This window comes from uncultured Flavonifractor sp. (genome assembly GCF_944385615.1).
Taxonomy (GTDB): Bacteria; Bacillota; Clostridia; order Oscillospirales; family Oscillospiraceae; genus Flavonifractor.
Genome location: NZ_CALWXV010000007.1, coordinates 1 through 56,194 on the forward strand (window position 1 = coordinate 1; position 56,194 = coordinate 56,194).

Sequence of the window (56,194 nt, forward strand, 5' to 3'; positions counted from 1 at the left end):
TCCCGCCGCAAACCCGCATGAATACTGGGTTTCTGCTTGTTTGTCTTTACCCTTCCCGAACAACCGCTGTTCAACGACATGTACGCCAAGGACATCTCCAAGAAGATCAAGAGCGTCAAGCGGGATAAGCAGCGGAAGGGACAGTTCATCGGCGGAAAGCCGGCCTATGGTTACAAGATGCACCCCACGGAGAAAAACAAGATCGTCATTGATGGGGAAGTAGCTCCCATTGTGCGGCGGATTTTTGCCCTGGCCCTGAGCGGTATGAGTTGCCGCCATATCGCGGCACTGCTCAACCAGGAAGGAGTTCCCACACCGGCTACTTATGCCAATCTGCCCATCGCCAGACCCGGCCCATACTCCGGTCTATGGAGTAGCGAGCGGATTTCTGATATGTTGCAGAATGAGACCTATATTGGCAATATGGTGCAGGGGCGCAGCGTGAAGATTAGTTACAAGTCCAAGAAGTGCTTGAAACAGGACCCAGCGAACTGGGTAGTGGTGGAGGGCACCCATGAACCTTTGGTGGATGTGGAGACCTTTCGCAAAGTGCGGATGCTGATCAACAGCCGCAAACATACTCGAAGCCGGACCTACGACTTTCTGCTGAAAGGGCTGATTTTCTGTCACGAGTGTGGTTATCCCTTGGCGGTGCTCAACCGGAAAAACGCTAGGGGAGAGGATGTGTTGTACTTCGTCTGCCGGACCTACCAGCGGTTTACCAAAGCGGGTGTCTGTACCTGTCACTCCATCAAGGAGAAAACGGTGACCGACGCGGTGATTGCTAAGGTGCGTGAGGTGTGCCAGGCGTATCTGAACCCTGATGAACTGTTGCCCGTGGCTCAGGAAGCCGTGGAAAACGCCAGAAAACAGAGCAGCCTGGAGACAGAGCTCCAGGCTGTCCAGGCCAAAATCGACAGCCTCACCGTAAATTTGGATCGGATGTACACCGACCGGCTCAGTGGGTTGTTACCGGAGGAGGATTTTCAGCGAATCTTCAACCGGGTGAAGCTGGATCGTAAACTGCTGGAGGAAAAACGCCAGGAGTTGGAACTGCGCAAAAAAAGCCCCGTCCGCAGTGAGGACAGGGCCAGGGAACTGGTACAGCGATTCATCGAAACAGCAGGGGAGAGCCGGGAACTGCTGGTTAGTCTCATCGAGCGGGTGGAACTGACGGCGGATAAGGAAATCATCATACACTTTCGATTTTCAGATTTAAATGAAACGGTTGAAAGCCATGTGCCACAAGGGTTTGCGCCGTCCAAAACGGCGATTTTTTCAGAGGAAAATCACTTACAATAGTTGGGTCGCTATGTATCCCGCATTGAAAAAAAGGCCCTAAAGAAACTGGAAGCTGCCATGGAACGACCACTCGGAGATCTTGACCATTGAGGGCGATCATGCCCAATAGGTAGATAAAATAGCCGTAATTGGGCGCATTGGAAAAAGTTTTTTGATTTTTGAAAAAATACTTGCGTACTGCTGGAAGTTCTGTTATTATAACAATAACAGTAATAGTTACTGTTAAGGCACTTTACAAGAGAGGTGACCTATGAACGGAAAGCGGTATTCACGCCAGCGGGAGCTGATATATGAAGCACTGATGCATACAGATCAGCATCCCACTGCCGAAATGATATATCAATGGCTGAAGCCAACCAACCCTAATCTGAGTTTGGGAACAGTCTATCGCAACTTGAATTTACTGGTGGATGAGGGCGCCGCGGTACGGATGGCTTTTCCGGTAGAGCGGTATGACGCCAATGTAGAGCCCCATGCGCACTTCCGCTGTCAGGTCTGCGGCGGGGTATTTGATTTGGATCTGCCCTACGATAAAGAGTTGGACCACAAAGCGCTGTTGGCCAGTGGCCATGACATTAAAGCACATGAACTGATTTTTCATGGGACCTGCGCTGACTGCAAACCAAAACATTGAGTTTTTTCCGATGATGTGGTAAGTTTAATTTGCGCGAAAGCGCCAATACTGTAAATAAGAAAGGATGTATGGACATGGAGTTTAAACTGTATCGCTGCGCGCATTGCGGCAATGTGATTTTCAAGGTTGTGGATAAGGGCGTGCCCGTCATGTGCTGCGGCCAGAAGATGGAAGAGATCACCCCCAATACCACCGACGGAGCCATGGAGAAGCATGTTCCCGTAGTGGAGAAGACTGCCCATGGCAGCGGTAATTCCGTCACCGTCAAGGTTGGTGCTGTGGAGCATCCCATGCTTCCTGAACACTATATTTCCCTCATTGCTGTGGTGGACGGCGACACCGTGACCATGAAGTTCCCCAAGCCTGGCGATGCGCCCGAGCTGAAGACCTTCTGCCGGAGTGATAAGGTGGAGGCCTATGAGATCTGCAACCTCCACGGTTTCTGGAAAGGCGAAGGCTGATCGAAATAGAATTTTCAAATAGAAAGGATGAGCGTTATGGAACTGAAAGGCAGTAAGACCGAAGCCAATCTGTGGACCGCTTTTGCCGGTGAGAGCATGGCGCGGAACAAGTATACCTACTTTGCCAGCAAGGCCAAGAAGGAAGGCTACGAGCAGATCGCGGCCATCTTTGAGGAGACCGCCGGCAATGAGAAAGAACACGCCAAGCTGTGGTTCAAGGAGCTGGGCGGCATTGGCGATACCATGGCCAATCTGAAGGCCGCTGCCGCCGGCGAGAACGAAGAGTGGACCCAGATGTACAAGGAGATGGCCGAGACCGCCCGGGAAGAGGGTTTTGAGAAGCTGGCCTTCCTGTTTGAGGGTGTGGGTAAGATCGAGAAGGAGCACGAGGAGCGCTATCTGACCCTTCTGAAGAACCTGGAAGAGGGCGTAGTGTTCAAGCGGGGCGACGAGTATATGTGGAAGTGCCGCAATTGCGGCCACATCCACGTTGGCAAAGAGGCCCCTCAGGTGTGCCCTGTGTGTGCGCATCCCCAGGCCTATTTTGAGATCCGCGCTGTCAACTACTAAGCAGAATAAGCAACAGGCAGCAGAATCCTTGGATTCTGCTGCCTGTTTTTTTACGCCAGCCCGGGGCGAATCCGGGCCATCATATACTCATCTGCATACTTGCCGTCCCGAACGGTGGTCATCCGCTTGAGGCCCTCTTTCTCGAAGCCCAGTTTTTCATAGAGGTGGATAGCACGCTCATTGTCCGCAAAGACAGTCAGTTCCACCCGCTTCAACATCAGCCAGTTGTCAGCCAGGTCCAACAGGGTGGTAAGCAAGGCGGTGCCCACCCCCATATTCTGATAGTCGGCGTGGACCATCAGACCTACACCGCCCACATGGCGCATCCGAGGATTGGATTCCAAATGAAGGCCCGTTGCGCCGATGACAGTGCCATCCTCCAGCACTGCTACAAAATGGTGGTCATTGGGCCCCAGATGGGACACAAAGTCCTCGCTGTCTGCGGTGCGGCAGGAGGGAAGCCCCAGCGTATTCTCAAAAACCCCCGGCATCCGGCGCAGGGCCGCGGTACCGGCTGCGTCCTTGGGCTCCGTGGGGCGGATAATGTAGTTCATAAAAACGCCTCCTACAAGGAATTTGGGACAGTATAGCACAGTAAAATGGAAAAAGCAACCGTCCGGACTTTGCTTCCGGACGGTTGCTTTTGGTTGTATGGGATCAGTAAGCCGCCACAATGCCGCCGTCGTTGGCGTAAACGGTGGAGATACCGCCGGTCTCGCTGATGAGCACTTCGGAGAAACGGCACTGCTTCATGACCAGCTCCTTCAGATAAAAGGCCCGGTCCAGACAGTTGCAGTGGACTATGCACAGCCGCCGTCCGGCGTGTCCCGGATCCTCCGCCATAATGGATGCCATTTTAGACAGGGCCTGCTTGATGGACAGGGCCTGGCCCTTCTTACAGATCTCTCCCTCAGGGGTGGAACCCATCAACAGCTTGATGCGCAGGGTGCTGGTGACCAAAGCCTGGGTGCGGGTCAGCCGCCCGTTTTTCCGCAGATTGTCCAACGTCTCCAGCACGAAGAGGGTATTCATCTCTTCGATATATTGAGAGGCCTTGCTCACCACAGTGGTAAAGTCCAGACCGGCTTCTGCCAGCTCCTGGAGCTTCAGGGCCACCAATACCTCACCAGCGGAGGCGGAGCAGGAGTTGAAGATGTGGATGTTGGCGCCGGGATGCTCCTCCAGCCACAGATTTCTGGCCTGGGCCGCCGCGTTATGAGAGCCGGATAGCAGTGCCGACAGTGTGACCACATAGAGATCGTCGGCGCCGCAGTCAAAAGCCTCCATATATTGAGCAGGGGAGGGGCAGGCCGACTGGGGGGCGGTAGGGCAGCCCCGCATCTTATCCAGCAGGGCCTTCTGGTCAAAGGTGGCGTCGTCCACAATGGTCTCGCTCCCTACCCGAATGGTAAGGGGGACCTTGATGAAACAGTCCTCCCGCAGCTGGGCGGGGGTGAGATCGCAGCAGCTATCGACAATGATCTTAAAACTCATAACAAAAACCCTCGAATATGATTTTGAAGATGATATCACTCATTGCCGCTATTGTAACACCATCCGCGAGAAAAGTAAAGGGAGAACGTGTAAATAATCCGGGAATGGATGGAAAAATACCGCTCTTACCAGGTGAAACGGTCCGGAGCGCCCACCAAAATCCGGGCAGAGCAGGGAGGGATGGGCATCCAGGTCCGTCCGCCGTCGTTGTTGAAGATAGCGTTGTCATTGAGCACATCCTGGAGCACCGGCTCCTGATGGGGGAACTCCACATGGACCTCCTGGGGCTCCAGGTTGAGGACCACATACACCCGCTGGCTGTCGGTGGTCCGGCGGAACACCAACTGCTGATTTTTGATGACTACATTTTCATACTGGCCCTCCCGCAGAGCGGGGAAGGCGGCCCGGATCTTGGCCAGAGCGGCCAGATGGGCACACAGATTCTGATCCAGCGCCTCCATCTCCTTCAGGTCCAGGCAGGGGCGCAGGGGAGCATCGGAGTGCTTGGTGCGCTCTCCCTTCAGGGCCCACTCGCTGCCGTAGTAGAGGGATGGCACGCCGGGCATGGTGTACAGCAGGGTGTACAGGTTGTTCAGGTGGGCCGGGTCGACCAGCTTGCTGGCCAGACGGTCCACATCGTGGTTGTCGGCAAAATTATAGAGGGTGATGTTGCGGTAGATACCGCCGGGGCCACTCTGGCGGTTGAGGGAGTGGGCGATCTCAAAATAGTTCTTGTCGTTGTGGGAGGACCACAGACCCTTCCAGCACTCGTAGTTGGTCACCGAGTCCAGCATTTCCGGGTTGGCCCAGCGGGCGTAATCTCCGTGGATGATCTCGCCCATGAGCCAGAAGTCCGGGTCCTTGCTCTTTACAAAGCCCTTGAGGGTACGGAAAAAGTCGAAATCCACGCAGTCGGCGGCGTCCAGCCGCAGACCGTCGATGTGGAATTTATCCATCCACATGGCCACCGCGTCCAACAGGTGCTGGACCACCTCGGGGTTGCGCAGGTTGAGCTTCACCAGCTCATAGTGGCCCTGCCAGGCGTCATACCAGAAGGGATCGCCCATGGGGGAGGGGCCGCCGAAGTTCAGGTTGTGGAACCAGCCGCAGTAGGGGGAACCCTGGCCCTTTTCCTGCACGTCCCGGAAGGCCCAGAAGCCACGGCCCACATGGTTGAACACCCCGTCCAGCACCACCCGGATGCCGTTGGCGTGGAGCTCGTCACACAGGGCGGCAAAGGAGTCGTTGTCCCCCAGGCGGCAGTCGATCTGGAAGTAATCGGTGGTGTCATAGCCGTGCTTCACCGACTGGAACACCGGGCCCAGGTAGAGGGCGTTGATCCCCAGCTCCTTCAGGTGGGGAATCCAGTCCTTCAGCTTGTCCAGGCGGGGGACAGGTGCGCCGCCGGGGTTGTACTCCGGCGCGCCGCAGAACCCCAGGGGATAGATATGATAGAAAACGGACTCAGTGACCCAATGACTCATGGTTAACGCCTCCAAATTTAAGTTTTAGAACCGTTCTTCGGAATGGGCCTGCTCCTCCTCCAGTTCCCGGAGCAGTTTCTGATCCTCCTTGGAGGACAGGTCCAGCTTTTCGTATAGGTCGGGCCGCCGCTGGCGGGTGCGGAGAATGGACTGCTTTCGCCGCCACTGGGCTACCTTTTTGTGGTCTCCGGAGCGGAGGATGGGGGGCACCTTCCGGCCGTGCCACTCCTCGGGACGGGAGTACTGGGGGTATTCCAGCATACCATTCCAGTGGCTCTCATTTTCAAAACACTCCGGATCAGCCAGCACGCCGGGCACCAGCCGGGCCACCGCATCGGCCACCACCATGGCGGCCAGCTCTCCGCCGGTGAGCACGAAATCCCCGATGGAGATCTCCTCATCTACGCACTCCTCGATGAACCGCTCGTCAATGCCTTCATAGTGGCCGCACACCAGGATCAGGTGGTCGTAGTCCTCCTTCAGCCGGCGGGCGTGAGCCTCAGTAAAAGTGGCTCCGGCGGGGGAGAGGTAGATGGTGTGGCCGGGGCCATAGGTGTCCACGATGTGTTTCCAGCACTGGTAGAGGGGATCGGCCTGCATCACCGCCCCCCGTCCTCCGCCGTAGGGGTAGTCGTCCACCTGCTTTTGCTTGTTCAGGGTGTAGTCCCGGATCTGATGGGCCTCAATGCGAATGATGTCTCGCTCCTGGGCCCGGCCCAGGATGGATTCGTTCATCATATCGCCCACCGTCAGATCGAAGAGGGTCATGATATCAATGCTATACATCGGTGCGCATCCCCTCAATGAGGCGGACCTTCAGATAGCCGCCCTCCACATTGGTCTCCGCCAGGAACTCATCCACGGCGGGGATCATATACTCATGCTCCCCCTTCACCACATAGACCTCGTGGGCGGGCGGGGTAAGCACATCGGCCACCACACCCAGCTTCTCGCCGGTGTCGGCGTCGATGACCTCCAGACCCATCAAATCGGCGATAAAGTGCCGCCCGTCTGGCAGTTCCACCCCGGTGCGGTCGATGAACACCGTCTTGCCTTTCAGGGCCATGGCGGCGTTGACATCATTGACCCCTTCCAGGAAGGCCAGCACATTGCCTTTGTGGATGCGGGTAGAGCGAATCTGGATGGGCTTTTCATCCACATATAGTACGTCAAACTGGCAGAGAAATTCCGGTGAGTCGCACCAGGGAACGATCTTGACCTCACCCTGGATACCGTGGGTGTTGACGATCTGCCCGGCCTCGAGAAATTGGTTTTTCATTTGGATGGACCTCCTGCGGGAAGGGGCCGCCAGATATGGCAGCCGATTTTCTTTAGAGACTGTCAAAAAACCCTCCAGGGCTGATGGGCTCGGAGGGAAAGATAGTGCGAAAGACTGCCCCGCAGGGCGATTCGGAGCGCAACCGCCGCCTATGCGGCGGCACTTGGCGCGGAGATAAACCGTCAGGGTTGTCTTTCGCGTCCAATCAAACACTTTTTGAACCTTTTTCAAGGTTCAAAAAGTGCCCTCAGCTTGTCGGGAAAATCTTTTCCGACAAGCTGAAAAGCGGCGGGGGTCAGCCCCGCCGCTTTTTAGTCGACGATTTCGACGGAAACCTTGGTGCCCTGGCGCTGGGCAACGGAGCGCATCAGGGTGCGGATCTCCTTGGCAATGCGACCCTGGCGGCCGATCACCTTGCCCATATCCTCGGGGGCAACCCGAAGTTCCAGGACGGTCTCGCTCTCCCCCGCGTGCTCGGTGACCTCCACCGCGTCGGGGTGGTCTACCAGGCTACGGGCGATATAGGTGAGCAATTCCTTCATGCCAGCCGTGCCCTCCTATCAGATGGCGCCAGCTTTTTTCAGCAGAGCCTTCACGGTCTCAGTGGGCTGAGCGCCGGTCTTGATCCAGGCCTGGGCGCGCTCGGCGTCCACCTTGATCTCGGCGGGCTGGGTCAGAGGATTGTAAGTGCCGATCTCCTCGATGAAACGGCCATCACGGGGATAGCGGGAGTCAGCCACCACGATGCGGTAGAAGGGGGCCTTCTTGGCGCCCATACGACGCAGTCTGATCTTAACCATTGTATCTTCACCTCCATGTAATCGGAAACATATCTATGGAAACGCGGCTTGGCGCGTTTACCAACTGATCCAGTAGGGCGGGGCTTGCCCCCGCCGGGTCAGAAGGGCAGGCCGGGCATCTTGCCGAACTTGCCCAGTTTCCCCAGCTTGCTCATGCGTTTCATCTGCTTGCCGGAGAACTGCTTGCTCATCTGCTGCATCATGTCAAACTGCTTGAGCAGACGGTTGATGTCCACCACCTGAGTGCCGGAGCCGGCGGCGATACGCTTTTTCCGGCTGTTGTTCAGCAGGGAGGGGTCCTCCCGCTCGGCGGGGGTCATGGACAGGATGATGGCCTCGGTGCGGGCCAGCGCCCCCTCGTCGATGGCGGCGCCTTCCAGGGCCTTTCCGCTGACGCCGGGGAGCATCCCGGCGATGTCGGCCAGAGAGCCCATACCCTTCAGCTGCACCAGCTGGTCGTAGAAGTCGGACAGGGTAAACTTGTTTTTACGCAGCTTCTGCTCCAGCTCGGCGGCCTTCTTGGCGTCAAAGGTCTGCTGGGCCTTCTCAATAAGGGTGAGCACATCGCCCATGCCCAGAATACGGGAGGCCATCCGGTCGGGATAGAAGATATCCACCTGGTCCAGCTTCTCACCTTGGCCCACAAATTTGATGGGCTTACCGGTGACTGCCTTGATGGAGAGGGCCGCGCCGCCTCGGGCGTCGCCGTCCAGCTTGGTGAGCATGACGCCGGTGATGTCCAGAGCTTCGTCAAAGGCCTTGGCAGCATTGACCGCGTCCTGGCCGATCATGGCGTCCACAATAAGCAGGATCTCAGTGGGATCAATGGCCGCCTTCATCTGTTTGAGCTGTTCCATCAGCTCCTCGTCTACGTGGAGACGGCCGGCGGTGTCAATGAATACGATGTCGTTGCCGTGCTTTTTGGCGTGCTCAATGCCCGCCTTGGCGATGTCGATGGGGTCGATCTGGCCCATCTGGAACACCGGCACGTCCACCTGGGAGCCCACAACCTCCAGCTGGGTGATGGCGGCGGGGCGGAAGGTATCGCAGGCCACCAGAAGGGGCCGCTTGCCCTGCTTTTTCAAAAAGCCCGCCAGCTTGGCGCCGTTGGTGGTCTTGCCTGCGCCGTTGAGGCCGCACAGCATCACCACTGTGGGGGGCTTGGGGGAGATGGTCAGCTTGGTGCTCTCGCCGCCCATGAGCGCAGTGAGCTCTTCGTTAACGATCTTGACGATCATCTGAGCGGGGGTCAGGCTCTCCAGTACGTCGGAGCCCACAGCCCGCTCGGTGACGGAGGCCACAAACTGCTTGACCACCTTGAAGTTTACGTCGGCCTCCAACAGGGCCATCCGGATCTCCTTCATGGCCTCCTTCACGTCGGCCTCGGTGAGACGGCCCTTGCCCCGCAGCCGCTTAAAGGCGGCGGAGAGCTTTTCGGTCAGTCCTTCAAATGCCATGGGTCACTCCTGTTTCAGCTGATCCAGGATGCCGCGGATGCGGCCGCACTGGATCTCTACCTCGTCGTCCTGCCAGCGCTGGTCGTTGCGCTGGGAGATGGCCTTTACAGCGGTCTCAATCTCCAGAAACTGCTGCTGCATCTTGTGGAAACGGCGAATGATGCCGGTCTTGTCCTCCAGTTCGGTGAGGATGGCCTCGGCCCGGACGATCACGTCCCGGACTCCCTGGCGGGTAATGCCGTAGTTCTCGGCGATTTCGGCCAGAGACAGGTCCTCATTGTAATAGAGGTCGTAGAATTCCTTCTGACGGTCGGTGAGCATATCTCCATAAAAATCATAGAGCAGAGCCATGCGGTACGCCTGGTTCTTCATGGTACACCCTCCTTCAGTAAGTCGTTCTGTAAAGGAAGTAAAGTTTCAAAGCTTTACAACAGAGGTGATAATACACGATTTTCCACCGTTTGTCAAGGGGGTTCTGAGCATTATTTTTCTTTTTCTTCAGCGGCGTACCACAGGGGATAGCCCAGCAGCACTGCTCCCCCCAACAGGTTACCCAAAGTGACCCACAGCAGGTTCCAGCCCATGGCGCCCCAGTCGGCGGTGTGGGTGTACAGGAAGTAGAGGGCGAAGTAGGCCATATTGGCGATGGAGTGCTCCAGACCGGTAAGGACAAAGGTGGTGATGGCAAGGGCAATGACCAGGGCCTTGCCGGTCTCACTCTGAAGCTTAAAACCGGCGAACACCCCCACGCACACCAGGAAGTTACACAGCACTCCCCGCAGCAGCAATACGTACCAGGGCAGAGACAATTTGCCGGGTACGGTGACGGCCAGATAGGCCCCCAGCAGGTCGGCGCTGGCCCCTGAGCCCACCAGCACCAGACAGAGCACCACGATGCCCACCAGATTGCCCAGATAGGACAGTACCCAGATCTTCAGTGCGCCGGGGAGAGATACCTTACCTTCATATAAGGAGATCCCCATCACCAGATTGCAGCCGGTGAAGAGCTCGCCCCCCAGCAGAACAATGAGTGTTAAGGCGGCGGAAAAGGAGAGAGCCCCCAGCACCTTAGCTACAGGCAGGGCATCACTATAAAACCAGGCGGCGCACAGGGATGAGAGTAGCGCTCCCACAAAAATAAAGGCCCCGGCCAGAGCGGCCCGGGTCAGATAGCGCAGAGGGGCAGTATTGGCCAAGGTGAGCTTTCCAACACCGGCCTGGGCGATCTGTTCCACAACGGTACGATTCATTGGTTCCATTCCTCCATACTTGCAGTGTAGGGCCGGACGGCAAATGCCATACCGGCGGGTCAGTTTTTGTTCTGCACAGTCGTATTTTACCGGAGATGGGGCTGACGCACAAGAGGGGAGCGTGTATTTTGTATATTTCAACTGTGCCGGTAAAGACTAGGAGTACATCAGATGAGGAGGTTATAGCTGTGAAAACCCGTATCCTGATCGCTGCGGCGCTGGCGGCCGCCCTGCTCACCGCCGCCCTGCCCGCCTCGGCGCTCTTTTCAAACCAGCAGGAGACCCGCCCCGCCGTGCTGGATGTGGTCAAAAACGGTATGGCGGCCCAGACCATCGCCTTTCAGCCGGAAGACTTTGTGGTGGAGGGAGAGGGGGCCCTGGACGCCATCGTCATCACCGGCCTGCCTGACGCCGGGACTGGTATGCTGACCATAGGAGGTCAGATGGTGGGGGAGGGAGATGTGATCGCCATGACCGCCGTGGATGGCCTGCGCTTTACCCCCGCCGTTGCCTCAGAGGCGGATCAGGTCACCTTCCGTTTCCAGCCTCTGTTTATGGACGGAGAGGCCGGGGAGGAAGCAGGGGTGGAGCTCCACCTGCTGAGTGAGGCCAACGGTGCGCCGGTAGCGGAAAACCTGACCCTGTCCACCTATCAAAATGTGGCGGTTGCCGACCGCTTTACTGCCGTGGACCCGGAGGGAGATCTGCTCACCTACCGGCTGGTGAAAAAGCCCGCTCGGGGGGCGGTGACCATCGGGGAGGACGGTCAGTTTGTCTATACTCCCTATGAGAACAAGACCGGAAAGGACTCTTTCACCTATATTGCCATGGACGCGGTGGGCAATGCCTCCGACCCGGCCACCGTCAAGGTAAAGATTGAAAAGCCGGACACCAAGGTGACCTATTCTGACCTGGACGGCAACCCGGCCCACAAGGCGGCCATCCGTCTGGCGGAAGAAGGGGTCTTTGTAGGGGAGTGTATGGGGGGCGAGTACTTCTTCCAGCCAGACGCTCCAGTGACCCGCGGTGAGTTTGTGGCTATGGCTATGAACGCTGCCGGGGTGGACTCTCTGGAGGGAGTGTCCCGCACCGGCTTTGCCGACGATGAGAGCATCCCTACCTGGGCCAAGCCCTATGTGTCCTCCGCCCTGAAGTGCGGGCTGGTCCAGGGCACCACCGACGAGGAAGGCCGGGTGGTGTTCCGGGCTGACGACGCCATCACCACCGCCGAGGCGGCTGTGCTGCTGGACCGGGTACTGGCGGTCACCGACGTGGACGCCCAGACCTTTGCCGCTGATGCCCCCGCCTGGGCGGCTCAATCGGCGGCCAACCTGTCCACCTGCGGGGTACTGCCTGCGGAGGCCAGTCTCAGTGAGACCCTGACCCGTGGGGAGGCGGCGGAGCTGCTGTGCAGCGCGCTGGACCTGCTGGACAGCCGGGATACCGGATGGTTTTAAAAGATGGCACAAGAAAACGGCCGCTGGTGGCGGCCGTTTTCCGTTTATGCACGGGAACATGATTGGTACCAGATGAAAAAGAGAACCAGACCGGTGAGGCAGATACCGCCGCCGAACCAGAAGGCGTGAGCCAGATTGACCTCCGCCAGAGCGCCGAAAGCCAGGTTGGTACCCACCCCCACCGTGTCCATGATCATGGCGTGGACACTCAAAGCGGTTGCACGGTGCTCGGTAGTGACCTGCCGGTTTTGCAGCTCCGTCTGAAAGGGCTGAAACAGACTGCCGCACAGCCGCAGGGTCAGAATGGCACAGATGGAAGGGAGGGCGGTGTCCGTCAGAGCCAATACCGCGCAGGCCAGTGCTCCGCCGCCAAAGAGCAGGAACGCAGCCCCGGCGGTCCCGGTTTTTCCAGTAAAGTTAGCGGACCAGATCCCGGCCATACCCAGCACGGTGGCGGCGATATAGAGTACGCCGATGGCCCATTCTGGCAGGCCGCAGCGGGCGTATTGCAGCTGATTCAAAAAGGTGGTGATGGTCTGGTGGGCCTCGATCAGCAGGGCTCCGGAGAGGAGCAAAAGCAGCAGCTGCCGGTTGGCCAGGGTCTGGCGCAGAAGAGCCAGGGTCAGTTTCAGGGAAAAACGAGCGGGGCCTTTGACCTCGGTAAGCCCCAGAGAACACAGGGCGGCGGCGCCGTAGCTGAGGGCGGTAAGGCCGCCAGCCAGGGGGTAGTTGTCCCCAATCACCAGGGAGAAGGTAAGGGCGGCCAGCAGCAGACCGGCAGTCTGGAGGCTGTTGTACAGCCCAAAAATCCGTTGGCTGTCCTGTCCGCCGCAGGAGAGATAGAGAATACTGGTATCCACGCCGGACAGGCCGGCAATCACTACGCTCAGCATGATCCAGTCCAGCAGAAAGCCGCCAAAGCCGGTAGCCTGCCAAAATACCAGCTTGGAGAGAAAATAGAGAAAGCAGCAGGTTACCATGGTACGCTTGTAGCCTAACCGGTCGGCCAGGATGCCCCAGGGCACCTCCAGCAGGATACACAGGGCCAGAGAGATGCTCTCGATCAGGGTGATTTGGACGATGGATACCCCTCGGGCCTGGCGATACAGGGTGGCGATAGGGCCATAAAAAACCATACCCTGCAACAGGGCAATGGCATACATACACCATAAATTACGCTTCATAGAATCACAAAGTCCAATCCTTTCTGATTTTTCTGCACAACAATCAGGCGCTAAGGTTTGGCGCCTGAAAATGGGATGTACAGTTATCAGATGGGATTGGACAGACAGAACATGGGAAGCGTCACTCCTGACAGAACAAAAACAGATTTTGGATGGATTCAATGTAACAGAACGAGAGGTAATTGTCAAGAAAGTGGATGGAGCAGATCGGAACCGGGAAGATTTCGCAGACAGATGGCGGAAAGGGAGTTGAGTATAGGGGTAAAGCGTGCTATAATATACCATTAGCGCGTAGTATATTGTATCAAACTGGCAACTGAGGTGTGTTATGAAGATCGTAGTTTTGGCCGGGGGCCTCTCCCCGGAGCGGAATGTGTCCCTTTCCACCGGCACTATGGTGACCGAAGCCCTGCGTGCCTTGGGTCATCGGGCGGGACTCATTGACATGTTTTTCGGTCTGGAGCAGGGCCGGGCGGACGAGTCTTTTTTTGACGCGCCGGTGCCCGATTCTTTTAAAAAGATCAGCCGTCAGGCTCCCGACCTGGAGGAGGTCCGCCGCAGCCGTCCCGGAGACAGCGGAAACATGTTTGGTCCCGGTGTGCTGGAGCTATGCCAGATGGCCGATGTGGTGTTTCTTGCCCTCCACGGCACCTGCGGCGAGGACGGTAAGGTACAGGCCGCCTTTGACCTGATGGGCATCCCCTACACCGGGGCGGGCTATCTGTCCAGCGCCATCGCCATGGATAAGGACCTGACCAAGCGGATGGTGGCCGACGTGGTGAACACACCCGGCTGGAAGACGGTGGAGTATACGGCGGAGGATATTGACGGCCTGGTCAAAAACGCCCGGCTGCCCCTGGTGGTAAAGCCGGTGGCCAGCGGCTCCTCCATCGGCGTATCCATCGCCCACACCGCCGACGAGCTGCGCAAGGCCCTCACCGACGGGCTGAACCTGGGCGGCCGCACAGTGCTGGAGGAGTACATCAAGGGCCGGGAGATCCAGGTGGGTATTTTGGAGGGGAAAGCCCTGCCCTCCATCGAGATCATCCCCAAAGAGGGCTTTTACGACTACGCAAACAAGTACCAGCCCGGCGCGGCCCTGGAGGTATGTCCCTCTGAGATCCCGGCGGAGTGGGAGGAAAAGCTGCGCTCCTCTGCCCTGCGGGTGTATGAGACTTTGGGTCTGAGCGTCTACTCCCGGGCGGACTTTATCGTCACCGCCGACGGGGAACCCTGGTTTTTGGAGATCAACACCCTGCCCGGCATGACCCCCACCAGCCTGCTGCCCCAGGAGTCGGCGGCTGTTGGGATCAATTACAACGAACTGTGCCACCGCATTGTCAACGCCTCCCTGGAGGCCAGAAAACAGGGCCGGTAAGGGACACCCGCCGCCGGCGGGGGTCTGGAACGAGAGAGATTGAAGGAGAAAGACATCATGGAGCCGATGACCATACGAGAGATCATGGAAGCGGTAGGGGGCAGCCTGTTGGGTGAGTTCGGGGATCTGAACCGCACCGTGAGCCGGGTGGAGACCGACAGCCGGACCATCCACCCCGGGTCCCTGTTCATCCCCCTGGTGGGAGAGCGCTTTGACGGCCACGCCTATATCAACGCCTCTCTGGAGGGGGGCGCGGCGGGCTGCTTCACCCAGCGGGAGCGGGATAGTTACCTACCTGGCAAGTTCTATATCAAGGTGAAGTCCACCCACCGGGCCCTGCGGGATCTGGCCAAGTACTATAAGCAGAAGTTTTCTGTTCCCGTGGTGGCCATCACCGGCTCGGTGGGCAAGACTACCACCAAGGACATGGTGGCGGCGGTGCTGGGGGAGAAGTACAACGTCCTCAAGACCGAGGGCAACCTGAACAACGACATCGGGGTGCCCATGACCCTGCTGCGTCTGAAGCCAGAGCACCAGATCGCCGTGCTGGAGCTGGGCATGAACCACGCCGGGGAGATAGAATATCTCTCCGCTATCGTAGAGCCGGACATGATCCTGATGACCAATATCGGCGACTCCCACATCGAACATTTCGGCTCCCGGGAGAAAATTCTGGAGGCCAAGAGCGAGATCTTCCACTATGCCAAGCCCAATGCCATGGCCATCCTCAATGGGGACGACCCGCTTCTGAACACGCTGCCCGGCAAGCTGCCCTATCGCTTTGTGCGGGTAGGCGCGGGGGAAGGGCTGGACTACCGGGCGGTGGATCTGGTCAGCGACGGCAGAAGCCGCATTGCCTGTAACGTAGAAACGCCTGACGGAGCCTTCCGGGTGGAAATTCCCGCTCTGGGGGACCACATGATCTATCCCACCCTGATGGCGGCAGCGGTGGGGCGGCAGTTCGGCCTCACCGACCAGGAGATTGCTGATGGGGTCCTCCACTTTGCTCCCACCAAGATGCGGATGAACATCCTCCAACGGGGGGACGACATCACCATTCTCAACGATACCTACAACGCCAATCCCCAGTCCATGCGGGCGGCGGTACAAGTGCTCTCCAATGCCAAGGGGGAGTATAAGGTGGCGGTGCTGGGCGATATGTTTGAGCTGGGGCCTCTGGCCCCCGCCCTCCACGCCGGTATCGGCGAGTATCTGGCCAAGGCCGGTATCCACTGTCTGGTGGCGGTGGGTGAGCTGTCCAAGCACATCTACAATGCGGCCAAGGAGGCAGGGGTGCCCACCTGCTGGCACTGTGCCGACAAAGCGGAGGCCAAGCCGGTGCTGGACGATGTGGTCCGGCCCCATGCCACCATTCTGGTGAAGGCCTCCCGGGGCATGGCTCTGGAGGAACTGGTGGATTACCTGCTCACCATCACGAAAGAGGCGTAAAGTAAGAAAAGCCTTCCCCCCGATCGGGGGGAAGGCGGCTGACGCTGTCGCTTATCCAAATAAACGTTTCAGATTTTCCTGGAAAGGCGGGTAGATAACCCCCTTCTCGGTGATGATGCCGGTGACCAGGCTGTGTGGTGTCACGTCGAAGGCCGGGTTGTACACCTCCACCGTGGCCGGGGCGGTCTGGACCCCATACAGGGTGCGCACCTCATTTTTGTCCCGCTCCTCGATGGGGATGCCGCTGCCATCCGGGATGGTGAGGTCAATGGTGGAGCAGGGGAGGGCCACATAGAAGGGGACCCCATGGTGGTGGGCATTGACTGCCACCGAGTAAGTACCGATTTTGTTGGCAAAGTCTCCGTTGGCCGCCATCCGGTCGCAGCCCACCACCACCATGTTGATCTTGCCTTTGGCCATCAGGCTGGCCGCCATGTTGTCGGCAATAAGGGTGGCGGGAATGTGGTCGGTGACCAGCTCATAGGCAGTAAGCCGGGCGCCCTGAAGCAGGGGGCGGGTCTCATCGGCGTAAACCATATCCACCTTACCCTGCTCGTGGGCGGCACGGATGACCCCCAGTGCGGTGCCATAGCCGCTGGTGGCCAGGGCCCCCGCGTTGCAGTGGGTGAGGATATGGGCATGGTCCGGCACCACGGAAGCGCCGTAAAGCCCCGTTGCCTTACACATAGCCACATCCTCCTGATGGATGGCAATGGCCTCTGCAATCAGGGTCTCCGGGTTGTCGCCGCAGTCGCCGGCCTTGCGCTCCATCCGGTCCAGAGCCCAGAACAGGTTGACCGCCGTGGGACGGCTGGCGGCCAGCACGGCCTTGGCCTGCTTCAGATCCTCTCCGGCCAGCGCGGCCAGGCAGTAGGCATAGGCGGCGGTGACGCCGATGGCGGGAGCGCCCCGCACTACCATGGTGCGGATGGCGTCGGCCACCGGCCGGTAATCGGTGTAGGGGAGCCAGATCTCCTCCACCGGAAGCTTTGTCTGATCCAACAGATAAAGGGTTTTTCCTTCCCAGCGAATCGCGTCCATAGGAAAGGCCTCCATTCTTTTTTGATTCCGATCCGATACACAGGATACTATATCACAACGCAGACCAGGAGTAAACAAAAGATGATCGATATCGCAGTCTCGAACCTGTCTAAAGAGTTCGAGGTAGGCAAAAAAATATTGGACGGCCTTACCTTCCAGATCGACCAGGGGGAGCGGGTGGGCCTGCTGGGCAAAAACGGCGCCGGCAAGACCACCCTCTTCAAGATCCTCACCGGCGAGCTGGACTGGGACGACGGCGAGGTCCACATTGCCCCAGGCAAGGGGGTGGGACTCATCTCTCAGATCCCGGTGTACCCTCCGGACTATACTGTGGAGGACGTGCTCCAAACCGCCTTCCAGCGGCTCCACGATATGGAGCAGGAGATGGCCGATCTGACCGCCCGCATGGGACAGGACAGCGACCCCGCCCTGCTGCGGCGGTATGACGCCCTCACCGCCGCCTTTGAGGCGGGGGGCGGCTACGATACAGTTACCCCTCTCAACAAGGTGTGCAACGGCCTGGAAATTTCCCAGGACATGCGGGCCCAGCTGTTTTCTTCCCTGTCCGGCGGGGAGAAGACCCGAGTCAATCTGGCCCGGCTTATTTTGGAGGATACCGATATTCTGCTGCTGGACGAGCCCACCAACCATTTGGATCTGAGGGCCACCGAGTGGCTGGAGGAGTATCTGGACCGGTATAAGGGCACTGTTCTTGCCATCTCCCACGACCGCTGGTTTCTGGACCGGGTGGTCAAGCGGGTCATTGAGATCCAGGAGGGCAAGGCGGAGTTTTATGAGGGCAACTACAGCTTCTATGTGGTAGAGAAAGAGCACCGCTACCAGGAGAAGCTGAAGCAGTATGAGAAGGAGCAGGCCAAGATCGGACAGCTGGAAAAGGCGGCTGAACAGCTGCGGATCTGGGCCTATTCCGGCAACGACAAAACCTTCAAGCGGGCCCAGTCCATGGAGAAGCGGATCGAGCGTCTGCGCACCACCGATAAACCCACCAAGGAGCGCCGACTGGATATCCGCTTCGGGGAGCGGGAATTCCGAGGGGACGAGGTACTCACCATCAAGGAGCTGAAGAAGTCCTTTGACGGGCGCACCCTCTTCGACCATGTGAACCTGGAGGTGGTGGGGGGCGAGCGCATCGCCCTGCTGGGGGACAATGGCACCGGCAAGTCCACCCTGCTGAAGATTCTGCTGGGGGAGGAGGAGCCGGACAGCGGGAAGCTGCGGATGGGACCCACGGTAAAGGTGGGCTACTTGCCCCAGATCATCCATTTCTCCCACCCGGAGCGCAATCTGGTGGACACCATGATCTATGACCAGGACTGCTCCACCCAAACCGCCCGTAACCGGCTGGCCGCCTTCAACTTCCGGGGGGAGGACGTGTTCAAGCCGGTGTCCGCCTTGTCCGGCGGGGAGCAGAGCCGCCTGCGGCTGTGCATGCTGATGGACGAAAAGATCAATCTGCTGATTCTGGACGAGCCCACCAACCATCTGGACATCGCCAGCCGGGAGTGGATCGAAGACGCAGTGAGTGAGTACGAGGGCAATCTGCTCTTTGTCTCCCACGACCGCTATTTTATCAAGCAGTTTGCCACCCGGATCTGGATGCTGGAGGACGGGAAGATCATCGACTTCCGGGGTACCTTTGAGGAGTTCCGGGCCGCCCGGGAGCGGGCGAAAAATGCCGCACCTACTCCGGCCAAGGTAGAGCCTGAGAAGTCCAAGAAGGAGAAGCCCAAGCGCCCCGGCGGCACCAAGGAGCTGGAAAAGCAGGTGGCGGCCGCCGAGCGGGCGGTGGCCAAGGCGGAGGAGCGGCAGTATGAGCTTTCCCTGAAGGCGGAAGAGGTGGCCTCCAACTATCTGGAGCTGCAAAAGGTGTACGAGGAGCAGAAGGCCCTGGAAGAGAAGATCGCCACGTTATATACAAAATGGGAGACTCTGGCGGCGGAGCTGGAAGAGGCCAAAGGATAACGATGAAAAAGAGACAGAAACAGTATTATCACCCCTATGAGGGGAAGCGGGGGAAACCAGTTTGGCTGCTGGCGCTGCTGGCGGTGGTGCTCCTGTTTGTGCTTGGCTTTGTGGTGCTGCTGGGGCTGGTTCTGTCCGGCAGCCACGATGAGATCACCGGAGAACCCAAAGTTATGGTGATTTTGGGCTGCAAGGTGGAGTCCTGGGGACCGTCAATTTTGCTTCAGGACCGGCTGGACAAGGCCCTGGACTACCTGGAAGACCACCCGGACCTGACTGTAGTGGTATCCGGGGGCCAGGGGGCGGACGAGCCTATGAGCGAGGCCCAGTGTATGTATGACTATCTCACCGCCCACGGGGTAGACGGCAGCCGGATTCTGCTGGAGGACCAGTCCCACAACACCTGGGAGAACCTGCGCTTTACCCGGGCGCTGCTGGAGGAACAGGGCGTGGACGCCAGCCAGATGGTGGTGGTGTCCAACGGTTTCCATTTGACCCGGGTGCGGATGCTGTGGAGCCGGGTATGGGATGGGGAAACTACCCTGTCCACCTTGGCGGCCCCCAGTTCTCATGTACCGTCCCGGTTGAAGATGTACATTCGTGAGCCCTTTGCTCTGGCCAAGTCATTTCTGTTCGATAGGTGATAGAATTTGGATATGCTGCAAAAACTAAATGCTCTGGACCTGCGCTTTGCAAGCATCGAGGCCCAGTTAGGGGCGGGGGAGACCTATGAGGACCCGGCCCTGGTGGCCAAGCTCAACAAGGAACAGCGGGAGCTGGAGACGGTGGTCACTGCCTACCGTGCCTATCTGCGCCGGAAACAGGACCTGGCCGACGCGGAGGAGCTGATGGGCGACCCCGATATGAAGGAGCTGGCCCAGGAGGAGTACCAGCAGGCCAGGGAGGATATCGTCCGGCTGGAGGATGAGATCCGTATTCTGCTGCTGCCCCGGGACCCCAACGACGACAAAAATGTCATCGTGGAGATCCGGGCCGGAGTAGGGGGGGAGGAGGCCGCCCTCTTTGCTCACTCCCTGTTCCGCATGTACTCCATGTACGCCGACAGCCGCCGCTGGAAGGTGGAGGTGGACTCGGTAAATGAGACCGAGTTAGGCGGCGTCAAGGAGATATGCTTTACCATTGAGGGGGACGGGGCTTACTCCCGCCTGAAATTTGAGAGTGGAGTCCACCGGGTCCAGCGGGTACCCGAGACAGAGTCCGGCGGACGTATCCACACCTCCACCGCCACGGTGGCGGTGCTGCCCGAGGTGGACGAGGTGGATTTTGAGCTCAACCCCGCCGACATCGAGATGCAGGTCTTCCGCTCTTCCGGTGCAGGTGGCCAGCACGTGAACAAGACCTCCTCTGCAGTGCGGCTCATCCACAAGCCCACCGGAACCGTGGTGGAGTGCCAGCAGGAGCGTAGCCAGTTTCAGAACCGGGACAAGGCCATGCAGATTCTGCGTTCCCGGCTGTACGAGGAGAAAGTGCGGGAACAGGAGCAGGCCGTCACCGACGAGCGCCGCAGCCAAGTGGGTACCGGTATGCGCAACGAGCGCATCCGCACCTATAATTTCCCACAGGGACGGCTCACCGACCACCGGATCGGTCTGACCCTATATAAGCTGGAAAATGTGATGAACGGCGACCTGGACGAGATCATCGACGGGCTCATTACCGCTGACCAGGCCGAGCGGCTGAGAGCCCGGGAGCAGGACGGTTAAGACGAACGAAAAAACAGGGCGGGCCGCAGGCCCGGCGGCATTTTTTGCCCGCCGCAGGCTTACCGTCCGCAGCGGAGGGCTCGAAGCGTGACAAATGAGCGGCTGCGCAACAGCCAGGACACATAAGCACACAGGAGGAACACAACCATGGAACTGATTATCCATTTCAATACCCTGCCGGAGCGTCTGACCCTGGATATGGTCAAGGACGACCTGGCCGGTCTGCTGGAAGACGACGGCTGGCTCACCGGCTCCGGCCCAAACTATCTGGAGCTGGAACTGGAGGATGAAAAGGTCAACCCCAAATATGGCATTCTCACCGTGAAGGGTTATCTGCAAAAAGCGGAATTTGCTCCTGATACCACCATTGAGCTGGCGGGTACGCCGGTGGGTATCTATGAATAACAAAGGAGACGGTTTGGTATGAAAAAGGCCATTGGTATCCTGCACATCCTCTCCGGCGCCGCTCTGCTGGCGGCGGGAATCCTGACGGTGGTCCAGCGGGGCTGCCATCGCCGCAGACGGCGGCGGTTCTGAGAAAGAGGGGATCAAGGTGCACACGCAGCGATTGAGCGCGGCAGATATTGCCCCGGCGGCGGAGATTCTCCGCCGGGGCGGTCTGCTGGGCATTCCTACCGAGACGGTGTATGGTCTGGGGGCCAACGGGCTGAACAGTGAAGCGGTGGCCCATATTTTTGAGGCCAAGGGCCGCCCCCAGGATAATCCCCTGATTCTCCATATCCCCTCTGCCGACTGGCTGGAGCGGTACTGTGAGGACATTCCAGAGGCAGCTTACACCCTGGCCCGCCGCTTCTGGCCGGGACCCCTGACTATGATCCTAAAGCACAAATCCATCGTGCCCGCCGCCGTTACCGCCGGTCTGGACACAGTGGGGATGCGCTGTCCCGCCCATCCGGTGTGCCGGGCCATCATTGCCGCCGCCGACCTGCCGGTGGCTGCGCCTTCGGGCAATACCTCCGGCCGGCCCAGTCCCACCAATATGGCGGATATGCTGGAGGATATGGACGGCAAGATCGACGGCATTGTGGATGGAGGACCCTGCGTTGTGGGCGTGGAATCCACCATTATCGATTTGACCGAGCAGCCCCCACGGCTGCTGCGGCCCGGCGGCATCACCCTGGAGCAGCTGGAGTCGGTATTGGGAGAGGTGGCAGTGGACCCGGCGGTGACCCGGCTCATGGGGGCGGGGGAGCAGCCCAGGGCCCCAGGCATGAAGTACCGCCACTATGCGCCCAAGGCTCCGGTGACAGTGGTTCAGGGCGCGCCGGAGGCGGCGGCCCGATACATCCAGACCCATCTGGCCCCGGGCGATGGGGTGATCTGCTTTGACGAATATGCCCCTTTGTTTGAGGGCCACCTTATGGAGCAGCTGGGTCCCAGTACCGATATACCCGAGCAGGCCCGGCGGGTGTTTGATGCATTGCGCTGGTTTGACGGTACGGATGTTCAGCGCATCTGGGCTCAGTGCCCCGATGCCGCCGGTCTGGGACTGGCGGTATCCAACCGGCTGAGTAAAGCGGCGGGGTTCCATATCATCCGGGCGGAGAAATTCTGTTAATATACAGGGTCATCTACTCAACAAAAATAAACTTTTGTTAAGTAGATGACCCTGTAGTAAAAAAATTAAAATTTTTTTGTAGACCGTGAAAGGATTGCCGCCTTCCGCTCGTATTACAGGTGAAGTCCTAAATGACTCTATCAGATGATCGGGAGGAAATGACGATGAAAAAGCTTTTAATTGGTGCTACTGTAACTGCTCTGGTGCTGAGCGCGGGCGCTACCACCGCCTTTGCCGCCGGCGGGCGGCACCACGGTATGCGGGTTGTCTCCAATGTGGGGCAGGGAAGCGGCCTCTGCCAAAGCGGCTACAGCTGCTTTGTGGATACCAATGACGACGGCGTATGCGATTATCATGGCAGTAATTGCCGGTATGTGGACGCTGATGGAGATGGTGTGTGTGACAATCGGGGCACCGGTCTGGGCGTCAATTATGTGGATGCCAATGGAGATGGTGTATGCGACAATCTGGGTACCAGCTGTCACGATCGGCAGAGTTGGGGCGGCGGTCACCACGGCCGCTGGTAAGTAGGAGCGCCGGTTTGGGCCGGAGGGGAGATGAAGGGGCTCCATGCGCGGCGAAGAGGAGACCAACCAGGCCATTGAGCGGTACGGAGATACTGTGCGGCGGCTGTGTATGATCCATCTGAAAAATGAAGCGGACACCCAGGATATCTTCCAGACGGTGTTTCTGAAATATCTGCTCCACGACCGGCCCTTTGAGAGCAGAGAACATGAAAAAGCCTGGTTTATTCGGGTCACCCTCAACGCCTGTAAGGACCTGCTGAAAAGCTTTTTTCGCAGCCGCACCGTTCCACTGGAGGAGCTGACCAACAAGGCCGCCGATCTGACCGACGAGGCTCGGGAGGTACTGAACGCTGTGTTGGCTCTGCCCCAGAAGGAGCGGGATGTGGTATACCTCCACTATTATGAGGGCTACACAGCCCCGGAGATAAGCCGGCTGCTGGGTAAAAATGTGAATACCATCTATACCAACCTGGCCCGGGCCAGAGAGCGGCTGAAGGAACTGCTGGGGGGTGAGGTCCATGGATGAACGGCTCAAACAGGCCTTTGACCAGATCCACGCTGAAGAAGGGGTGAAGGCAGAGACTCAGGCCTATCTGAACCGGGCCAGAGCCAGGAGCCGGAGCCCAAAGCGGTATTTGGCTATGGTTGCCGCCTGTCTGGTCTTTCTGCTGGTGGGACTGGGTGGATACCAATTTTACTTTACACCTACCACCATCCTCAGCATTGATATCAATCCCTCCGTGGAGCTGGGGGTCAACCGCTTTGACCAGGTGGTCAGCGTCCAGGCCTACAACCAGGATGGGCAGGAGCTGGCGGATAGTTTGGAACTGAAATTCCTGGACTATCAGACGGCGCTGGAGCGTTTACTGGCCAGCCAGAGCGTGGCGGGCCGTCTGGCCCAGGGGGAGCTACTGTCCATCACAGTGGTGGGAGAGGACAAGGACCAGAGCAGTCGGGTATTGGCGGGGGCTCAGGCCTGTACCGCCGGGCAAGAGAATGTCCAGTGCTGTCACGGAGACATGGAGGTGCTGGAAGAGGCCCATCATGCCGGGCTGTCTATGGGCAAATATCAGGCCTTTCTGGAGCTCCAGGCCCTGGACCCCACCATTACCACCGATGATGTGGCCGGTTTGACCATGCGGCAGATCCGGGACTGGATCGCCGCACTGGAGAGCGGCGGTACTGCTGAGGAGCAGGAGAGCCAGACCGGCGGTTCCGGTGGACGGGGACACGCTGGAAACGGTCATGGTCATCACTACGGCTGGGGTGGATATGAGTAACAGGATCGGGACGGCAGAAGCTTGCCGTCCCGATTTTTCGTATCTGGAAAAAATCCGTTTCCAATAGACGGAGGACTGTGGTATACTAACAAAGGCTGTAAGCGTAGGGGAGAGAGCGCCACAATTTACAAATCGCTCACAAACCACTTGCGCAGTGTGGTATACTAACTGCTGGAGGCGAAAGACCATGAAGCGCATCGGCATCACCGGTCCCACTGGAGCGGGCAAGACCACAGCACTCCATGCATTGACCGCCCTGGGGGTCCATGTCATCGACGCCGATGAGGTGTATCACAGCCTGCTGGCCCACAGCGTCCCCATGAAAGAGGCCCTTGTTGGGCGATTTGGTCCAGCCATTCTGGATACCCAAGGCCGGATCGACCGAAAGGCCCTGGGGAGCGTGGTGTTCGCGGACCCTGATGCTCTGGCCGATCTGAACGCTATTACCCACCGGTTTATCATCGAGGAAATCGACCGGCAGGCGGCTCAGGCGGAGGCGAAGGGGCGGCCAGCGGTGGCCATCGACGCCATTGCCCTCATTGAGAGCGGCGTGGGGGAGACCTGTGATGTTGTGGTGGGGATTCTCGCCCCCAAGGAGGTCCGCATCCGCCGCATCATGGCCCGAGAGGGCATTTCGGAGGACTATGCCCGCAAGCGGGTGGAGGCCCAGCAGGGGGATGATTTCTTTCGCGCCCACTGCACCCACATCCTGGAGAATGGGGAGGGCTCGCCGGACACATTCGGTGCCCGTGCCCTGACTCTGTTTCAAACGCTGATCCGATAAAAGTTTTGATATAGGAGGAAACACACATGGAAGAGAAGCAAAAGACCCCTGGTGAGCTGCGGCGGGAAGCCCTGCTCTATCAGCCCAAGAACGGCTATGACCGCCTGCCCGCGGCGGAAGAGGCGGATCTGAACGCATATTGCGAGGACTACAAGAAGTTCCTGGACGCCGGTAAGACCGAGCGGGAGTGTGTGGACGAGACCATCCGCTTGGCCGAGTATCACGGCTTCAAGCCCTTTACCCGTGGTATGGACATCCAGCCCGGTGACAAGCTGTACCGGGTAAACCGTGGTAAGTCAGTCACGCTGGCTGTCATCGGCAGCCGCTCTCTTAGCGAGGGCGTGAACATCGGCGCGGCCCACATTGATTCTCCCCGGCTGGACCTGAAGCCCAATCCCCTCTATGAGGACGCCGAGCTGGCCTTCCTCAAGACCCACTACTATGGCGGCATTCGCAAGTACCAGTGGGTCACCATCCCCCTGGAGCTCCACGGCGTCATCGCCCTGAAGGACGGCTCTACGGTGAAGGTCGCCCTGGGCGCTGGGGCAGATGAGCCCCGGTTCACCATTGACGATCTGCTGCCCCACCTGGGAGCGGAGCAGTCCAAGAAGCCTCTGGGAGAAGCCATCCCCGGTGAGAGCCTGAATTTGCTCATCGGCAGCCGTCCCTTTGGAGGCGATGAGGGCAGCGATCGGGTCAAGCTGGCCATTATGGACCTGCTGAACCAGAAGTACGGCATCGTGGAGGAGGATTTTATCTCCGCCGAGCTTTCCGCCGTCCCCGCTTTCCAGGCAATGGATATCGGCTTTGACCGCTCCCTCATCGGCGCCTACGGCCATGACGACCGGGTGTGCGGCTTTGCCGCTCTGGCTGCTCTGTTTACCCTCGGCACCCCGGCCCGCACCGCTATCTGTATGCTGTCCGATAAGGAGGAAATCGGCTCTGTAGGTGTTTCCGGCATGAAGTCGGCCAACTTTGACACCTTTATGAGCGATTTGTGCGACGCCCAGCGGGTACCCCTGAAGGCTTGCTATGAGAAGTCCTTCTGCCTGTCCGCCGACGTGACCGCCGCCTTTGATCCCAACTTTGCTGATGTATACGAAAAGCGCAATAGTGCCCGGATCAATTACGGCATGGGTCTGTGCAAGTATACCGGCGCCCGGGGCAAGTCTGGCGCCTCCGATGCCTCCGCCGAGCTGGTAGCCTACACCCGCAAGGTGCTGGATGCCGCCGGTGTGGTGTGGCAGATGGCCGAGCTGGGCAAGGTGGACGCCGGCGGCGGCGGTACCGTGGCCTGCTTCATGGCCGAGCGGGACATCGACACCATCGACGCCGGTGTGCCTGTACTGTCCATGCACGCCCCCTTCGAGACGGTGTCCAAGCTGGATTGCTATATGACCTATAAGGGTATGAAGGCGGTCTACGAGGCCGAATAAATCCCATAAAATCCATCAGGGGCCCGGATCAGACGATCCGGGCCCCTGATTTTGTCTGTCAGCCGGGAGCGGTGCTCCGGCAGCGCGTGACCTCGAAGCCGCCGGTGCAAGTGCGCCCCTCCGCCAGAGTGCGGGCGGCATAGTCGTTAAAATGCCACCACTCCGACTCCAACGGAGTCATGCCCGCCTTGCGGAAGTAATTCCGTAGCGCAATAGCGGGATCGTTCATGGTGCTGGCCAGGGTGGTTTCTCCCGGCCCGGTGGTGGAGGCGGCAGCCATACTCAGCTCATGGATGGGGGTAGGCATGAGATATTCCCCATATTCCGTCACCTTCAGATAGGAGTAGCCTCCGGTGGAGCCGGTCTGGGTGGCCGTTACCTTCACCAGGCTGACATCCACCGCAAAGCCCTTTTGGTGATTGGAGTATCCGGTGTTGATAAAGTAAGTCATGGACCAGGGTTTTGTGGTAATGCCCGCCTTGACCACCGGGTCTTGCTCGGCCAAAGCGGTCAGGGCCTTGACCACCGCCCGCTGGGTGTCATAGGGCCGGTAGGCCTCGTACAGCTTGATGCTGTTGCCCTGAGCCAGGGCTTTCTGCTGGGCGGCACAGATCTTCTTGGCGGTGGCATACAGCACCGGCATGAGATACTGCTCCTGGTCAAAGCGTGGGTTGTATACCTTGCCCTGATACAGGGCTTTTCCTGTGATGCCAGGGATATCTTTCCCTGAACTGGTGTATCGGGAGGCATAGGAATTGGTGGCGTCATATAGGATAGAAGGGACCACATCGGGCAGATTGATCATACAGAACCGGTGGTCCACCCAGCCTGTGCCGTAGGAAGAGGATACCTTCCACCAGTTTCCCTTCTCCGACAGAATGGTAAAGGAGGTACCGGGGGAAAGTACCGCCAGCGCCCCGGAATAGGGGTCGGAGGCTGAAAGCGTACGGGCCTGGACTGTGGCGGAGAGGGTGCGTGCCACAGCAGCTTCAGGGGTAGGAGCGGGCAGCGGGTCCGGCGTGGACGGAACGGGCTGCTCTGATTCCGCCGGTGGTGTGGATACAGCCTCCGGCTCCGTTGGGGTGGGTTCCCCGGTGGGCGTTGCGTCGGGGAAAGGGGCAGCTGTCGGAACGGGTGTTGGTGTAGGCGTTGGCGTCACTGTAGGCGATGGGGTCGGAGTAGGCGTTGGAGTGGGCGTGGGAATAGAGGGCCACAGGCCGATCTCCACCGCCGCATAGCCGGTGGCGCCGGACACCGGCAGTTCCAACCCGCCAGTCAGCTTGGGTAGGGACCGGTCCAGTGTGTGGCTGGCATCCCAGGTTGGGAATGTGGGGGTGGGCTCTGGTGTCGCTTCTATGCTGGGAGAGGGGTCAGGTGTCGGCGTGGGGATGGGTTCCGCGGACAGAGCGGGGGAGGGCGGGGGCGTTGGGGAGCGTTCCGGCTCCGCCTCCGGTCCGCCGCAGGCAGTCAGTCCGATCAGCAGGGCCAGCGCACAAAGCAAAGCGGCGCTTCGTCTCATCATACCCGTTCTCCTTTTTCTGATTACAGCATGTCGATGACGCGGCTGAGAACCGTGACGGCCTCAGCACGGCTACAGGTAGCCTCCGGGCGCAGGGTGTTTCCGTTACCACCCTGGAACAAACCGGCCGCGGAGGTGCGGGCGGCAGCCTCCAACGCCCAAAGGGCGATATCATCATCATCCGAGAAGCCCAGGCCATTTTCATCCGGCAGCTCCAGACAGCGGTCCAAAACCACCATCATCTCCTGGCGCGTAATGGGCCGGTCGGGGGTAAAATAACCATCTGTGCCGGTGATCAGATCCAGCTGAGCGGCCTTCTGGATATAATCCTGGGCCCAGTGGCCGTAGATGTCATAGAAAAGCGGTTCGGTCTGAACGGGTTCCTCCGGCACAGGGGTCTCCTCCGGCAAAGTGATTTCCTCTGAGGCCGGTGTTTCCTCCGGCAGGGTAGTATTCTCAGGAGCCGTAGTCTCCTCCGGCGAGGCGGTCTCCGGCAGCTCCGGCAGGGCATTGGACCGCTCCAGTGCGGTATACAGCATAGCGGTAAACTCCGCACGGGTGATGACTTCGTCGGGGCGGAAGGAGTCTCCGCTGGCGTGGAGCTCCACCCCCAGGTCCTTCAGGCTGGCCACATCCTCCCGGCACCAGTGATAGGCCACATCGGCATAGGGGGATTGGTACTCCACCATAGCAAAACCATAGTCCAGCAGGGCGCGGCTGTCGGTATGGCGGGTGCGGTCATTGGAGGACTTCATAACCACGCTGATGATCCGATGGCCGTTTTTCACAGCGGTGGCGCTGAGGCAGTAGCCTGCGGCCGAGATCGTGCCGGTTTTGAAGCCGTCCACACCGGAGTAGGCATAATCCAGACCGGGCAGCAGCTTGTTGGTGTTGGGATACCATTTCCCGTTGAAGCTGACCCCAGTCAAGGAGGTGTAGTCCAGGATCTGGGGGAAGCGGTGGATAAACTCCCGCACCAGAATGGCCTGGGAACGGGCGGTGAGATAGTGGACATGGGCGCCGTGGGAGTTTTTATATTCCGCGGTCATGCCCAACCGCTGGGCGGTGGCGTTCATCCGCTGGACAAAGGCGGCCTCACTGCCTGAAATATACTCGGCCATGACGATACAGCTGGCGCTGGCGGAGGGTACCAAAATCAGCTTGAGCAGGGTGTCCACCGACACAGAGGAACCGGCAGGCAGGGGAACGGAAGCGGGATAATTGGAGCCATCCCGGGAGCGCTGGGCGTTGGCGGCGCTGATGGGCACCATAGTGTCCAGCGTCAGATTGCCGGCCTCCAGCTCCTCAAAAATGATGTAAGCGGTCATGACCTTGGTCATGGAGGCGGGGACCCGCATGGTGTCGGCGTCCTTTTCATAGAGGACCTCGCCGGTGTCGTAATCCATGACAATGGCGCTGGCGGCGGTGACAGAGGGTTTTTCCGGCGCTGGCGCGGCTATGGCCACTGAACTGAGCAGAAAAGCAAGGAGCAGGACAAGTCCCATGACTCGCATGGAACGGCGGGATTTGCTGGTATACATACGTGTCATCTCCGATCCTGGGGGGGCCTGTTGGGCCCGCCGGTATTGAACCAGGTACCGGAATGGGTGCCACGCGTACATTTCGGTACCGTTGGTTATAGTTAGTATGGCATATACTATATGCTTTGTCAAATGACGGAATGGGCGGCAGACCTGTTGGGGGAATAATTTTTGCGCAAAAAGGAAAAAGGATGGAAAAATGCCGCAGGATATGATATTATAAAATGTAACTGTCTCGCCATGGGGCGGACTTGACCGGTATATACCTGCCGGTCAGCCATATAAACAGGGCTCCGCGGTCCAAAGGACTCCGGCGGCGCCAACCAAACCAAACGGAGGGATTTATTTTGAGCTATCTGCTGGCTATCCTGATGGGGATCATCCAGGGTGTGGCGGAATTTCTGCCCATCTCCAGCTCCGGCCATCTGGCTCTGTTCCAGAATTTTTTTGGAATGGAGAACGCGGAAGAAAAGTACATGCTGTTTACCGTCCTGCTTCACTTCGGTACCCTGATCTCGGTGCTGATCGTCTATTGGCGGGATGTGGTGGATATGATCCGGGAATTTTTCCTGGGCATCGCCGCTCTGGCGGGGAAGGATACCGGCACACCGCCGCCCCCTGCCCGGCGGATGGTGATGCTCATCATTGTGGCAACCCTGCCGCTGTTTGTGATGGTGTTTTTACAGGATGCGGTAAACGCCCTGTTTGCCAGCTCCATTATGGTGTCCATCGCCCTGCTGTTCACCGGCTGTATCCTCTATTTTTCCGACCGTATGGCCAAAGGCCACAAAAACGCCAAGAACGCCACCGTGGTGGACGCGCTGATTGTGGGCTGTGGTCAGGCGCTGGCCGTGATCCCCGGCCTGTCCCGTTCCGGTACCACCATCTCCGTGGGAATGATGCGGGGATTTGACCGGTCGTTTGCCGTCCGCTTTTCCTTCCTGCTGTCCATGCCTGCCATTGTGGGCGCCAACATTCTGGAACTGAAGGACGCGGTGGAAAGCGGATTTGATACCTCCGAGCTGCCCATGTATCTGGTGGGTGTGGTAGTGGCCGCTGTGGTGGGCTATTTCGCCATCCGCCTGGTCAAGACCCTGTCCGATAAGGGCAAGTTCGGTAAGTTTGCCTACTATTGCTGGGCGGTGGGCCTTGGCAGCCTGGTCGCCGGCATTATCAAGACGGTGGCCTTCCAGTAAACATTCTCCCACCGCAAATCCGCCCCCGAGGCGGAAAACCGACCCTGAAAGGATCTGATACCAATGGCCACAGCAAAGAAGAAAAGCACCGGAGGGAAGCGAGTCGCTTCCAGCCGGTCCTCCTCTTCCCGCACCACATCCAGCCGGAAAAAACCTGCCCCCCGCCCTGTCCGGCGGGAGGTGGGAGCTGTGGTGTGTCTGCTGCTGGCTATTTTTGCCGCTCTGGGCTACTTTCACATCCAGGCTATTTTTATTGACTTCTTCTGTAACCTGGTGAAGGGACTTATTGGCTACGGCTATCTGCTGCTGCCCCCCATGCTGCTGGTGGCCAGCGGCATCCTGGCTTTCCACCGGGGCCGACCGGTGCGGCTGCGGGTATGGTGCGCGCTGCTGCTGCCCGTGCTGGTGGGCGGATTTTTTCATCTGCTTCTGGCGGGAAATGGGTATGCCTGGAATGGGAAATTGCTTGGCCTGCTGTGGACTCAGGGAGAGGCCCTGTCCTGCGGAGGGGTTATCAGCGGCCTTATTGCAATGAGCCTTGCCGCCGTGTTCAGCAAAATTGGTGCGGGTATTATCTTTGTGTTGGTGGGCCTGACCTTGGTTATGGTATGCTTTCATATCTCGCCAGCTGACGTGGTGGACAAGCTGCGTAACCGCACCTGGGCGGAATACGAGGAGGAAGAGCTGCCTGAACCCCGGCCCCGCCGCCAGGCAGCGGAGGCGAAACCGGCGCGGGAAAGCCGCAAACAGCAGCCGCCTCAGATCGACATTCCCGTGGACGAAGGGCCGCTGGTGGGCAAGCGGCGGGAACCCAAGCCCATTGAGAAGAAGGAGCGGTTCTTTAACCGTAAGCCCTCGGTACCTACGCCCGACCAGGTGCTGGCCGGAGTGAATCAGCCCCAGACCCAGACGCCGGAACCGGAGCCCGCCGCCGCTCCAGAGCCTGTGGTGGCGGAAGCCCTCCCCGTGGTGGAGGAGACGCTGCCCTTTGCCGAACCGGTGGAGCTCCCACCAGAGCCCATAACTGTAGAGCCTGAGCCTGTGGTTCTTCCTGTGGCAGAGCCCCGACCGGAGCCCCAACCCCAACCTCAGCCCATGCCTGAAATTGTACGGGAGCCGGCGGTGCCCCCAGTTCCCAAGAAGGCCGACCCCAAGGCAGAGACCGCCCAGGCCGCTGCCGAAATGGCCCAGAACATCAGCCGCAGTCTGGGAGAGGGGCCTGCGGCGGTCTACCAGTATCCGCCGGTGTCTCTGTTGGTGGAAGGAGAAGGGGTGTCCAGCGCCGACGTGGCGGGGGAGCTGCGGGCCAATCAGGCCCGGCTCAGCGATACCATTCACTCCTTTGGTATCGACGCCAACATCTCCAATGTGACCCGCGGGCCGTCGGTGACCCGGTATGAGCTGGAACTGGATCAGGGCGTGCGGCTGAACAAGCTGACCAATCTGTCCGATGATATTGCTCTGGCCCTGGGTGCTACCGGCGTACGCATCGCCCCCATTCCCAACAAAATTTCCATGGTGGGTATCGAGGTGCCCAACCGTCTGGTGTCCCCAGTTTATATCCACGACGTCATTGACTCCAAGGAGTTTCGGGACAACCCCTCCAAGGTATCTTTCGCCGTGGGCAAGGATATCGGCGGCAACAACATTGTGGGCAACATTGCCAAGCTGCCCCACCTGCTTATTGCCGGTACCACCGGTTCCGGTAAGTCGGTGTGTACCAACTCCCTCATTATTTCGCTGCTGTACAAAGCCACCCCGGAGGAAGTCCGTCTCATCATGGTGGACCCCAAAATGGTGGAGCTTGGCATTTACAATGGCATTCCCCATCTGCTCATCCCGGTGGTCACCGACCCCAAAAAGGCCGCAGGCGCCCTGCAGTGGGCGGTGGTGGAGATGATGAAGCGGTACCGGACCTTCTCCGAGATCGGGGTCCGGGATCTGGCCTCCTACAACGCCCATGCCGCCAAAAGTGAGGAACTGGAAAAGATGCCGCAGATTGTGGTGGTCATCGATGAGCTGGCCGACCTGATGCTGGTGGCCGCCAAAGAGGTGGAAGAGTCCATCTGCCGTGTGGCCCAGATGGGCCGTGCCGCCGGGATGCATTTGATTATCGCCACCCAGCGGCCTTCTGCCGATGTGATTACCGGCCTGATGAAGGCCAACATCCCCAGCCGCATCGCCTTCGCCGTTGCCTCCTCTCTGGAGTCCCGCATCATTCTGGATACCACCGGCGCGGAAAAACTGGTGGGACGGGGCGATATGCTCTACTTCCCCTTGGGTTCCGGCAAGCCGCTGCGCGTGCAGGGCTGTCTCATCTCCGACGAGGAAGTGGCCGACGTGGTAGGCTTTATCAAGCAGAATAGCGGCGGCGCAGAGTATGACCAGGAGATCATGCACGACATCGAAAAGCACGCCGCCGAGAAGGAGAAGGGGAGCAAGGGCGTGGGCGGCTCCGCACCGGAAGAGGTGGGAGACGACTACGACGAACTGCTGCCCGCCGCCATCGAGGTGGTGGTGGACACCGGTATGGCTTCGGTATCCATGCTCCAGCGCCGGCTGAAGCTGGGCTACTCCCGGGCCGCACGTCTGGTGGACCAGATGGAGGAAAAGGGCGTTGTGGGTCCCTTTGAGGGTTCCAAGCCCCGGCAGGTGCTTATCTCCAAGGCGCAATGGCAGGAGATGCAGTACAAGCAGGGTATGACCGACACCGCCCCGGCGGAACCTGTTCCGGACGAGTTGGAATTTGAGGGAGACGCCATTCCCCAGAGCCGGGACATGCCCCCCTTTGATATGGAATCTTGACAAAAGGAGCGCGGTCAGTTGACCGCGCTCCTTTTGTATGTATGGGTAAGGGTTAAGAGGGAGATCAGAATGTGACTTCTTCACCATAGTAGACACAGGTGAAGAGCTTGGCCATGGTCGCAGGATCAATGGGCCGGGGATTGGAACCGGTGCAGGCATCGCCCACAGCGTTCTCCGCAATGGCGGCCAGCTTCTCCTTGAACTCGTCCTCCACGATACCAAAGTCCTTCAGGGTATTGGGAATACCCATGGCGTCGTTCATGGAGCGGATCTTGGCTCGCAGACCCTCCACACACTCGGAAACGGTGCCGGTGATGCCCATGGTCTTGGCAATGTCGGCGTACCGCTCCGCTACACCCTCAGCCTTGGCGTTGTAGGCGATGACATAGGGCAGATACATGGCGTTGGCCAGGCCGTGGGGGATATGGCCGGTGGAGAAGGCAGCGCCGGTCTTGTGGGCCATGGAGTGGACAATGCCCAGCAGAGCGTTGGAGAAGGCCATACCGGCCAGGCACTGACCGTAGTGCATCTCCTCCCGGCAGGTCATGTCGCCGTTGAAGGACTTGAGCAGATCATGGTCCACAATGTCAATGGCCTTCAAAGCCAGAGGATCGGTAAATACAGTATGCAGGGTGGACACATAGGCCTCAATGGCGTGGGTCAGGGCGTCCATACCGGTGTGAGCCACCAGCTTGGGAGGCATGGTCTCAGCCAGAGCCGGGTCAATGATGGCCACATCGGGGGTGATGTTGAAGTCGGCCAGAGGGTACTTGATGCCCTTCTGATAGTCAGTGATGACGGAGAACGCAGTCACCTCAGTAGCGGTGCCGGAGGTGGAGGGAATGGCGCAGAACTTGGCCTTCTGCCGCAGCTCAGGGAAGGAGAAGGGGGTAATCAGATCCTCAAAAGTGGTTTCAGGGTATTCATAGAAGGCCCACATAGCCTTGGCGGCGTCAATGGGAGAGCCGCCGCCCATGGAGATGATCCAGTCGGGCTCAAACTCCCGCATCACAGCGGCGCCGTTCATGACGGTCTCCACGGAGGGGTCGGGCTCCACATTCTCAATGAGCTTGGTTTCAATTCCGGCTTCCTTCAGGTAACCGACCGCTTTGTCTACAAAGCCAAAGCGCTTCATGGAACCGCCGCCCAGCACCAACACTGCACGGGTGCCCTTCAGGTTCTTCAAATTCTCCAGGGCGTTGGGGCCATAGTAGATATCTCTGGGAAGAGTAAAACGGGACATGATCAGTACCTCCGTATGGATCATTTTTAATCGTTAAATGTTTAACGATCTGACGGCTATTATTATGGCATATTGTTAATTCTTTGTCAATCCATAGGATGAAAACTGCCTGTTCCAAACTGTTTGTTCTATCAAAAAGACATAAAGCGGCTATGTAGGGCGCACATCTGTGCGCCTGGGGCAGGTTCAGAGCACCAGCGTACCACTCTCGTCCTCCAGCAGCAGAAGGATATGCTGCTGTTTGCCGGTGAGGGCGTTGACATAAATCAGGATATGGCTGCCGTCCTCAGCCTGGCATTTGAACTCGTGACAGAGGACCTCATCCTCGCCGCCGGTGGGGATAAGCGCCAGCTGATGGGAGAGAACCGTAAGGGAACTGTCCACCAGCGCCTGGGCGGTTTGGACGTCCACGGTGGGGGAGGGAAGGGTACGATCCCCATGGTGGGTCAGGTAGCCCGCCGCCTCAAAGCCTACAATGGCCCCGGTGTCCAGAGCCACCGATACTTTGACCAAATCTGGATAGCAGTAGACCTCGTTCTCCACCGGGGCAAAGTTCACCGACAGTACCCCATCCTGCTCCATAAAATAGCTGGGGGCCATATTGGCGTAGCCCTTGGCAGCCAGGAAGGCCGCCGCCTTTTCACAGCCTTCCGCCCGGCTGAGGACGGCCTCTCCGGTGGTGCGGGAGGTGAAGAGCTCTAATATCTGTCCCCCCTGGCAGGTGACCTGGATATAGAGCTGGCCGCCGTCCACCAGGGCGGTAAAGCCGTAGGCGGGCAGATTGCCCTCAGATTTGGCGGTAAGGGTGAACACCTCCGGCCGCAGGTCCAGGAAAGCGGCGCCAGCCTGACGGGCCTCCTCCTCCGTGACCTGAGGCAGGCCCTCCAGCATCCTGGGGACCCGTCCGTCCAAATGCTCCGAGAAGGGACCGTCGTAAATCAGGGTGGGCACCTCCGGAAAGTCGGCCTCCACACTTTGGAAGGCAGAGCCGCCGCCCACCTGCTCCTCACCATCACTGGCGGCCAAGCGTGCTCTCGCCTCCGCCAGATCCTCCGGTCGAATGGCGCCGGTGGTCAGCTGGGCCTGGAGGCTCTCCAGAGTGAGGGCCAGCTGTCCGGCAGCCTGGGAGAGCTGGGCCAGGGTGGCCCGGTGGTCGTCGGTACATACCAGCTCCGCCGACGTTCCCTGGACCAGGGCCATGGCATAATCCCCCGCCCGGGCCAGGAACGCGGCGGTCTGCTCCAACTCCACGTTGCCGTAGGGCAGCTCCCCCAGCGCCGCCTGGGCGGCCTGGGCCTTGGAATAGGCCTGGGCACACAGGGAGGCAAACAGGGCGGGGGAGGTGGCGTGGCTTACTTTGGTAAGGGCTACCTCAAGCTCGCTGGTAGCGGTGGTCAGCTCGGCAAAGGCGTGGAGACAGCTGTTGTCCAGCAGCCGGCGGTACTGTCTGGCCTGGGCGTGGCCCTGGATGGCAAATCCGGCGGTAACGGCGAAGGCCGCCACCAGAAAGCTGGCAGTCAGCACCCTGATTTTCTGTTTAGACATGAAAACGCCCCCTTTTCCCTATAGGATGGGGAAAAAGGGGCGTTCTATCACCGGTAGATTTTGCTTACCGCTTCAGCTGTTCCATACCGTGCTGAATACGACATATAGTCTCTTCCTTGCCCAGAATGTGGCACAACTCCACCGCACCGCCGGGCGTTACCGCCTTGCCGGACAGGGCAGTGCGCACCGGCCACATAATGCGGCCATTTTTCAGCTCCAGCTTCTGCGCCAGGCCGATGAGGGCGTCATGGATGGCGTCATAGGTCCAATCGGTGAGCCCCTCCAGCACCGGCAGAACCTGCTCCAGAGCCTCCAGGGAGTTCTCCTCGTTGGTCTTCATCTTCTTGTGGCAGTACAGCTCATTGGAGTACTCGGGCAAGGCGTCAAAGAAGTCCACCTGAGGTGCGATGTCCAGCCAGGTGTCACACCGGGGCTGTACCAGAGGGGCAATGAGCTTCAGGTCGATACCGGGGGTCTTGACGGCCTGCTTCAGATAGGGCTCGGCCCCCTCGTAGAAGGCCTCGGGGGACAGGGCCCGCAGGTAGTTGGCATTAAAATATTTCAGCTTTTCTATATCAAAGATGGCGGGGGACTTGGAGATACCGCCAACCTCGAAGATCTCAGCCAGCTCAGACAGGGTGAAGAACTCCCGCTCGGCATACTCGCCCTTGGGGGACCAGCCCAGCAGAGTGACATAGTTCACCACCGCCTCGGACAGATAGCCCATGGCGATCAAATCCTCATAGGAAGGGTCCCCCTTGCGCTTGCTCATCTTGTTGTGTTGATCCCGCATAACGGGGGAGCAGTGGATATAGGTGGGTACCTCCCAGCCAAAGCCCTGGTACAGCAGGTTGTACTTGGGGGCGGAGGACAGGTACTCGGAGCCCCGGACCACATGGGTGATACCCATTAGGTGGTCGTCGATGACGTTGGCAAAGTTGTAGGTGGGCAGACCGTCCCGCTTGATGAGCACCTGATCGTCCAGGGTCTTGTTCTCCACGGTGATGTCTCCGAACACCGCGTCGGAGAAGGTGGTGGAGCCATCAGCGGGGATGCGCTGGCGGATGACATAGGGGGCGCCGGCGGCCACCTTGGCCCGGGCCTCCTCCAGGCTCAGGTCCCGGCAGGGGTCGGCGGCCCGGTCGAAGTCGCCGGAATCCTCCTCCGACTCGGTCTTTTCGCAGAAGCAGTAATAGGCGTGGCCCTTTTCCACCAGCAGCTCGGCATACTTGCCATAGAGATCCCGGCGCTGAGTCTGGATGTAGGGACCCACCGGGCCGCCCAGATCAGGACCCTCATCCCAGGTCAGACCGCACTTGCGCAGGGTATTGTAGATCACTTCGGTGGCGCCTTCCACCAGACGGCCCTGGTCGGTGTCCTCAATGCGCAGAATGAACGTTCCGCCGGCATGGCGGGCGATAAGCCAGGTGTACAGGGCGGTGCGCAGGTTGCCAACGTGCATATAGCCCGTGGGGGAGGGGGCAAAGCGGGTCCGCACCTTGCCGTGAGGGATGCGGGCCTCCATTTCCTCAAACCAATTCAGATCCATAGGAACAAACTCCTTTTCAAACTTCATCATATTATTCTATTTTTTCTTCTAAGGATTGTCAAGGGCATTTGGATATGATATGATAAACAAACATGGGGCCTTGGACCCATTGCGTAAAAAATCACTGGTACGAGGTGCGTTTTACCATGGAAAACGAGAAAAAAGTCCTTCTGTCTGGTATTCAGCCCAGCGGTGATCTCCATCTGGGCAATTATCTGGGAGCCATCAAAAACTGGGCGGAGCTGTCCGACCAATTTGACTGTTACTGGTTCATGGCCGACCTGCATACCATTACCGTGCGGCAGGAGCCGGCGGAGCTGCGCCGCCGTACCCTGACCCAGATCGCCACCTACATCGCCTGCGGCCTGGACCCGGAGAAAAACACCCTCTTTGTCCAGTCCCACGTCCACCAGCACGCCGAGCTGGGCTGGGTGCTGGCCTGCCACACCATGTTTGGCGAGCTCTCCCGCATGACCCAGTTTAAAGATAAGTCCGCCAAGCACGCCGACAACATCAACGCGGGCCTCTTTACCTACCCCTGCCTGATGGCGGCGGACATCCTGCTCTATCAGCCCGACTTTGTCCCAGTGGGAGAGGATCAGAAGCAGCATGTGGAGATCTGCCGGGATGTGGCCAACCGGTTCAATCATGTTTACGGCGATGTATTCAAGGTGCCGGAGCCCTATATTCCCAAAGCTGGCGCCCGGGTCATGAGCCTGAACCAGCCTGAGACCAAGATGAGCAAGTCCATCCCCGAGGGCTGCGTCTTCCTGCTGGAGAAGCCCGAGGATATCATGCGCAAGTTCAAGCGGGCGGTCACCGACAGCGACACCGAGCGCTGTGTCTGCTATGACCGGGAGAACAAGCCCGGGGTATCCAACCTGATGAGCATTTACTCCGCCGTCACCGGTAAGAGCTATGAGGAAATTGAGGCGGAGTTTGAGGGCAAAGGCTACGGCGCTTTCAAACCAGTGGTGGGGGAGACTGTGGTAGAGCTGCTCCGCCCCATCCGGGAGGAGACTCAGCGCCTGTTGGCCGACAAGGCCTATCTGGAGAGCGTCTACCGGGCCGGAGCCGAAAAGGCGGCTTATGTGGCCGAGAAGACGCTGCGTAAAGTGTACAAAAAGGTGGGCTTTATTCCCCGCTGAGATTAAAGGAGCATTTTTCCTATGCCGAACAATTCCGAGCTTCCCCTGATGGGACTGGTGGCGGCCGCTCTGGTGGTGGCCTTCCTGGTGGCGCTGGTGGCTACCCCGGTGGTCAAGAGCCTGGCCTTTAAAATGGGCGCGGTAGATGTGCCCAAGGACAACCGCCGGATGCACGACCATCCCATTCCCCGGATGGGGGGCCTTGCCATTTTCCTGGGCTTCCTGCTCAGCGTGCTGCTCTTTCTGGATTTGAATACCCAGATGCGGGGGATGCTGCTGGGGGCCTCCATCATTGTGGTGCTGGGTATTTTTGATGATATTTACAGTCTGAAAGCCACCTTTAAATTCGTAGTACAGATCGTAGCCGCCCTGGTGGCGGTGCTGTCGGGCAATATCATCCAGACCTTGTCCAACCCCAATGTCTTTTCCTCCGACCTGTACTGGAATTTGGGCTGGCTGTCCATCCCGGTGACTGTGCTGTGGATCGTAGCCATCACCAATGCCGTCAACCTGATCGACGGCCTGGACGGTCTGGCGTGCGGTGTGTCCACCATCAGCTCCATGACCCTGCTGGTCATTGCTCTGGTGGTGAGCGAGGGGGATGTGGCTATCCTCATGGCCGCCCTGGCCGGAGGGTGTATCGGCTTTCTGCCCTACAACTTGAACCCCGCCAAAATCTTCATGGGGGATACCGGCTCTACCTTCCTGGGCTATATCCTGGCGGTGGTGTCGGTGCAGGGCCTGTTCAAGTTCTATACCATCATCTCTTTTGCGGTGCCCTTCCTCATGCTGGGCCTGCCTATCTTTGACACTGCCTTTGCCTTTATCCGCCGTATTGCCCATGGTCAGAGCCCCATGCACGCTGACCGCAGCCATGTGCACCACCGGCTCATTGATATGGGCTTTAATCAGAAGCAGGCGGTGGCGGTGCTCTATATCATCAGCGCCATTCTGGGCCTGTCCGCCGTGGTACTCACCACCAGCGGACCGGTAAAGGCCATGCTGCTGCTGATGGCCCTGTGCTTTGCCGGGGCCATCGCCGGGCATATCTTCCTGAGCAACAACCGCAAGGAGCACGAAAAAGAGCAGGAAGAGGCGTCCAATCCGGAACAAGGGCAGGAGGAGAGAGAAAAATGAAGCAGATCCGTGTTATGACCATCTTTGGCACCCGGCCGGAGGCCATCAAAATGGCCCCTCTGGTGCTGGAGCTGCAAAGCCGGCAGAATATTCAGTCCATCTGCTGTGTCACCGCCCAACACCGCCAAATGCTGGACGCGGTGTTGGAACTCTTCCGGCTCAAGCCGGACTATGATCTGAACATTATGGAGCCCCGTCAGACCCTGTCCACCATCACCACCAAGTGCCTGCTGGGCATGGAGGAGGTGCTGGAGCAGGCCAAGCCCGATCTGGTGCTGGTCCACGGGGATACCTCCACCACCTTTGCCGGTGCTCTGGCTGCCTTCTATCATCAGGTCAAGGTGGGGCATGTGGAGGCTGGACTGCGGACCTGGGACAAGTATTCTCCTTTCCCGGAGGAGATGAACCGAAAGCTGGTGGGGGATATTGCCGACCTGCATTTCTGCCCCACTAAATCCAACCAGGCCAATCTGGCCCGGGAGGATATCACCGGTGGAGTGTTTATCACCGGCAATACCGTCATTGACGCTCTCAAGACAACAGTTGTGAAGGACTATCGCTTTGCAACTGAGCTGCTTAATGAGTTGGACTATGAACATAAAAAGGTGATTCTGGTCACCTGTCACCGCCGGGAAAACTATGGCCAGCCTATGGCCAACATCATGACCGCTCTGCGTCGGGTGGCGGAGGCCTTTGAGGATGTGGAACTGGTGTATCCAGTTCATCTGTCTCCGGTGGTGCGGGAGGCGGCGTCCAAGTACCTGTCCGGTCATCCCCGCATCCATCTGATCGACCCGCTGGATGTGGCGGAAATGCACAATCTGATGGCCCGCTCCTATCTGGTCATGACCGACTCTGGCGGACTACAGGAGGAGGCCCCCGCTCTGGGGCGGCCGGTGCTTGTCCTGCGGCGGGAGACCGAGCGGCCCGAGGCGGTGGAGGCTGGTACGGTGAAGATCGCGGGCACCGAGGAGGAGACTATCTTCCAGATGGCCTCTGAACTGCTGACCGATGAAAGCGCCTATCACGCCATGGCCCACGCGGTCAATCCCTACGGCGATGGGTTCGCCTGCCGCCGCATTGCAGACGCAATCGAATGGCAGTTCGGTCTGCGGGTAGACAAGCCGGAGGCTTTTGGGGTCAAGTAGGTTTCCTTTCCATCAGCACAGCCGGAAGGAGGGAGGGTATGGAACGGCGCAACCGCAATATTCTGGTGGTGCTTATTGGCATCGTCATCACCGTGGCCATATTCTCCAGCTTCGGCCTGGGGCTGTTTGCCCCTGATACAGCCAAGATCCAGCTGCCCACCCCGGCGGCCAGCCCCACCCAGGAGCCGGACGGGGCGGATGATTATGTGTGGGTAGATATCACTCCACAGACCGTCCAGCATGTGATTGGCAATACCCTCTCCCGGCCGGACAGCTATGGCCGTACCGTCACCATCGAGGATTTCTGGGGAGAAGGGGAGAGCGGCGTCACCCACGCTACTGTGTGGGTGGACGGAGGTTGGACCCATACCACCGCCACCCAGCCCGGCGGCACCGTCCGCCACTCCATTGTGGGAAATGGGCAATTTTGGCTGTGGTATGGGGGGAGCAGTCAGGTGCTGAACGGCAAAGCGGAAGAGGATTCCGCGGATCTGGAGGGTCAGCGCATCCCCACCTATGAAGATGTTCTGGCGTTGGATCAGGCAACCATTGCCGCCGCCGGTTATGAGGAAAAGGAGGGGCTGGCCTGCATCTATGTGGAGACCGTCCCCGACAGCCAAGGCTATGTAGAGCAGTATTGGATCTCGGTGGACAGCGGTTTGCTGGCCTGCGCTGAAACCTGGCTGGACGGTCAGCTGGTGTATCGGATGATCGCCTATACCGTGGACCAGCCGGTACCGGAAGAGGCATCTTTTACCCTGCCCGATGGTACCGTGCTCCATACCGTCCAGCGTTAAGGATTATCCGAGCCCCAGCAGCAGCACCAAGGCCAGAGTGATGACCAGTTCCATATCGTCCCCCTCCAGAAAGAGAAAGAGCAGGATAAGCAGCAGCAGCACATCCCCGGTATCCAGGCTGTCCAGCTTCAGCTGCTTCAACAGATCACCCAACAGTCTGCTCGTTCTCTTTTCCTTGCCCCCCGCATTCGGGGGGCGCTTCTCTTCCCGGGGCGGAGGTGGGGGAACGTCGTCCTCCTGTGGAATCCTGGTGTAGGAGGTTCCGTTGGGGATGTAGCGGTTATACATCGTCCTCCTCCTCTCCCCGGTCGCGGAACATTCGCAGCGCCGTCCGAATCACCCGGGTCAGCCGGGCAATACGGACGGCCTGGTCCATCTTGGCCTGCCGCTCTGGTTTGAGAAATGGCTTGAGGGCGGCCAGCAGAGCGGTTTTTTTGTCATCCTGGGCGGAATACTCCGACAGCAGCCCCATGCCCATCTGGAGCAGCTTTGGGTCCAGCCCAGACAGCGCCGACAGGGGAGAGGGAGCCGACTCCTCCGGGGTGTGGTCCTCTTCTTCTACAGCGGGTTGGTCCGCCGGCTCCTGCGGGGCGTCCTCCTGCTGGGAAGTCTCCTGCTGGGAAGTCTCCTGCTTGCCGGACAGCGACTGGGCCAGGGACATAATTTGTCCCATGGCCTGGGGATCGCCCAATATCTGGTTCAGTTGTTCTTCCCACTGGGCCATGGGCCATCCCTCCTCAGAGTCACATCAGGGTTGCTTGGGGGCGGTCTGATTGAGCCGCTGGATGAGCTGGGCCCCCTCCGGGCTCCCCATCACCTGGCGTACCATGGCCAGCAGATCCTTGGTATCCCCCAGAGCGGCGGAAGCGGCGGCAGTCTTGACCTTGCCGCCGGAGGTCTGATTGAGCAGCTCCATCAGCCGCTGGGCATCCGGCGAGTGGACCACCTGTTCCAGCAGCGCCCGGTTTTGCTCCAGCGCGGCGGTGGGGTCTGGTTTCTTCTGATCCATACCATCAGCTCCATTTCTTATATATAATGGCGTTCACTTCATTATATGTACCGCCATTGAGAAGGTGATTGTGTGAAACTGCTGATTTTTTCTGATTCCCATGGCAATGTGGCCAATATGGAGGATATCGTGCGGCTGGAGAGCCCTGACCGCATCCTCCATCTGGGGGATCTGGCCCGGGACGCGGAGGCTCTGGCAGCAAAGTTCCCCAATATCCCGGTGACCTATGTGCCGGGCAACTGTGATGGACGGCGGCCCGACCTGCCGGAGGAGCGGATCTTTACCCTGGATAACTGCAAGATCCTGATGACCCACGGCCACATCTACCATGTGAAGATGGGCATGGGCATGGCAGTGCGGGCAGCCCGGGAGGCGGGGGCCCAACTGTTGTGCTTCGGTCATACACATGAGGCCTTCTGTGAATTTGAAAACGGGCTGTGGATCGTCAATCCCGGCTCGGTGGGTACCTTCGGTCCGCACACCTATGCTGTAGCCGTACTGGAGGACGGCGGCGCGGTGTGCTATCTCAGCCATCTGTAGAAAGGGGAGAGGGGATATGCTGCTAGCCATTGACGTGGGCAATACCAATATGGTATTCGGCATTTTTGAAGGGGCGGAGCTGAAGGGCAGCTTCCGCGTTATGACAGTGGGAGACCGTACCTCTGACGAGCTAGGTCTGCTGGTGTGCCAGTATTTCCAGCGCTTTGGTCTGGAGCTGGACCAGATCGAGGACGTGGTCATCGGCTCGGTGGTGCCCCAAGTCATGCACACCCTCACCAACGCCATCCAGAAATATGTGGGCAAAACCCCTCTGGTGCTGGACGATGGACTGGACCCTGGGCTGCCCTATGTACCCTGTGCCAGCGAGGAGCGGCTGGGACCCGACCGGGCGGCGGCGGACATCGCTGCCATTTCCAAGTACGGCGCTCCCCTCATCGTCCTGGACTTCGGCACCGCTACCACTCTGGACGCGGTGAGCCGGGACGGGGTATACCTGGGAGGCTGTATCACCGCCGGGGTACGGGTATCCATTGACGGCCTGTTCCAAAAGACCGCTCTGCTGCCCCGGGTGGAGCTGGTAAAGCCCGCCACTGTGCTGGACACCACCGCTGTGGGCCAGATCCAGGCAGGGGCGGTCATGGGCTATATTGGGGCCATTGAGTATCTGATCCGCCAGGCCAAGGCGGAAATGGGGGAGCCTGATGTAAAGGTCATCGCCACCGGCGGCCTGGCCCGGATGGTGGCAGACAATACCGACCTCATCGACATTGTGGACCACCAGTTGGTGTTGGACGGCCTGCGCGTTATTTATGAGCGGGAAAAAGGGCGGTAAATACCCTTATACTGTTTGACGGAACATCCCTGAGCATCTATTTGCTCAGGGATGTTTCCTCTTATGAGGAAGACTCTTGACAAACCGGGTAAGTCGTATATAATATGTAATTGGTTACTTATTTAACAGAGGTGGGATGAGATCCGCTATGATGCCGTTTGGCTTGAAAATCGCCATCATTAACCGGGCTTTTCGGAAACGAATGGACGAAAAGGCCAGTATGATGGGCTTGACTTCGGTGCAGCTTCGGGTGTTGGGATCGGTGAGCCGTTTGGAGGCGGCGGGGCAAGAGGAAATTCACCAGAATGATCTGGAGCACATTGAGCGCGTCACCCATCCAGCCATGACCAAGCTGCTGCAAAAGCTGGAAAGCAAGGGGTTTATCCAATGCGTCCCCAGCGCAAAGGACCGGCGGTATAAAAAGATCACCTGTACAGAACGGTCGGCTGGAATCCATAAGCTGATTCTGGAACAGGACGCAGAGGCCCTGACAGAACTATGCAGCGGCTTTACGGAGGAGCAGCGGGAGACCCTGCTCCAAATGATCGACCTGTTGTTAAACAATTGTCTGGAAACGCAAAACTGAATTCCGCAGGCAGTGCGCCAAGGAGAGTCTCTTTGGTGTGCTGCCTGCTTTTTTGGTAAATAAGTAACCTATTACCTAAAAGGAGCGCGAGTAACCATGGAAAAAGCAGTCCCAGCAAGCAAGAGTCCCTTTGCTACCGAGCCTATTGGCAAGTTGATTACAAAATTTGCTGTTCCCTGTGTGGTTGCACTGTTAGTAAACTCTCTGTATAACATTGTAGACCAGATTTTCATTGGCTGGGGTGTGGGCTACCTGGGCAATGGGGCCACCAACGTGGTGTTTCCCATCACCATCATTGCCCTGGATCTCTCGGTGCTGATCGGCGACGGCGGCGCGGCCTACCTGAGCCTGAAGCTGGGGGAGGGGGACCTGCCCAGTGTGAAACGGGGCGTGGGTAACGCGGTGGTCATGATTATCATCGCGGGCATCGCCATGCTGGTCATTACTCTGGTCTTTATGAACCCGATTTTGACCCTGTTCGGCGCTACGGACACCCTGCGTCCCGCCGCGTTGGAGTACGGCTATGTGATTGCCATCGGCCTGCCCTTTACCATGATCTCCATGGCGCTGAACGCCATGATCCGGGCGGACGGCAGCCCTAAATTTGCCATGTTCTCCATGGTGCTGGGGGCCATCATCAACACCATTTTTGACCCTATCTTCATCTTTGTATTCCAGATGGGAGTGAGGGGCGCCGCCATCGCCACGGTGATGGGTCAGGTGGTGTCCTTTTTGGTGTCGGTGGTATATCTGCCTCGGTTTAAGACCTTCCGCTTTGATTCCTCTGTGTTTCATCTCCACCGGCGGACCTGTATCAATGTTCTGAGCCTGGGTGTCAGCAGCTTCATCACCCAAATCGCCATCACCATTGTTATGGCGCTGTTCAATAATTTGCTGGCCACCTACGGCGCGGCCTCGATCTATGGCGCCGAAATTCCCCTGACCGCTATGGGTATTGTGATGAAGGTCAACCAGATCATGCTCTCCATCCTGGTGGGGATCGCTACCGGCGCGCAGCCGGTTGTAGGCTTTAACTACGGCTGCAAAAACTTTGCCCGAGTCAAAAAGGCATTTCAAATTGCCATTGCCGCAGCGGAGATCGTGGCCATTATCGCCTTTTTCATCTTCCAGTTCGCCCCCATGAGCGTGGTCTCCTTCTTTGGCTCCGAGGAAGGGCTGTACAATGAGTTTGCGGTCAAGTGCTTCCGCATCTTCCTGATGCTCTGCCCCCTGAACGGCTTCCAGACCGTGGCCGCCATCTACCTACAGGCCATCGGCAAACCCGCCAAAGCCGCCATCGTTACCCTGTCCCGGCAGATCATCTTTCTGGTGCCTGCGGCCATGATCCTGCCTATGTTCCTTGGGGTGACCGGAATCCTCTGGTCCGGTCCTGTGGCGGATGCCCTGGCCTTTATCCTGGCAGTGACGTTGATCGGAATTGAGATGAAGAAGTTCAACCAGCAAGAGCATGATGAAGAAACGGCGAAACAGGCGGAAAATGGATGATTTGAGAGAAAGGAGCGCCCAATATGAAAAACAGGATCATCACCATCAGCCGTGAGTTTGGCAGCGGCGGCCGTACCATCGGCAAAAAAACAGCGGAAGTGCTTGGGATTCCCTGTTATGACAGCGAACTGATCCAGAAGATAGCCCAGGAGAGCGGTTTTGACGCCCGCTATATCAAAGACGCAGGCGAATACGCCCCCGGTGGTTTTCTGGCCTCAGCCTTTTCCAACCGGGCATTTGGCCCCACCAATGAGGACTATCTCTGGGAGATCCAGTGCCGGATCATTACCGAACTGGCGGAGAAGGAGCCCTGTGTCATTGTAGGCAGATGTGCCGACTATATCCTCCGGGACAAGGCGGACTGTCTGAAGGTGTTTATCCATGCCGACATGGCTTTCCGGGCTCATCGTATTGTAGCGGTTTACGGAGAGCGGGACCAGTCGCCGGAGCAACGGCTAAAGGATAAGGACAAGCGGCGGGCCGCCTATCACCGGTTTTATACCAATATGAAGTGGGGCCATGCCCAGAACTACGACATCACCCTGAACAGCGGAGCCCTGGGCATTGACAAGTGTGTGGATATCCTCCGACAGCTCTACTGATTGAAAAAGCGCCTTTCCCATACAGTTTTGCATGGGAAAGGCGCTTTTTGATGGAGACAGCAGGGAGGGGGAGGGATCACTCACTGAGAAGCATCCGGTCGCTCTCCACGTTGAACTTGTCCAGCAGATCCCGGACCGTGAGGTTCTTTTTCTCCTCGCCCCGGATATCCACCACCACCCGGCCGGCATCCATCATGATGAGGCGGTTGCCGTACTGGATGGCGTTTTTCATATTGTGGGTGACCATCAGGGTGGTCAGGTTGTCCCGGGCCACGATACTTTCTGTGATTTGGAGCACCTTGTCGGCGGTCTTGGGGTCCAGGGCGGCGGTGTGCTCGTCCAGCAGCAGCAGGTCGGGCTTTTGCAGGGTGGCCATCAGCAGAGTAAGGGCCTGACGCTGGCCGCCGGAGAGCAGGCCCACCTTGCTGGTCATGCGGTCCTCCAGACCCAGACCCAGAATGGCCAGCTTCTCCCGATACAGCTTGCGCTCCTCGTTGTTGATGCCGTAGCTCAGCCCTCTGGATTTGCCCCGGCGATAGGCCAGCGCCAGATTTTCCTCAATGCCCATGGTGGCGGCGGTGCCCATCATGGGGTCTTGGAACACCCGGCCCAGATATTTGGCCCGCTTATGCTCGGGCAGGTTGGTGATGTTGACACCGTTGAGGCGGATGGTGCCCGCGTCCACTGGATACACCCCGGCGATCAGGTTCAGGGTGGTGGATTTACCGGCGCCATTGCCGCCGATGACGGTGACAAAATCCCCGTCCTCCAGGGTCAGGTCCAGGCCGTCAATGGCTTTTTTCTCGTTGACGGTGCCCCGGTTAAAGGTCTTATAGATCCCTTTCAGCTCAAGCATTGGGGGTAGCCTCCTTTCCGGCGGCGGCAGGAATCTTCATCTTGCCGCGGAAATATTTGCCCTTCCAGTAGGGGATGGCCAGGAAGATGGCTACCACAACAGCGGTAATCAGCTTCAGGTCATTGGTGTTCAGACCGGCGGTGAGGACGATCTGAATGACCACATAGTAGATCACCGCGCCCAAGGCCACCGACAGCAGCTTGAGGGCAAAGTTGCGGAAGATCCGGCCAAAGAGCACCTCGCCGATGATGACGGCGGCCAGACCGATGACGATGGCACCGCGGCCGGCGTTGACATCGGCAAAGCCCTGGTACTGGCAGTACAGGGCGCTGGCCAGCGCCACCAGGCCGTTGGAAATCATCAGGCCCAGCACTTTGTTGAAGTTGACGTTGATACCCTGGGCCCGGCTCATGTTGGGATTGGCGCCGGTGGCCCGGATAGAGCAGCCCAGCGCGGTACCAAAAAACCAGTAGAGCAGGGCGATGATGGCAATGGTAAAAACCGCAGCCACAAAGATGGGATTCTCTATGGTCAGGCTGCGCACGTTGCGCAGGGAGACCAGCAGGTCAAAATTATTGGGGTTGATGGCGGTGTTGGCCTTACCGTCCATGATCCGCAGATTGATGGAGTAGAGCGCCAGCTGGGTCAGGATACCGGCCAAAATGGCGGGAATCCCCATAAAAGTGTGGAGCACACCGGTGACCAGTCCCGCCAGCATACCGGCCAGGAAGGCGCATACCAGGGCAACCCACACATTGACTCCATTAGTCATCAGGATGATGCACACCGCGCCGCCGGTGGCCATGGTGCCGTCCACCGTCAGGTCGGCCAGGTCCAGCACCTTATAGGTGATGTACACGCCGATGGCCATCAGGCCCCAGATCAGTCCCTGCGCTACCGCGCCGGGCAGCGCGGAGAGCAGGCTTGCAAAAAATTCCACGATCAATTCCTCCCGTACAATGATCTGTATAAACACGATTTATATCATAGAACAAAAAAGCGGAAAAGGAAAGCCTTTTCCGCTTTTTTGGTGAAAAGCCAGGAAGGGAGAGCGGTATATCTTACTCCTCAATGGCAGTATAGCCGTCGGGAATGGTGATGCCCAGAGCCTCACAGTTGGCGGCGTTGTACATCTTGGTGAAATTGGGGGCGGACTGGATCTCCATATCGCCGGGATTGGCGTTGTTTACCAGGATCTCATAGGCCATTTCACCGGTCACCTGACCCAGCTCATAGTAGTCAATGGACAGGGTAGCCACGCCGCATCCGGCACAGATGCCCTGCTCACCGGCGATGACGGGCACTTTGGCGGGAAGGACCACGTTGGCAATGGCCTCGGTGCAGGAGGCGGCGGTATTATCGGTGGGGATGTAGATCACGTCGCTGTTGGAGGCGGCGTTCTGAGCCACAGAGGCCACGTCGTTGGAGTCGGTAAAGGCATACTCCGTGCAGACATAGCCCATCTCCTCCAGAATCGGCTTGATAGTGTTGATCTGGTAGGCGGAGTTGGGCTCAGCGGAGCAGTAGAGCAGGCCCACATTCTGCGCATCGGGGAAGAGCTCCTGAAGCATCTCGGCCTGGCCGTCCAGGGGAGCCAGATCGGTGGTACCGGAGATATTGGTGCCGGTGGTGCCGGTCCAGTCGCTGACACCGAGGGCGGTGCCATAGTCGGAGATAGAGGTGCCCAGAATGGGAATATCCACTGTACCGGCCTGGGCCGCCTGGAGGGAAGCGGTGGCGTTAGCCATAATCAGGTCCACATTGTCGGATACAAAGCCGTTGACAATGGTGGTGCAGTTGGCGGAATCGCCGGAGGCGTTTTTCAGATCAAAGGTGACAGAGCCGCCGTCGGCCTCAATGAGCTCTTTCAGCTTGTCCTGGAAACCCTGAGTAGCGGCATCCAGCGCATCGTGCTGCACCAGCTGAACAATACCCACATTATAGCTGCCTGCGGAACCGGAAGCGGTTTCGGTAGAGCCGGAGGGGGAGGCGGACGCGCCGCCGGAGGGGGTGCTGGCGTTGCCGGAGGTGCCGCCGCCACAGGCGATCAGAGAGAGAGCCATAGCGCCGGTGAGCAGTCCGGCCAGCAGTTTCTTGTTCATCGTAAAAAACCTCTTTCCTGCATAGGTAGGTGAGTATTCATACAGCACTCACCTTGCTTTTGCAGTTTAGCACTTAAAAGGCCAAAAGTCAAGTATGATATTTCCTTGACAATGTAGGTCAATAAAAGGGGTGTGCCGCGCTCCTTGCGGCACACCCCTTGGGTAGGATCAATTCAGTTCATCTGCTTGCGGCGGGACAGGTTGATGGTGCCATCCTGCATACTGTCCACATCATCCAGGCTCTTGCCGGTGCCGTAAGCCACACAGGAGATAGCGTCGTCGGCCACGTGGGTCTCAATGCCGGTGTGGGACTCGATCAGCTTGTCAAAGCCCCAGACCAGGGAGCCGCCGCCGGTCATACAGATACCGTTGGTGGAGATATCGGCCACCAGCTCAGGGGGCGTGCGCTCCAGTACGCCGTGGATGGCCTCCAAAATGCGGGTGGAGACTTCCTCAAAAGCTTCGATCATCTCACTGGAGGACACGGAGAACACCCGGGGCAGGCCGGTCATCAGGCAGCGGCCCTTGATCTCCAAGGTCTGCTCCTCGGGGCGGGGGAAGACGCAGCCGATCTGCATCTTCAGCTCCTCGGCGGTACGCTCACCGATGAGCACATTGTGCTTGCGGCGGATATACTTGACAATGGCCTCGTCAAACTGGTCGCCGGCGATCTTGATGGAGGTGGACTCCACGATACCGGACAGGGAAATGACGGCAATATCGGTGGTGCCGCCGCCGATGTCCACGATCATGTGGCCGTCGGGCTTGGCGATGTCGATGCCCGCGCCGATGGCGGCGGCCACAGGCTCCTCGATCAGGTACACCCGGCGGGCGCCGGCCTGGATGCCCGCATCGATGACAGCCCGCTCTTCTACCTCGGTGATACCGGAGGGAACGCAGATCACAATACGGGGCTTGAAGAGACGGAAAGAGGTCACCTTGCGGATAAACTCCTTGAGCATCCGCTCGGTCATGTCGTAGTCAGAGATGACGCCCTCCCGCAGGGGACGGATGGCGACAATATTGCCGGGGGTACGGCCCAACATCTGTTGGGCCTCAGTGCCGACTTTCAGCAGCTTGCCCGTATTTTTATCAATGGCCACCACGGAGGGCTCCCGCAGCACCACGCCCTTACCCTTTACATAAACCAGAATGGAAGCTGTACCCAGGTCAATACCGATATCCTTACTGAACATACCTGCACCTCGAAGTTCTTGTTCTATATCATGAATGGCTGATTTTTCAGGAATTCGCTCTTATACGTCAGCATGTGCCCTTCTTCGGGCGTCAGTCTGAATCCCCTTTATTATACAGAAGTATAGCCCCTATTTCAACGTAAATTTCCGCTAATTTTCTAAATTTTACGGGCGGGCGACCGGTCAGTCCGACTATCTGGCCCGGGCCAGGGCGGCGCACACCACATCCTTGGCCCCCATGGTACGCAGGGTGCGGGCGCACTCGGACAGGGTGGAGCCGGTGGTCACCACGTCGTCAATGAGCAGCACTCGCTTGCCCGCCACCAGCTCCGGGTCCACCGGAGTATAGGCCCCCAGTACGTTGGCCCGCCGCTGGGCGGCCTCGGTAAGACCGGACTGGGCGGCGGTATGGCGTTCTTTCTGCAGAGTCTCCACCGCCACCTCACCCAGCTCCAAAGCGGCGGCGCTGGCCAGCAGGAAAGCCTGGTCATAGCCCCGCTCCTTTTTGCGTTGGCGGGAGAGGGGGACCCAGGTGATGAGGTCATATCGCCCGGCAAGGTGGTCGTGGACGCACTGGGCCACCAGCTTGCCGTAGAGCTTGTGATACCCCCGGCGGCCGTTGAATTTATAGCGGCGGATGGAATCCCGCACCTTGTCCTGATAACGCAGAGGTGCGGCGCACAGGGAGAAAAATTCCCCGGTCAGCTCCGCCTCGCCGTCGGCCAGCCAGGGCAGGTCCCGCTGACAGCGGGCGCACAGCCCGTCCTCGCCAGAGTCCAGCACCTTCCCGCAAAAGACGCACTTAGGCGGGAAGAGCAGGTCCAGCAGCACCCCCAGCGGCCCGCTCATTGGTTGTCCTCCGCCGGAATCGGCCCGTGCTCCTTTTCAAATTCCCGGATGCACGTCTGAATCAGATACATGATTTGTCCGCTCATAGAACGGCCCTCATAGGCGGCCGCATATTGGAGCTTATCATGCAGTGTTTTGTCGGTCCGTATACTGAGATGTGTGGTTTTTCCCATATGCTTTGCCTCCCTTCATCCGTGGTAAGCAAAGCATATCTTATGCACGAAAAGTTAGTTAAATGTTAGTGCATTTTTACGGCATAAAATTTGACGATATTTATAGGTGGTAGATATAGATAGTTTCGCCCTCCGGGGCGCGTTCCTTTCTGGACGGCCAGAAAGGAACCAAAGAGCCGTCAAAGGGGAGAGGGATTTCGATTTCCCTCTCCCCTTTGAAAACCCCTCTCCTTAAAACGACCAATCAGGGGGCTGCGGTCCCCTATTGGATGTACCCCCCTGGAAGAGGACGGCGGCTCTATAGATTACACGCTTTTCTGGAAAAAACTACACCAGGGCCGCAGGGTACAGTTCTGGCAATCCGGCTTGCGGGCGGTACACACCGCCCGTCCGTGGAGCACCATCCGGTGGCAGAAGTCGCTGGACTCCTCCGGCGGCAATACCTTTCTCAGCTGGGCCTCCACTTTGACCGGGTCCTTGGTACCGTCGGTCAGGCCCAGCTTGCCGGTGATGCGGATGCAGTGGGTGTCGGCCACCACCACGCCGGGGGTGTGGTATACGTCCCCCAGAATCAGATTGGCGGTCTTGCGGCCCACGCCGGGCAGCTTCAGCAGGTCCTCCATCTTGTCGGGCACCACGCCGCCGTACACCTCCACCAGCATTTTGGAGGCGGCCACAATGTCCCGGGCTTTGGCCCGGAAAAAGCCGGTGGAGTGGATGTAGGTCTCCACCTCGGCCACGTCTGCCTCCGCCAGAGACTCCAGGGTAGGGAAGCGGGCATAGAGCGCGGGCGTGACCATGTTCACCCGCTCGTCGGTACACTGGGCGGCCAGCCGGACAGCAAAGAGCAGTTCATAGGGCTTGGGATATTGCAGGGAACACAGCGCGTCGGGATAGAGCCGCTTCAGCTCCTCCACGATGGCTAAAACGTCCTGATGGTCTTTCATGGGATCACCTCATTAGACAATATAACACAGGATGAGACAAAAAACGAGGGGGTTTTTCCTATGGTGACAATTGTAATTTCAGCGGCTATCCATTATAATAAACTAAATCGTTAAAAACCAGAAAGGTGGCGACAGAAATTGGTCAAGGATATCATGGAGTTTCTTACGGCCCAGGACCCGGAGGTAGGGCAGGCTGTCCGGGCGGAGTATGACCGCCAGCGGCGCAACATTGAGCTCATCGCCTCGGAGAACTTCGTCAGCCCCGCGGTGCTGGCGGCGGCGGCCACGGTGCTCACCAACAAGTACGCTGAGGGCTATCCCGGCAAGCGGTACTACGGCGGCTGCCAGTGCGTGGACGTGGTAGAGGAGATCGCCCGGAAGCGGGCCTGCCAGCTCTTTGGGGCAGACCACGCCAACGTACAGCCCCACTGCGGCGCCAACGCCAACTTTGCGGTCTATCAGGCCCTGTGTGAGCACGGGGATACGGTGCTGGGCATGGACCTGGCCAACGGCGGCCACCTGACCCACGGCTCTCCCGTCAACTTCTCCGGCAAGAACTATCACATGGTGGCCTATGGCGTCAACGATCAGGGCTATATCGACTACGACCAGGTGCGGGACTTGGCCAAGAAGCACCAGCCCAAGATGATCCTGGCCGGCGCCTCCGCCTATCCCCGGATCATTGACTTTAAGATCTTTGCCGATATTGCCCATGAGGTTGGGGCCTATCTCTTTGTGGATATGGCCCACATCGCCGGTCTGGTAGCCGCCGGGCTCCATCCCAACCCGGTGCCCTATGCCGACGTGGTATCCACCACCACCCACAAGACCCTCCGGGGCCCCCGGGGCGGTATGATCCTGTGCAAGGAGGAGCTGGCCAAGAAGATCGACTCGGCTATCTTCCCCGGCAGCCAGGGCGGCCCTCTGGAGCATATCATCGCCGCCAAGGCGGTGGCTCTGGGCGAAGCCCTCAAGCCGGAGTTCAAGACCTACCAGCAGCAGATCATCAACAACGCCGCCGCTCTGGCAGAGGCCCTGCTGAAGGAGGGCTTCGACCTGGTCAGCGGCGGCACCGACAACCACCTGATGCTGGTGGACCTGCGGCCCGCCCACCTCACCGGCAAGGAGATGGAGTACCGGCTGGACGAGGTGAACATCACCGTCAACAAAAACGCCATCCCCAACGACCCGGAGAAGCCCTTCATCACCAGCGGCATCCGGGTGGGTACTCCTGCCGCCACCACCCGGGGCTTCCGGGAGGAGGATATGGCGGTCATTGCCAAGGTCATGTGGCAGACTGCCACCGACTTTGAGGGCAAGCAGGACCAGCTGCGGGAGCAGGTGGCCCAGCTTACCGCCAAGTATCCTTTGTACGAGTAATCGACCGGGCGTGCCGCATATCCTGCGGCACGCCCGTTTCATTGCTTGACGGACAGGGGCGGCCATGGTATGATGAATCAAAGGAAAAATAGGAAGGACTGAGGGTTTTGAGGCGGTTTCTGGCGCTGATGATGGCGATTTGTTTGATGGTGAGCGGCCTACCGGCGGCCCGTGCGGTGGGCAGCCAGAGCAATGCCGACGGCGACGCGGTGGTGCTGCCCGACGATGTGCCTTCCCCCTGGGCCTATGACGAGGTAAAGCAGGCCATTGTGCTGGGCATGGTGCCCACCAACCTCCAGACCCACTGGAGAAACCCCATCACCCGTGTGGAGTTTGCCCAGATGGTGGTCCACTTCCTGGCCTTCCAGTACGGCTTTTCCAGCGACAGCAGCTTTGTCAGCAAGTACTGTGCGGTCAGCACCGACCGAGATGGCAAGCCCTTCGGTCCCGCAGGCAGTTGGTGGAATACTTTCTGCGGGGCTTGGGGGAATTTTACCGATCTCCATGTGCCGGAGGAGCGAGGCTACGGCAATACGGCCTACGCCCTGGGTATCATCAATGGCCGCAGCAGCACCATTTTTGACCCACACAGCCCCATCACCCGACAGGAGGCAGCCGCCATGCTGATGCGCTGCTATGAGATCTACGGCGGAACCCATACCGCCTCCGTCACCGGGACCATGGCGGATATGGGGCTGGTGGCCGACTGGGCCCGTGACGCGGTGGATGCTATGCTGGAACTGAAGGTGATGCAGGGGGGCGGTGGTGTGTTCAATCCCCAGGGAACCTATACCCGGGAACAGGCGGTGCTTACCCTGCTGCGGCTTTATACCAACGCCCCTGTCAGCCGGGGAAACAAAAATATCCCCGACCTGTGAGCCCTTTACGAAAAACAGAACATGTGTTAGCATGGAGCGGAAGGTACTTCCGCTCCATTTTTAGTAAGGAGGCATTTTTATGGCATACCGGCCGCTGGCAGATGAGATCCGGCCCCAATCTCTGGATCAGGTGGTGGGGCAGAGGCATATTTTAGGGGAAAACGGCCTGCTCCGCCGGATTATTGAGGGGGGCAATATTCCCAATCTGGTATTTTACGGCCCTTCCGGTACCGGTAAGACCACTGTGGCCAACATCATCGCCAAACGCACCAACCGGCCTCTCCACCGGCTCAACGCCACCACTGCCTCCATCTCCGATATCAAGGAGATTATGGGGCAGATCGGCACTATGCTGGCGCCTGACGGAGTACTGCTCTACCTGGATGAGATCCAATACTTTAACAAGAAGCAGCAACAGTCCCTGCTGGAGTTTATGGAGAACGGTAAGATCACCCTTATTGCCTCCACAACCGAAAATCCCTATTTTTATGTGTATAATGCGGTGCTCAGCCGCTCCAGCGTCTTTGAGTTCAAGCCTCTCACCGCCGCTGACGTGCTCCCCGCCGTAGAGCGTGGCATCCGGCTCATGGAAGCGC

General features: G+C 58.8%; 56 protein-coding genes (1 of these 56 cut by a window edge). 31 read left to right on the plus strand and 25 right to left on the minus strand.

Features of this window, described 5'->3' with window-relative positions; translation table 11 throughout:
• Positions 1-78: 78 nt before the first annotated feature.
• The 4 genes from Q0J75_RS03430 (at position 79) to rbr (ending at position 2,967) form a co-directional block, all read left to right on the plus strand.
• Positions 79-1,302, plus strand: coding sequence for a recombinase family protein (locus Q0J75_RS03430; RefSeq protein WP_297196806.1), 1,224 nt, complete (start codon positions 79-81; stop codon positions 1,300-1,302).
• Between the two features lie 250 nt (positions 1,303-1,552).
• Entirely contained in the window at positions 1,553-1,936 is a 384-nt protein-coding gene (locus Q0J75_RS03435; protein ID WP_297196807.1) for a Fur family transcriptional regulator, read from the plus strand.
• A 74-nt stretch (positions 1,937-2,010) separates the two neighbouring features.
• Positions 2,011-2,397 carry a desulfoferrodoxin family protein gene (locus Q0J75_RS03440; RefSeq protein WP_297196808.1) on the plus strand — a complete coding sequence of 129 codons (387 nt, stop codon included), beginning with the start codon at positions 2,011-2,013 and terminating at the stop codon, positions 2,395-2,397.
• Between the two features lie 36 nt (positions 2,398-2,433).
• Positions 2,434-2,967 (plus strand): rubrerythrin, encoded by a 534-nt coding sequence (gene rbr / locus Q0J75_RS03445; RefSeq protein WP_297196809.1) that lies wholly within the window; start codon positions 2,434-2,436, stop codon positions 2,965-2,967.
• Between the two features lie 50 nt (positions 2,968-3,017).
• Here the strand turns inward: rbr and Q0J75_RS03450 are convergent, their stop codons facing one another.
• From Q0J75_RS03450 to Q0J75_RS03495, 10 genes are all read right to left on the minus strand, one after another.
• Positions 3,018-3,521, minus strand: coding sequence for a GNAT family N-acetyltransferase (locus Q0J75_RS03450; protein WP_297196810.1), 504 nt, complete (start codon positions 3,519-3,521; stop codon positions 3,018-3,020).
• 103 nt (positions 3,522-3,624) lie between these two features.
• The gene (locus tag Q0J75_RS03455; protein ID WP_297196812.1) at positions 3,625-4,461 is read right to left on the minus strand and encodes a DegV family protein; all 837 of its coding nucleotides are present in this window, start codon (positions 4,459-4,461) and stop codon (positions 3,625-3,627) included.
• Positions 4,462-4,586: 125 nt separating this feature from the next.
• On the minus strand, positions 4,587-5,945 hold the full coding sequence (locus Q0J75_RS03460) for an alpha-amylase family glycosyl hydrolase (protein ID WP_297196813.1): 1,359 nt from the start codon (positions 5,943-5,945) through the stop codon (positions 4,587-4,589).
• A 24-nt stretch (positions 5,946-5,969) separates the two neighbouring features.
• Complete coding sequence (gene trmD, locus Q0J75_RS03465; RefSeq protein WP_297196815.1) at positions 5,970-6,731, minus strand: tRNA (guanosine(37)-N1)-methyltransferase TrmD; 762 nt, start codon at positions 6,729-6,731, stop codon at positions 5,970-5,972.
• Positions 6,724-7,224, minus strand: coding sequence for a ribosome maturation factor RimM (gene rimM, locus Q0J75_RS03470; protein WP_297196817.1), 501 nt, complete (start codon positions 7,222-7,224; stop codon positions 6,724-6,726). Before rimM ends, trmD begins: the two co-directional genes overlap by 8 nt.
• Before the next feature lie 311 nt (positions 7,225-7,535).
• Positions 7,536-7,766: a KH domain-containing protein gene (locus tag Q0J75_RS03475; RefSeq protein ID WP_297196819.1), complete on the minus strand. Its 231-nt coding sequence runs from the start codon at positions 7,764-7,766 to the stop codon at positions 7,536-7,538.
• A gap of 18 nt (positions 7,767-7,784) precedes the next feature.
• Positions 7,785-8,024: a 30S ribosomal protein S16 gene (gene rpsP / locus Q0J75_RS03480; protein ID WP_007489428.1), complete on the minus strand. Its 240-nt coding sequence runs from the start codon at positions 8,022-8,024 to the stop codon at positions 7,785-7,787.
• 98 nt (positions 8,025-8,122) lie between these two features.
• Positions 8,123-9,481 carry a signal recognition particle protein gene (gene ffh / locus Q0J75_RS03485; RefSeq protein WP_297196822.1) on the minus strand — a complete coding sequence of 453 codons (1,359 nt, stop codon included), beginning with the start codon at positions 9,479-9,481 and terminating at the stop codon, positions 8,123-8,125.
• A 3-nt stretch (positions 9,482-9,484) separates the two neighbouring features.
• Positions 9,485-9,853, minus strand: coding sequence for a YlxM family DNA-binding protein (gene ylxM, locus Q0J75_RS03490; protein WP_297196824.1), 369 nt, complete (start codon positions 9,851-9,853; stop codon positions 9,485-9,487).
• Positions 9,854-9,963: 110 nt separating this feature from the next.
• Positions 9,964-10,731, minus strand: coding sequence for a formate/nitrite transporter family protein (locus Q0J75_RS03495; RefSeq protein ID WP_297196825.1), 768 nt, complete (start codon positions 10,729-10,731; stop codon positions 9,964-9,966).
• A gap of 188 nt (positions 10,732-10,919) precedes the next feature.
• Here Q0J75_RS03495 and Q0J75_RS03500 point away from each other — a divergent pair, with 188 nt between their 5' ends.
• On the plus strand, positions 10,920-12,188 hold the full coding sequence (locus Q0J75_RS03500; protein ID WP_297196828.1) for an Ig-like domain-containing protein: 1,269 nt from the start codon (positions 10,920-10,922) through the stop codon (positions 12,186-12,188).
• A gap of 44 nt (positions 12,189-12,232) precedes the next feature.
• Here the strand turns inward: Q0J75_RS03500 and Q0J75_RS03505 are convergent, their stop codons facing one another.
• Positions 12,233-13,372 carry an MFS transporter gene (locus tag Q0J75_RS03505; protein ID WP_297196830.1) on the minus strand — a complete coding sequence of 380 codons (1,140 nt, stop codon included), beginning with the start codon at positions 13,370-13,372 and terminating at the stop codon, positions 12,233-12,235.
• Between the two features lie 328 nt (positions 13,373-13,700).
• On the opposite strand from Q0J75_RS03505, the gene Q0J75_RS03510 reads away from it, so the two are divergent.
• Both Q0J75_RS03510 and murF read left to right on the plus strand, forming a co-directional pair.
• Positions 13,701-14,750, plus strand: coding sequence for a D-alanine--D-alanine ligase family protein (locus Q0J75_RS03510; protein WP_297196832.1), 1,050 nt, complete (start codon positions 13,701-13,703; stop codon positions 14,748-14,750).
• A gap of 57 nt (positions 14,751-14,807) precedes the next feature.
• Positions 14,808-16,199, plus strand: coding sequence for a UDP-N-acetylmuramoyl-tripeptide--D-alanyl-D-alanine ligase (gene murF / locus Q0J75_RS03515; protein ID WP_297196834.1), 1,392 nt, complete (start codon positions 14,808-14,810; stop codon positions 16,197-16,199).
• A gap of 51 nt (positions 16,200-16,250) precedes the next feature.
• Here the strand turns inward: murF and mtnA are convergent, their stop codons facing one another.
• Positions 16,251-17,240: an S-methyl-5-thioribose-1-phosphate isomerase gene (mtnA, locus tag Q0J75_RS03520; protein ID WP_297196837.1), complete on the minus strand. Its 990-nt coding sequence runs from the start codon at positions 17,238-17,240 to the stop codon at positions 16,251-16,253.
• Positions 17,241-17,321: 81 nt separating this feature from the next.
• Here mtnA and abc-f point away from each other — a divergent pair, with 81 nt between their 5' ends.
• The 10 genes from abc-f (at position 17,322) to Q0J75_RS03570 (ending at position 26,553) form a co-directional block, all read left to right on the plus strand.
• Positions 17,322-19,223, plus strand: a complete 1,902-nt coding sequence (gene abc-f, locus Q0J75_RS03525; RefSeq protein WP_297196839.1) for a ribosomal protection-like ABC-F family protein — start codon at positions 17,322-17,324, stop codon at positions 19,221-19,223.
• Between the two features lie 2 nt (positions 19,224-19,225).
• Positions 19,226-19,867 (plus strand): YdcF family protein, encoded by a 642-nt coding sequence (locus Q0J75_RS03530; protein ID WP_297196841.1) that lies wholly within the window; start codon positions 19,226-19,228, stop codon positions 19,865-19,867.
• A 12-nt stretch (positions 19,868-19,879) separates the two neighbouring features.
• Positions 19,880-20,947, plus strand: a complete 1,068-nt coding sequence (prfA, locus tag Q0J75_RS03535) for a peptide chain release factor 1 (protein WP_297196843.1) — start codon at positions 19,880-19,882, stop codon at positions 20,945-20,947.
• Positions 20,948-21,094: 147 nt separating this feature from the next.
• Positions 21,095-21,352, plus strand: coding sequence for a hypothetical protein (locus Q0J75_RS03540; RefSeq protein ID WP_297196846.1), 258 nt, complete (start codon positions 21,095-21,097; stop codon positions 21,350-21,352).
• 148 nt (positions 21,353-21,500) lie between these two features.
• Positions 21,501-22,526, plus strand: a complete 1,026-nt coding sequence (locus Q0J75_RS03545; RefSeq protein ID WP_297196848.1) for an L-threonylcarbamoyladenylate synthase — start codon at positions 21,501-21,503, stop codon at positions 22,524-22,526.
• A 164-nt stretch (positions 22,527-22,690) separates the two neighbouring features.
• The gene (locus Q0J75_RS03550) at positions 22,691-23,053 is read left to right on the plus strand and encodes a hypothetical protein (protein WP_297196850.1); all 363 of its coding nucleotides are present in this window, start codon (positions 22,691-22,693) and stop codon (positions 23,051-23,053) included.
• 43 nt (positions 23,054-23,096) lie between these two features.
• The gene (locus tag Q0J75_RS03555) at positions 23,097-23,579 is read left to right on the plus strand and encodes an RNA polymerase sigma factor (RefSeq protein WP_297196852.1); all 483 of its coding nucleotides are present in this window, start codon (positions 23,097-23,099) and stop codon (positions 23,577-23,579) included.
• Entirely contained in the window at positions 23,572-24,333 is a 762-nt protein-coding gene (locus tag Q0J75_RS03560) for an anti-sigma-I factor RsgI family protein (protein WP_297196854.1), read from the plus strand. The genes Q0J75_RS03555 and Q0J75_RS03560 overlap by 8 nt, the downstream gene beginning before the upstream one ends.
• 187 nt (positions 24,334-24,520) lie before the next feature.
• Entirely contained in the window at positions 24,521-25,117 is a 597-nt protein-coding gene (gene coaE / locus Q0J75_RS03565; protein ID WP_297196856.1) for a dephospho-CoA kinase, read from the plus strand.
• A 26-nt stretch (positions 25,118-25,143) separates the two neighbouring features.
• On the plus strand, positions 25,144-26,553 hold the full coding sequence (locus Q0J75_RS03570; RefSeq protein WP_297196858.1) for an aminopeptidase: 1,410 nt from the start codon (positions 25,144-25,146) through the stop codon (positions 26,551-26,553).
• A gap of 58 nt (positions 26,554-26,611) precedes the next feature.
• On the opposite strand, the gene Q0J75_RS03575 is transcribed toward Q0J75_RS03570, so the two are convergent.
• Together Q0J75_RS03575 and Q0J75_RS03580 are read right to left on the minus strand one after the other, a co-directional pair.
• A complete protein-coding gene (locus Q0J75_RS03575; protein WP_297196860.1) occupies positions 26,612-28,075 on the minus strand; it encodes an SH3 domain-containing protein in 1,464 nt (487 codons plus the stop codon).
• A gap of 20 nt (positions 28,076-28,095) precedes the next feature.
• Complete coding sequence (locus Q0J75_RS03580) at positions 28,096-29,613, minus strand: S-layer homology domain-containing protein (protein ID WP_297196861.1); 1,518 nt, start codon at positions 29,611-29,613, stop codon at positions 28,096-28,098.
• Between the two features lie 347 nt (positions 29,614-29,960).
• Here Q0J75_RS03580 and Q0J75_RS03585 point away from each other — a divergent pair, with 347 nt between their 5' ends.
• A complete protein-coding gene (locus Q0J75_RS03585) occupies positions 29,961-30,809 on the plus strand; it encodes an undecaprenyl-diphosphate phosphatase (protein WP_297196863.1) in 849 nt (282 codons plus the stop codon).
• A 63-nt stretch (positions 30,810-30,872) separates the two neighbouring features.
• On the plus strand, positions 30,873-33,614 hold the full coding sequence (locus Q0J75_RS03590; RefSeq protein WP_297196865.1) for an FtsK/SpoIIIE family DNA translocase: 2,742 nt from the start codon (positions 30,873-30,875) through the stop codon (positions 33,612-33,614).
• Positions 33,615-33,678: 64 nt separating this feature from the next.
• Here Q0J75_RS03590 and Q0J75_RS03595 read toward each other — a convergent pair whose 3' ends face one another.
• The 3 genes from Q0J75_RS03595 to gltX form a co-directional block, all read right to left on the minus strand.
• Positions 33,679-34,857 (minus strand): iron-containing alcohol dehydrogenase, encoded by a 1,179-nt coding sequence (locus Q0J75_RS03595; RefSeq protein WP_297196867.1) that lies wholly within the window; start codon positions 34,855-34,857, stop codon positions 33,679-33,681.
• A 186-nt stretch (positions 34,858-35,043) separates the two neighbouring features.
• A complete protein-coding gene (locus Q0J75_RS03600) occupies positions 35,044-36,402 on the minus strand; it encodes a PepSY1/2 domain-containing protein (protein WP_297196869.1) in 1,359 nt (452 codons plus the stop codon).
• A 64-nt stretch (positions 36,403-36,466) separates the two neighbouring features.
• On the minus strand, positions 36,467-37,951 hold the full coding sequence (gltX, locus tag Q0J75_RS03605; RefSeq protein ID WP_297196871.1) for a glutamate--tRNA ligase: 1,485 nt from the start codon (positions 37,949-37,951) through the stop codon (positions 36,467-36,469).
• A gap of 146 nt (positions 37,952-38,097) precedes the next feature.
• On the opposite strand from gltX, the gene trpS reads away from it, so the two are divergent.
• Genes trpS through Q0J75_RS03625 form a run of 4 tightly spaced genes read left to right on the plus strand, consistent with a single transcriptional unit; the run spans position 38,098 to position 42,181 of the window.
• Positions 38,098-39,099 (plus strand): tryptophan--tRNA ligase, encoded by a 1,002-nt coding sequence (gene trpS / locus Q0J75_RS03610; protein WP_297196872.1) that lies wholly within the window; start codon positions 38,098-38,100, stop codon positions 39,097-39,099.
• Between the two features lie 21 nt (positions 39,100-39,120).
• On the plus strand, positions 39,121-40,236 hold the full coding sequence (locus tag Q0J75_RS03615) for an MraY family glycosyltransferase (RefSeq protein ID WP_297196874.1): 1,116 nt from the start codon (positions 39,121-39,123) through the stop codon (positions 40,234-40,236).
• Entirely contained in the window at positions 40,233-41,384 is a 1,152-nt protein-coding gene (gene wecB / locus Q0J75_RS03620; RefSeq protein WP_297196877.1) for a non-hydrolyzing UDP-N-acetylglucosamine 2-epimerase, read from the plus strand. The genes Q0J75_RS03615 and wecB overlap by 4 nt, the downstream gene beginning before the upstream one ends.
• Positions 41,385-41,422: 38 nt before the next feature.
• Positions 41,423-42,181: a hypothetical protein gene (locus tag Q0J75_RS03625; protein WP_297196878.1), complete on the plus strand. Its 759-nt coding sequence runs from the start codon at positions 41,423-41,425 to the stop codon at positions 42,179-42,181.
• Between the two features lie 3 nt (positions 42,182-42,184).
• Here Q0J75_RS03625 and Q0J75_RS03630 read toward each other — a convergent pair whose 3' ends face one another.
• Together Q0J75_RS03630 and Q0J75_RS03640 are read right to left on the minus strand one after the other, a co-directional pair.
• Positions 42,185-42,469 (minus strand): hypothetical protein, encoded by a 285-nt coding sequence (locus Q0J75_RS03630; RefSeq protein WP_297196880.1) that lies wholly within the window; start codon positions 42,467-42,469, stop codon positions 42,185-42,187.
• A 460-nt stretch (positions 42,470-42,929) separates the two neighbouring features.
• Positions 42,930-43,190 carry a hypothetical protein gene (locus tag Q0J75_RS03640; protein ID WP_297196884.1) on the minus strand — a complete coding sequence of 87 codons (261 nt, stop codon included), beginning with the start codon at positions 43,188-43,190 and terminating at the stop codon, positions 42,930-42,932.
• 72 nt (positions 43,191-43,262) lie between these two features.
• Between Q0J75_RS03640 and Q0J75_RS03645 the strand changes: the two genes are divergently transcribed.
• The 5 genes from Q0J75_RS03645 (at position 43,263) to Q0J75_RS03665 (ending at position 47,217) form a co-directional block, all read left to right on the plus strand.
• Positions 43,263-43,730 carry a metallophosphoesterase family protein gene (locus Q0J75_RS03645; RefSeq protein ID WP_297196886.1) on the plus strand — a complete coding sequence of 156 codons (468 nt, stop codon included), beginning with the start codon at positions 43,263-43,265 and terminating at the stop codon, positions 43,728-43,730.
• Between the two features lie 16 nt (positions 43,731-43,746).
• The gene (locus Q0J75_RS03650) at positions 43,747-44,523 is read left to right on the plus strand and encodes a type III pantothenate kinase (protein WP_297196888.1); all 777 of its coding nucleotides are present in this window, start codon (positions 43,747-43,749) and stop codon (positions 44,521-44,523) included.
• 148 nt (positions 44,524-44,671) lie between these two features.
• A complete protein-coding gene (locus tag Q0J75_RS03655) occupies positions 44,672-45,109 on the plus strand; it encodes a MarR family winged helix-turn-helix transcriptional regulator (protein ID WP_297196890.1) in 438 nt (145 codons plus the stop codon).
• 96 nt (positions 45,110-45,205) lie between these two features.
• Positions 45,206-46,615 carry an MATE family efflux transporter gene (locus Q0J75_RS03660; protein WP_297196892.1) on the plus strand — a complete coding sequence of 470 codons (1,410 nt, stop codon included), beginning with the start codon at positions 45,206-45,208 and terminating at the stop codon, positions 46,613-46,615.
• Between the two features lie 23 nt (positions 46,616-46,638).
• Complete coding sequence (locus Q0J75_RS03665) at positions 46,639-47,217, plus strand: AAA family ATPase (protein WP_297196895.1); 579 nt, start codon at positions 46,639-46,641, stop codon at positions 47,215-47,217.
• A gap of 76 nt (positions 47,218-47,293) precedes the next feature.
• On the opposite strand, the gene Q0J75_RS03670 is transcribed toward Q0J75_RS03665, so the two are convergent.
• The 6 genes from Q0J75_RS03670 to nth form a co-directional block, all read right to left on the minus strand.
• On the minus strand, positions 47,294-48,073 hold the full coding sequence (locus Q0J75_RS03670) for an ABC transporter ATP-binding protein (RefSeq protein ID WP_297196897.1): 780 nt from the start codon (positions 48,071-48,073) through the stop codon (positions 47,294-47,296).
• Positions 48,066-49,013 carry an ABC transporter permease gene (locus Q0J75_RS03675; RefSeq protein ID WP_297196899.1) on the minus strand — a complete coding sequence of 316 codons (948 nt, stop codon included), beginning with the start codon at positions 49,011-49,013 and terminating at the stop codon, positions 48,066-48,068. The genes Q0J75_RS03670 and Q0J75_RS03675 overlap by 8 nt, the downstream gene beginning before the upstream one ends.
• Positions 49,014-49,134: 121 nt before the next feature.
• Positions 49,135-50,175, minus strand: coding sequence for an ABC transporter substrate-binding protein (locus Q0J75_RS03680; RefSeq protein WP_297196901.1), 1,041 nt, complete (start codon positions 50,173-50,175; stop codon positions 49,135-49,137).
• A gap of 173 nt (positions 50,176-50,348) precedes the next feature.
• Positions 50,349-51,371 (minus strand): rod shape-determining protein, encoded by a 1,023-nt coding sequence (gene mreB / locus Q0J75_RS03685; RefSeq protein WP_297196903.1) that lies wholly within the window; start codon positions 51,369-51,371, stop codon positions 50,349-50,351.
• Between the two features lie 192 nt (positions 51,372-51,563).
• A complete protein-coding gene (locus Q0J75_RS03690) occupies positions 51,564-52,220 on the minus strand; it encodes a ComF family protein (protein ID WP_297196905.1) in 657 nt (218 codons plus the stop codon).
• A 478-nt stretch (positions 52,221-52,698) separates the two neighbouring features.
• Complete coding sequence (gene nth / locus Q0J75_RS03695; RefSeq protein WP_297196907.1) at positions 52,699-53,340, minus strand: endonuclease III; 642 nt, start codon at positions 53,338-53,340, stop codon at positions 52,699-52,701.
• Between the two features lie 138 nt (positions 53,341-53,478).
• On the opposite strand from nth, the gene glyA reads away from it, so the two are divergent.
• The 3 genes from glyA to Q0J75_RS03710 form a co-directional block, all read left to right on the plus strand.
• Entirely contained in the window at positions 53,479-54,720 is a 1,242-nt protein-coding gene (gene glyA, locus Q0J75_RS03700) for a serine hydroxymethyltransferase (RefSeq protein WP_297196909.1), read from the plus strand.
• A 107-nt stretch (positions 54,721-54,827) separates the two neighbouring features.
• The gene (locus Q0J75_RS03705; protein WP_297196912.1) at positions 54,828-55,598 is read left to right on the plus strand and encodes an S-layer homology domain-containing protein; all 771 of its coding nucleotides are present in this window, start codon (positions 54,828-54,830) and stop codon (positions 55,596-55,598) included.
• A gap of 79 nt (positions 55,599-55,677) precedes the next feature.
• On the plus strand, positions 55,678-56,194 hold the beginning of the coding sequence (locus tag Q0J75_RS03710) for a replication-associated recombination protein A (RefSeq protein WP_297196915.1). 755 nt of this gene lie beyond the right edge of the window; 517 of the gene's 1,272 nt are visible here — the first part of the coding sequence; it begins with the start codon at positions 55,678-55,680; its stop codon lies beyond the right edge, outside the window.

Excerpts from the sequence above, each read along its gene's own strand:
- Q0J75_RS03430 (WP_297196806.1), top strand. The coding sequence starts at position 79 with ATGTACGCCAAGGACATCTCCAAGAAGATCAAGAGCGTCAAGCGGGAT.
- Q0J75_RS03435 (WP_297196807.1), top strand. The coding sequence starts at position 1,553 with ATGAACGGAAAGCGGTATTCACGCCAGCGGGAGCTGATATATGAAGCA.
- Q0J75_RS03440 (WP_297196808.1), top strand. The coding sequence starts at position 2,011 with ATGGAGTTTAAACTGTATCGCTGCGCGCATTGCGGCAATGTGATTTTC.
- rbr (WP_297196809.1), top strand. The coding sequence starts at position 2,434 with ATGGAACTGAAAGGCAGTAAGACCGAAGCCAATCTGTGGACCGCTTTT.
- Q0J75_RS03450 (WP_297196810.1), bottom strand. The coding sequence starts at position 3,521 with ATGAACTACATTATCCGCCCCACGGAGCCCAAGGACGCAGCCGGTACC.
- Q0J75_RS03455 (WP_297196812.1), bottom strand. The coding sequence starts at position 4,461 with ATGAGTTTTAAGATCATTGTCGATAGCTGCTGCGATCTCACCCCCGCC.
- Q0J75_RS03460 (WP_297196813.1), bottom strand. The coding sequence starts at position 5,945 with ATGAGTCATTGGGTCACTGAGTCCGTTTTCTATCATATCTATCCCCTG.
- trmD (WP_297196815.1), bottom strand. The coding sequence starts at position 6,731 with ATGTATAGCATTGATATCATGACCCTCTTCGATCTGACGGTGGGCGAT.
- rimM (WP_297196817.1), bottom strand. The coding sequence starts at position 7,224 with ATGAAAAACCAATTTCTCGAGGCCGGGCAGATCGTCAACACCCACGGT.
- Q0J75_RS03475 (WP_297196819.1), bottom strand. The coding sequence starts at position 7,766 with ATGAAGGAATTGCTCACCTATATCGCCCGTAGCCTGGTAGACCACCCC.
- rpsP (WP_007489428.1), bottom strand. The coding sequence starts at position 8,024 with ATGGTTAAGATCAGACTGCGTCGTATGGGCGCCAAGAAGGCCCCCTTC.
- ffh (WP_297196822.1), bottom strand. The coding sequence starts at position 9,481 with ATGGCATTTGAAGGACTGACCGAAAAGCTCTCCGCCGCCTTTAAGCGG.
- ylxM (WP_297196824.1), bottom strand. The coding sequence starts at position 9,853 with ATGAAGAACCAGGCGTACCGCATGGCTCTGCTCTATGATTTTTATGGA.
- Q0J75_RS03495 (WP_297196825.1), bottom strand. The coding sequence starts at position 10,731 with ATGAATCGTACCGTTGTGGAACAGATCGCCCAGGCCGGTGTTGGAAAG.
- Q0J75_RS03505 (WP_297196830.1), bottom strand. The coding sequence starts at position 13,372 with ATGAAGCGTAATTTATGGTGTATGTATGCCATTGCCCTGTTGCAGGGT.
- Q0J75_RS03510 (WP_297196832.1), top strand. The coding sequence starts at position 13,701 with ATGAAGATCGTAGTTTTGGCCGGGGGCCTCTCCCCGGAGCGGAATGTG.
- murF (WP_297196834.1), top strand. The coding sequence starts at position 14,808 with ATGGAGCCGATGACCATACGAGAGATCATGGAAGCGGTAGGGGGCAGC.
- mtnA (WP_297196837.1), bottom strand. The coding sequence starts at position 17,240 with ATGGACGCGATTCGCTGGGAAGGAAAAACCCTTTATCTGTTGGATCAG.
- abc-f (WP_297196839.1), top strand. The coding sequence starts at position 17,322 with ATGATCGATATCGCAGTCTCGAACCTGTCTAAAGAGTTCGAGGTAGGC.
- Q0J75_RS03530 (WP_297196841.1), top strand. The coding sequence starts at position 19,226 with ATGAAAAAGAGACAGAAACAGTATTATCACCCCTATGAGGGGAAGCGG.
- prfA (WP_297196843.1), top strand. The coding sequence starts at position 19,880 with ATGCTGCAAAAACTAAATGCTCTGGACCTGCGCTTTGCAAGCATCGAG.
- Q0J75_RS03540 (WP_297196846.1), top strand. The coding sequence starts at position 21,095 with ATGGAACTGATTATCCATTTCAATACCCTGCCGGAGCGTCTGACCCTG.
- Q0J75_RS03550 (WP_297196850.1), top strand. The coding sequence starts at position 22,691 with ATGAAAAAGCTTTTAATTGGTGCTACTGTAACTGCTCTGGTGCTGAGC.
- Q0J75_RS03555 (WP_297196852.1), top strand. The coding sequence starts at position 23,097 with ATGCGCGGCGAAGAGGAGACCAACCAGGCCATTGAGCGGTACGGAGAT.
- Q0J75_RS03560 (WP_297196854.1), top strand. The coding sequence starts at position 23,572 with ATGGATGAACGGCTCAAACAGGCCTTTGACCAGATCCACGCTGAAGAA.
- coaE (WP_297196856.1), top strand. The coding sequence starts at position 24,521 with ATGAAGCGCATCGGCATCACCGGTCCCACTGGAGCGGGCAAGACCACA.
- Q0J75_RS03570 (WP_297196858.1), top strand. The coding sequence starts at position 25,144 with ATGGAAGAGAAGCAAAAGACCCCTGGTGAGCTGCGGCGGGAAGCCCTG.
- Q0J75_RS03575 (WP_297196860.1), bottom strand. The coding sequence starts at position 28,075 with ATGATGAGACGAAGCGCCGCTTTGCTTTGTGCGCTGGCCCTGCTGATC.
- Q0J75_RS03580 (WP_297196861.1), bottom strand. The coding sequence starts at position 29,613 with ATGTATACCAGCAAATCCCGCCGTTCCATGCGAGTCATGGGACTTGTC.
- Q0J75_RS03590 (WP_297196865.1), top strand. The coding sequence starts at position 30,873 with ATGGCCACAGCAAAGAAGAAAAGCACCGGAGGGAAGCGAGTCGCTTCC.
- Q0J75_RS03595 (WP_297196867.1), bottom strand. The coding sequence starts at position 34,857 with ATGTCCCGTTTTACTCTTCCCAGAGATATCTACTATGGCCCCAACGCC.
- Q0J75_RS03600 (WP_297196869.1), bottom strand. The coding sequence starts at position 36,402 with ATGTCTAAACAGAAAATCAGGGTGCTGACTGCCAGCTTTCTGGTGGCG.
- gltX (WP_297196871.1), bottom strand. The coding sequence starts at position 37,951 with ATGGATCTGAATTGGTTTGAGGAAATGGAGGCCCGCATCCCTCACGGC.
- trpS (WP_297196872.1), top strand. The coding sequence starts at position 38,098 with ATGGAAAACGAGAAAAAAGTCCTTCTGTCTGGTATTCAGCCCAGCGGT.
- Q0J75_RS03615 (WP_297196874.1), top strand. The coding sequence starts at position 39,121 with ATGCCGAACAATTCCGAGCTTCCCCTGATGGGACTGGTGGCGGCCGCT.
- wecB (WP_297196877.1), top strand. The coding sequence starts at position 40,233 with ATGAAGCAGATCCGTGTTATGACCATCTTTGGCACCCGGCCGGAGGCC.
- Q0J75_RS03625 (WP_297196878.1), top strand. The coding sequence starts at position 41,423 with ATGGAACGGCGCAACCGCAATATTCTGGTGGTGCTTATTGGCATCGTC.
- Q0J75_RS03630 (WP_297196880.1), bottom strand. The coding sequence starts at position 42,469 with ATGTATAACCGCTACATCCCCAACGGAACCTCCTACACCAGGATTCCA.
- Q0J75_RS03640 (WP_297196884.1), bottom strand. The coding sequence starts at position 43,190 with ATGGATCAGAAGAAACCAGACCCCACCGCCGCGCTGGAGCAAAACCGG.
- Q0J75_RS03650 (WP_297196888.1), top strand. The coding sequence starts at position 43,747 with ATGCTGCTAGCCATTGACGTGGGCAATACCAATATGGTATTCGGCATT.
- Q0J75_RS03655 (WP_297196890.1), top strand. The coding sequence starts at position 44,672 with ATGATGCCGTTTGGCTTGAAAATCGCCATCATTAACCGGGCTTTTCGG.
- Q0J75_RS03660 (WP_297196892.1), top strand. The coding sequence starts at position 45,206 with ATGGAAAAAGCAGTCCCAGCAAGCAAGAGTCCCTTTGCTACCGAGCCT.
- Q0J75_RS03665 (WP_297196895.1), top strand. The coding sequence starts at position 46,639 with ATGAAAAACAGGATCATCACCATCAGCCGTGAGTTTGGCAGCGGCGGC.
- Q0J75_RS03670 (WP_297196897.1), bottom strand. The coding sequence starts at position 48,073 with ATGCTTGAGCTGAAAGGGATCTATAAGACCTTTAACCGGGGCACCGTC.
- Q0J75_RS03680 (WP_297196901.1), bottom strand. The coding sequence starts at position 50,175 with ATGAACAAGAAACTGCTGGCCGGACTGCTCACCGGCGCTATGGCTCTC.
- mreB (WP_297196903.1), bottom strand. The coding sequence starts at position 51,371 with ATGTTCAGTAAGGATATCGGTATTGACCTGGGTACAGCTTCCATTCTG.
- Q0J75_RS03690 (WP_297196905.1), bottom strand. The coding sequence starts at position 52,220 with ATGAGCGGGCCGCTGGGGGTGCTGCTGGACCTGCTCTTCCCGCCTAAG.
- nth (WP_297196907.1), bottom strand. The coding sequence starts at position 53,340 with ATGAAAGACCATCAGGACGTTTTAGCCATCGTGGAGGAGCTGAAGCGG.